We start from the raw sequence: 56,879 nt of genomic DNA, 5'->3' as shown, positions 1-56,879 counted from the left end.
TCCGCCCTTCGAGGGACCGGGATGTCGGAGCGAGACGTTCGAGTGCCTCGGCGAGTGCACGTCGGCCGACTGCAGCGACGCATGCCTCGCGGCCGACCCGGGGTGCGGGCGCTGCCTGAACGACGCGCTGGTGCGCTGCGCGAACCCGTTGGGCTGCCAGGCCGACTGGTCGGTGTTCGCGTGCTGTGCGGTCGAGTCGGGCGCGTGTCCCGGTCGGAGCGGGATCGACCTGATCCTGTGCGGCGCATCGGAGTGCCCGGCCGAGCTCGAGACGCTCGGCACGTGCGTCACCGAGGTGCTCGACATGTCGCCGGAGTGCGAGGCCAACGCGACCGAGGCGTGCGCGCCCTGAGCCGTGGGCGCGTGTTGCCGTGGGGCCCCCGCCGCACCATGACTCGCGCCGCCATGGACATCCGTCTGCGCATCGAAGAGATCGTCTCGAGCCACCCCGTCGTGCTCTTCATGAAGGGCACGCGCAGCGCGCCGCGGTGCGGGTTCTCGTCGCGCGTCGTCGACGTGCTCGACGAGCTGCTCGAGGACTACCTGACCGTCGACGTGCTCGCCGACGAGGCGATCCGCGAGGGCATCAAGGAGTACGGGCAGTGGCCGACGATCCCGCAGCTCTACGTGCGCGGGAAGCTCGTCGGCGGCGCGGACATCGTGGCCGAGATGATGCGCGCGGGAGAGCTCGCGCCGATGCTCGGCGTCGAGGGACCGATCGAGACCGAGATCCCCGAGGTGCACGTGAGCGACGCGGCGGTCGCGGCGTTCCGGCAGTACGCGGGCGTGTCGAAGCCGGACGTGCGGCTCGCGATCGATCGCGCGTTCGACGCCGAGCTCGACATCGAGGCGCCGCGCGAGGACGACGTGGTGATCGATCTCGTGACGCTCCGGCTCTCGATGGATCGCGCGAGCGCGCGCCGCGCGGACGGCGTGTCGATCGACTTCGTGAGCGGCCCGGGCGCGACCGGCTTCCGCATCACGAACCCGGCGGCGCCGCCGAAGGTGAAGAGCATGAGCGTCGAGCAGCTCGACCAGATGCGGCGCGCCGGAAAGCCGCACCTGCTCGTCGACGTGCGCACGCCCGAAGAGCGCGCGATCGCGGAGATCGAGGGGAGCGAGCTGCTCGACGAGGATCTGCGCGCGAAGCTCGCGGACCTCGATCGCGCGACCACGCTCGTCCTCTACTGCCACCACGGCGTGCGGTCGCGCGCGGCGGCCGAGCACTGCGTGCGCATGGGCTTCCGCGACGTGTGGAACGTCGAGGGCGGCATCGAGGCGTGGTCGACGCGCGTCGATCCGAAGGTCGCGCGCTATTAATCGCGCGTCCCGCGCGGTCGCTTAAGCGGCGCCGAAGCGGCGCGACGCGCACGTTCGCGCGCATGCAGTACCGTGCTCTCCTCCTGACGATCGCGATGTGTCTCGGTGCCTGCGAGGAGCCCGAGCCGCTCGTGTGCGGCGGCGCGCAGCTCGAGCCGTTGACGCTCGCGGCCGGGGGTCGCGCCGAGATCGCGATGTCCGCCGAGCTCGCCGCGACGCTCGCGGACGTCGCGGTCACCGGCGGCGCAGACGTGTGGCGCGACGGCGATCGCATCGTCGTGCGCGCGGGCTACGTCGCGACCGACGCCACGCTCTCGCTGCGCTGCGATCACGGCGCGCTCGACGTGCCCGTCACGGTCGAGGCGCTCTCGATGACGCCGCTGCTGCAGTGGAGCCCGAGCGAGACGCCCGACGCCCCGCCCGCGCGCGAGTACTTCGCGTGGTGGATCGGCAGCGATCGCGCGCTGCATCTCTACGGCGGCTTCGTGTACCAGCCGCGGCAGTTCACGCCCTCGACCGATGCGTTCCGGCTCGACCTCGGCACGCTCGTGTGGTCGCGCGTCGCGGTGAGCGGGACGCCGCCTCCGCCCGGCGGGCGCGTCGCGGCCGGGCCCGATGGCGCGATCCTCTACTTCGGCGGCGCCTCGATCACCGACACCGGCCTGGACACGCCGCCGATCCTCGCGCGCTTCGTCGGCGGCGAAGGGACGCTCGAGGTGTCGCCCGCGGCGTCGAGCGAGGGTGCGCCCGGGAGCTACACCGGCGCGCTCGTGCACGACGCGGCGCGCGATCGCTGGCTCTCGGTGTGCGGCGCCGACACGCGCGCGCTCGGGATCCACTGCCGCGTGCACGCGTACACGCCGTCGGGCGGGTTCACCGAGCTCGCGATCGAAGGCACGGCGCCGCGAGGTCGCTACGGGTTCCACTACGCGCTCGACGCGGCGAACGATCGCGTGATCGTGTTCGCTGGTCAGGTCGGCCCGGGCGACCTCGACATCGGCGGCGACACGTGGGCGCTCGAGCTCGCGTCGGATCCGCCGCGCTGGGAGCAGCTCTTCGCGAGCAGCGACGGCATCGCGCCGCGCCGCAACGGCGCGTACGCGCTCGACCCCGAGGGCCGCAGGCTCTTCGTGTGGGGCGGAACGAGCGACGGACGCACCGCGGTGCCCGGGCTCGAGGTGCTCGAGCTCGATCGCGGTCGGGAGCGCTGGATCCACGTCGAGCTCCCCGCGTCGATCCCGCCGCGCGCGAGCGGCGCGGGGGTGCTCGATCCCGAAGGGCGCCGCATCCTCTGGGGCTTCGGGAACGAAGCGCGGCTCTACACCGATCTCTACGCGCTCGAGCTCGCGCCGCGCGACGGGATCTAGTTAGCGATCGATGCGCACGCGCCGCGGATCGAGCGCGTAGCCGCGCGCGCTTCGGACCAGCGCGCGCGCCAGCCCGAGCGAGCGCAGCGTCGACAGCGCGACGTGCGCGCGGTTCTTCGCGGCGCTCGCCCGCATGCGCTCGCCGGGCCAGCCGATCGCGACGATCTCCGCCAGCGAGAGCGCGTCGCCGCGCGACATCGCGTGCACCAGCGCCTCGACGATGCGGCGCAGCGGCTCGCGCGTGCTCAGGTCGGCGCTCACCGAGTCGTGCACGACGAGGCTGCCGTCGCGCGCGATCACGGTCACGTCCTCGCGCGCATCGTCGCTCCGCGCGACGAGCCGCTCGAGCAGGCTCACGCCGAAGCGCGCGTGCTCGATCCCGCGCGCATCGCGGCGCAGCGTGACCAGACGCCGTCGCAGCGATGCGTCGATCCGCGCGCGCTCGGTGCCGCCACGCGTCGCGTCGAAGAGCCAGGTGCGGATCGGCGCGAGGGACGCGGCCCCCTCGATCTCGACGTCGCCCCCGCGCGCCGTGATCAGCGCGAGCAGCGCGTGATAGTGCGCGACGAGCGGCGCGAGCAGCGTGTGGGCGGGCCCGCTCTCGAGCGCGTCGAGGCCCCGTGATGCACGCGCGAGCCAGAGCGCTGCGTCGTCGTGGTGGCCCGCGGCGAGCTCGGTCGCGCCGAGATCCATCGCCAGCATCGCGGCATCGCCGGCCTCGGCGTTGGTGAGCGCCGCGCGATAGCGCGCCCGCGCGACGTCGAGCGCGCCGCCTTGGCGCGCGAGGTTCCCGGAGTACCCGTCGAGCACCGCGCGCATGCGCTGCACGCCGCGATCGTCCGCGGGCAGCGCGTCCAGCGATCGGCTCGCGCGCGACAGTCGATCGTGCGCGCGCGCGGGCTCGCCGCGATCGTAGGCGAGGAACGCGACGCTCGCCTCGTTGCGCGCCGCGGCGAGCGGATCTCCCGCTGCGCGCGCCGCGTCCGACGCGCGCTGGAAGCGCTGCTCGGCGTGATCGAGATCGCCGCGCGCGTACGCCACCAGCGCGCCCAGACGCGCGGCGCGCAGCTCGATCGTGCGCGCGCCCGACGCCCGCGCGACCGTCTCGGCGCCATCCGCGAGCACCAGCGCCTCCGAGGGCCGCTGCGCCTGCGCGCGCTCCGCGAGCTCGAGCAGGCTCCGCGCGGTGGTCTCGAGCTCGTGCTGCGCGCTCACGACACGTCGACCGTGCCCAGCCGGGGCGCGACGCGCAAGCGCGATCAGCGACGCACGAGCTTCGTCGCCTCGGTCGCCCAGATCGCCCAGCCGACGAGCAGCGCCTGGATCGGCAAGCGCGCCCAGAGCGCCCAGCGAGGCGCGTCGATCGCGGGCGTGTCGTCGAAGACCATGTAGACGTTCGCGGGGAACACCGCGATCAGCAGCGCGACGAGCCCCCATCCCGCGTACGGGCGCAGCCGGGGGGCGAGCGTCGCGAGACCGAGCGCGATCTCCGCGACGCCCGAGATCCACACGAGCACGCGCGGTGCGGGGAGGAACGGCGGCACCATCGCGGTGAACGTCGGCTCGATCACGAAGTGCATCACGCCGGCGCTCACGAACAGCACCGCGAGGAGCACGCGCATCACGCCACGCATCGCGGCGGAGGATAGGTCATCACGCCGTTTTCTGGACGCGATCCGCGTCCTCCTCGACAACCGGACGCAGGAGGACTCGTCATGCAGAGCGCCCGCCACTCGCGTCCCTCGTTCCCGCACCCCGGCGCCGGAGAGCGCGCGCGACTGCGGATCGCCGGCGTGGATCGTCCGATCGTGACGACGGTGGCGCGACGCCGCGACGACGCGCTCGTCGTGGTGCAGGAGCTGCCGTTCCTGCGCGTCGGCAGCGAGGTGCGCGACGAAGACGGGCGCCTCGCGCGCATCGTGCGCGTCGCGGTGGACCTGTCGCGCGATCAGGTGCCGCGCCTCGTGCTCGAGCTCGCGTACGAAGCGGAGGACGACGAAGATCGCGAGGGCGGGAGCGGCGTGATCGAGATCGACCTCGAGGACCGCGAGGCGCGCCGGATGCGCGACGCGACGCTAGGGTACGAGACGCAGCGCGCGGCGCCCGCGGGATCACGCGGCGTGACGCGCCGTGCACGCTCGGCCGAGGACACGCTGCTCTTCGCGACCGAAGCGGGCGCGGCGCGCGACGAGCGCCCGTCGACGCCGCCGCACCTCGCGCGACGTGGCAGCGAGCTCGAGCTCTCGCTGCGCGCGCTGTTCATGCGGATCGAGGCCGCGGTCGAAGCGCTGACGCGCGGGCTCACGCAGGCGTTCGTCGCGCTCCGCACCGATCCGTGAGCGCCACGCTCGCGTGGATCGCGGACCACGACGTCGACGCGCGCACGGCGCTCGCGCGAGGCGCGGGCACGACGCAGGCGGGCGGCGTCTCGCTCTACGGCGCGATCGCGAGCGACGACGCGCTCGTGCTCGGGCGATGGCAGCGAGGCTCGGGCCCGCGTCGCGCGACGGGTGGTCCGAGCGCGCGCATGGGGCTCGGCGTGCTCTATCTCGCGCTCGGCTTGCCGCATCCCGCGGCGCTGATGGAGTGCCCGCCCGATCGCATCCTCAACCGCAACGTCCGCGGCTTCCTCGGTGGGCTCACGACGCTCGCGGGCGAGCCGGTGCTCTACTTCGGGCGCGAGTGGCTGAGCCGCGGCAAGACGCCGATCGCGCTGATCGCGTGGCACCGCGACCACGACGGGCATGTGCTGATCGAGGCGTTCGTGTCGATCGGCGCGCCGTTCGCGCCGCCGCGGGACTACCGCGGGCACACACCGGGATCGATCGCGCCGCGCGAGCTCGACGCGATGGTCGAGGCGATCGCGTCGGGCCACGCGACGCGCTTCCCGGGCACGACGGTCACCCGCGCGAGCGCGTTGCCGACTGCGCTTCCACCGCCCTCTGCGCGCGACGACGTGAGCGCTTGGAGCGCGCCCGCGCCGGTGCCGATCGGCATCGGCGAGGCCGGTGCCACGCTCGACGACGAAGGGCGCTTCGCGCGTGTTCGCTTCGCCGGTGACTTCTTCGCCGACGAGCGCGCGATCGAGGCGCTCGAGACGGACCTCGTCGGCGTCGCGCCGGACGAGCACGCGATCGGTCGGACGATCGATCACGTGCTCGGTCCCGGGCGCGGCGTCATCGAGGGCGTGACGTCGCTGCGCACGCTGCGCGATGCGCTGCTCGACGCATCCCGGCGCTGATCACAGCCGCACGCGCCACTCGGTGCCGCGGGGCGTGTCCCGCACGTCGATCCCGCAGCCGTCGAGCTCGGCGCGGATGGCGTCGGCGTCGTCCCACGCGCCCCCCGCACGGGCCGCGTCGCGCGCCGCGATCCGCGCGTCGATGGTGCGCGCATCGAGCCCACGCGCCGGCAGCACCTTGCGACGCACCTCCTCGTGGAGCGCCTCGGGCGTCGACGTCAGCAGGCCGAGCGCGCGCCTCACGACGTCGAGCGCATCGAGCGCGACCCGCGCGATGGGCCCGCCTCGTTTCGACGCGCGAGGCAGCGCGGTGAGGCGCTGCAGCGCGCGCGCGAGCTCGATCGTGCAGGCGAGGGCGCGCGGCGTGTGGAAGTCGTCGTCGAGCGCTTCGATCACGCGCGTCTCGAACCTGCGTGCGAGCTCGAGCGTCTCCCGTGCGTCGGCGCCGAGCTCGGTCGCGGCGCGATCGGGATCGCCCTCGCCGCCGAGCGCGTGCGCGCTCTCGATGGCCGCGTAGAGCCGCGCGAGGTGCGAGAGCGCGTCGTCGATCGTGCGCTCGTCCCACGCGAGCGGCGAGCGATAGTGCGCGCGCAGGTACGCGAAGCGCAGCGCCTCCGCGGGCACGCGCGCGAGCACGTCGCGGATCGTCGCGCCGTTGCCCTCGCTGCGCGCGATCTTCGCGCCGCTCGAGGTGGTGAGCAGGCCGTTGTGCATCCAGTGCCCCGCGTATGGCGCGCCGTGCACGCACTCCGACTGCACGATCTCGTTCTCGTGATGAGGGAAGACGAGATCGAGCCCACCGCCGTGGATGTCGAGCGCGTCACCGAGCGCTTCGTGCGCCATGGCCGAGCACTCGATGTGCCACCCCGGACGTCCGCGACCGAAGGGCGCGCTCCAGCTCGGCTCGCCCGGGCGCGCGGCCTTCCACAGCGCGAAGTCGCGGCGATCGCGCTTGCCCGTGTCGACGTCCGCGCTCGCCTCGATGGCGTCGCCGCGTCGGTTCGAGAGCGCGCCGTACGAGGGCGCCGACGCGAGCGAGAACCAGACGTCGCCGCTCGGCGCGACGTACGCGTGACCGCGCGCGATCAGCGCATCGATCATCGCGACGATCGCGTCGATGCTCTCGGTCACGCGCGGCGCGGCGTCGGGCGCGACGAGCCCGAGCGCGTGCATGTCCGCGTCGAACGCGTCGACGAAGCGCGAGGCGCGCGCGAGCGGATCTTCGTCGTTCGCGAGCGCGCGCCGGATGATCTTGTCGTCGACGTCGGTGTGGTTGCGGACGTACGTGACGTCCCAGCCGGCGTCGCGCAGGTAGCGCACGAACGCGTCGAACACGACCATCGCGCGCGCGTGCCCGACGTGCGCGTGGTCGTAGGTGGTCATGCCGCAGACGTAGAGCCCGACGTGCCCGGGGCGGCGCGGAGCGAACGGGACGATCGATCGACGGAGCGTGTCGTAGACGCGGAACGGACGTGCCAAGGCGCACCTCTTCTTCGGTGGAAGGGAGAAGGGACCGAAGACGCGCCTCGAGCCGACGGATCTCGCTATCGAGAGCTCGGCCCGAGGCGCTCGGTACACGCGCACGCACCGCAGCACGAGCTGCGACGGGCGAGACGAGCGAGGGGCCGATCACGATCGATCACGATGCGTGCACGGTGACACGCACGACTTGACCTCGCACGTCATGGAGCGCGCCGCGCGACGAGCGCACGTTCTCTCGCATCAAGGAGGACGTGACGATGACGAACGTCGAGACCCTGGTGCGCGACTACCTCGAGACCTGGAACGAGACCGATCCCGCGCGTCGCCGCGCGCTCTTCGAGCGCGTCTACGCGGCCGACGCGGTCTACGTCGATCCCCACGTCGCGGCGGAGGGCCGCGAGCAGATCGAGCAGTTCGTGAGCGCGGTGCAGGCGCGCTATCCCGGCGTGCGCTTCACGCTGCACGGCGCGATCGACGCGCACCACGATCAGGCACGGTTCACCTGGCGCGCCGCGCCCGAGGGCGCGCGCGAGCCGGTCGCGATCGGGTTCGACGTCGTGGTGACCGAGCAGGGCCGCATGAAGCGGGTGTGCGGCTTCCTCGACGAGCAGCCCGGCTGATCCACGCCCCGTCCTCGGACTGCGGCGAATTCCTCAATTGTTCCGCATGCTTGGAGCGGCGGAGAGGGGCGGTCGCAGTCCGGGAGAGGGGCGCGAATCGCCGCGAGGTCACTTCGGCGCGACGCGCTCCGCGTCGCAGCTCATCGCCATCGACTCGGCGGTGTTCGCGACGTTCGCGAGGCACGCTTCTTCGCTCTCCGCGGGGATCCACGCCTCGAAGCGGATGAGGTAGTCGGTGCCGGTGCTGCGCTCGAGCTGCTGCGCGTCCATGCGCACGATGTTCGCGCCGAGCTCGCCGAACGCCTCGCAGAGGCGCGCCATCAGGCCCGGGCGATCGTTGCCGCGCACGCGCACGACGTGCGTCGCGCGGCCGGTCGCGGTCGGCGCGCGCCCGAGATCGAACGGCTTCACCGTGACCTCGCCGGACTTCAGCGCAGGCAGCGCCGCGAGCGCCTTCTGGATCGCCTCGGGCGACTGGTGATCGGGCATCGCGCAGACGCAGACGAGCTCGGCCTGCTCGCCGAGCAGACCGAACGACGCGTCGCCGAGATCACCGCCGAGCTCGAACAGGCGACCGGCGACGGCGGCGAGGAGGCCGCGGTCGTCGCGGCACGCGATGGAGATGCGAACGTGATGGGTCATCGAGAGGTTCCCCCGGACGGCACGATAGCGCGTCCCCGTGATCGTCAGGGAGCGCTCGCGCCGCGACGGAGCCCGAAGATGAGCGACCTCACCGACGACGCCTCGGGCTCGTGCACCCGCACCGCGACGAGCGCGCACGCCGCGCGCGCGACCGCGGACACCGCGAAGAGCGGCCGCAGATCACCGCCCGCGTTCGCCGCGAGCCAGTCCGCGGCGGTGCCCGCGAGCAGCGTCGAGATCGCGAACCCGAAGCCCGACGCCATCGCGAAGAGCGCGAGGTAGTACGAGCGACGCTTCGCGGGCGCGATGCCGAGCGGGAGGTCGAACGACGCGACGCCGTGACCGCCCCACCAGAGCCCCGAGAGCATCGCGTCGATCGCGAGCGGCCACACGCGCTCGGGCCCGGTGAACACCCAGATCGCCGGCATCATCGAGATGCCGAACGAGCAGATCGCGAGCACCGGCCGCGCGCCCCAGCGATCGACGGCGCGCCCCCAGAGCGGCGCGGTGAAGACGCGCGTGAGCGCGATCGCGATCGCGTGCGCCGCGAGCAGGAAGAAGCCCGCGTGCAGCGTGCGCAGCACGTGCAACGAGAAGAACGCCGCCGCCGGCGCGACCGCCGCGCCCCAGAGCAGCTGGTACACGAAGAGCCCGCGCGCGCGGGGATCGCGCAGCGCCTCGCCGTACGCGCGCAGATCGGGGCGCGTCCTCGGCACGCGGCCGAGCGGATCGACCTGCTGCGCGAGCAGGCCCGCCGACACGAGCCCGGTCATGCAGAGCAGCGCCGCGATGCCCGGCAGCGTGATCTCGCGCGGCAGCTCGCTCTCGAGCAGCAGCGCGCTCGCGAGCGACGCGAGCGCGGCGCCGCCGGTGACGAACACGGTGCGCGCGCCGAAGAAGCGACCGCGCAGCGTCGGTGGCACCACGTCGCCCATCCACGCGCCCCACGCGTTCTGACCGAGCACCTGCAGCGTCGCCGAGAGCGCCGCGACGCCGATCAGCAAGAGCGCCGCGTCGCCGCGATCGAGCTCGAGCAGCGGCAGCGCGGCCATCGGCGCCCACGCGAGCCGTGCGCCGGTCATCGCGACGATCGCGAGGCGCTTGCGACCGATCCATTCGGTCAGGAACCCGGCTGGTGCGTGCAGGACCTGCGCGCCCGTCGACAGGCCCTGGAGGATCGCGATGGTGCTGGGATCGGCGCCGAGGTGGAGCGCCCACGCGGTCAGCACCGCGCCGGTCGCGAACGCGTTCCAGGTCTCGGAGACGCCGCCCTCGAGCATCGATGCGCGCAGAGATCGGCGCAGCGGAGAGGCGGACGGAGGAGCTAGTGGCGACACGGCACGCGAGGGATCGATCGAACGGCGATCGATCTCTCGCGAGGATGGATCAGCGGATCTGCAGAAGCCAGAGTCGGATTGCCGGAGCGCGCGAGTCGATGCGGCGCTGTGGGCGCTGCGCGCTTCGAGTAAGATGCGTGCCGCCCGACGTCCAACGCGGAGGAAGACAGCGTGGTCGACACGATCCCGAGGCGGCTCCTCGAACAAGCGAAGCAGCGGCCCGACCGTCCAGCCTATCTCGTCAAGGAGAACGGCGTCTGGAAGTCGACGAGCTGGGCCGGATATGCGCGCGAGGTCACCCAGGCCGCGCGTGCTTTGATCGCGCTGGGGTTCCAGCCCGGGCAGCGCGTGTGCCTGCTCGGCTTCAACCGGCCCGAGTGGGTGATCCTCGATCTCGCGGCGATGACCGCGGGCGGTGCCGCGGCGGGCATCTACACGACGAGCTCGGCGGACGAGGTCGCGTACATCCTGAGCCACTCCGAGGCGCCGCTCGTCCTCGTCGAGAACGCCGATCAGGCGAAGAAGGTCTTCGCCAAGCGCGCCGAGCTGCCGACGCTGAAGCACGTCGTCGTCATGCGCGGACCGAAGGTCGACGGCGCGATGAGCTGGGACGACTTCATGTCGCGCGGCGATGCGGTCTCGGAGAAGGACGTGCTCGATCGCGTCGACGCGCTGAAGCCGGACGAGAGCGCGACGCTGATCTACACGTCGGGCACCACCGGTCCGCCGAAGGCCGTGATGCTCAGCCACGAGAACCTCGCGTGGACCGCGAACGTGCTGCGCGACCTGACGAAGATCGACGCGTCGGGGCGCTCGCTGAGCTACCTGCCGCTCTCGCACATCGCCGAGCAGATGGCGACGATCCACGGGCCGATCACCGGCGGCGCGTCGGTGTACTTCGCGGAGTCGATCGATCCGAAGGTGCTCGTCGAGAACCTCAAGGAGGTGCGACCGACGCTCTTCTTCGGCGTGCCGCGCATCTGGGAGAAGTTCCACGCGACGCTCGACGGGCGCATGCGCGAGGCGACGGGCGCGAAGGCGAAGCTCGTGCAGTGGGCTCGCAGCGTGGGCACGCGCGCGAGCGCGCTCCGTGCGAAGGGCGAGGAGCCGACGGGCGCGCTCGCGCTGCAGTACGCGCTCGCCGAGCGGCTCGTGTTCTCGAAGATCAAGCAGGCGATCGGGCTCGATCAGGCGACGGTGCTCGTCAGCGGCGCGGCGCCGATCGCGAAGGAAGTGATCGAGTTCTTCGCGAGCATCGGGATCCTCATCCAGGAGATCTACGGACAGAGCGAGGACTGCGGCCCGACGAGCTTCAACCTCGCGGGGCGGACGAAGTTCGGCTCGGTCGGTGTCCCGCTGCCCGGCGTCGAGGTGAAGATCGGCGACGACGGCGAGATCCTCGTGAAGGGCAAGAACGTCTTCCTCGGCTACTTCAAGGACGAGGCGGCGACGCGCGAGACGATCGACGAGAAGGGCTACCTGCACTCCGGGGATCTCGGGCGCTTCGACGATGAGGGCTTCCTCCACATCACCGGGCGCAAGAAGGAGATCATCATCACGGCGGGCGGCAAGAACATCACGCCGAAGAACATCGAGAGCGCGGTGAAGAACCACCCGCTCGTCGGTGAGGCCGTGGTGATCGGCGATCGCCGCAAGTACCTGACGATGCTCGTGACGCTCGAGCCCGACGCGGCGCAGAAGGTCGCGACGGAGAAGGGCATCCGCGGCGCGCTGCACGAGTCCGACGCGATCCGAGCCGAGATCCAGCGGCAGCTCGACGAGGTGAACGAGAAGCTCGCGCGCGTGGAGCAGGTCAAGAAGTTCACGATCCTGCCGCGCCCGTTCGGGATCGACACCGGCGAGCTCACGCCGACGCTGAAGATCAAGCGCAGCGTCGTGGCGCGGAACTTCGCGTCCGAGATCGAGTCGATGTACGCGGGCGACAAGGACTGACGATCGAGGCACCGCGGCGGCGTGCGGTCGCCGCGGTGCGCGCTCGAGCAGTGGAGGGCGTGGAGCGTTGAGGTCGATCGCGATCGTGCTCGTGGCGGTGCTCGCCCAGGGATGTTGCTGCTTCGGTGGCGAGTGGCTCGCGGCCCCGGCGCCCGTCGCGGAAGACGATCGACCGCTCGCGGACATCGCGCGGCGCTACGTCGAGGAGCACGCGGAGGAGATCGTCGGGCCCGCCGACGCGGGCACGGCGAGCGCGTCGCAGGAGTGCCTCGCGGCGATCGCGACGATCACCGCGGCGGTCGTCGTGCCGGTGATCACGCGCGGGCACGTCGAGAGCGAGCACGCGGCGGAGGTGCGCTTCGAGCTCACGCAGTGCGTGACCGCCGTGATCGTGCAGGTCGTGCAGCGCGCCGGCGTGTGGGTCGCGCTCGGTGCGCGGGTGATCGCGGCCGGGTCGCCGACCCGTACGATCGGCGAGCCGAGCCCGTTCGTGTTCGTCCCGGGACCTCCGCCGTCCAGCGACGTCGACGACGGGTTCGACGAGCTATTCGACTGATTCGATGACGATCAAGCCGCGCTCGAGGCCGCTCGCGCCGTCGACGGTGTCCATCGCCGCGAAGAGGCGCTCGGTGGGGACGAGCCACGGGTCGTAGTCGTCGTTCACGTCGAGCACGAAGACGAGATCGTCGTCGGGCAGATAGCCGCCGATCGGCGAGTGGTGCCCGGCTCCGCGCGCGAAGAGCGGGCCGCGATGGAAGTTGACGACGATGCGATCGGACTCGCTGTTCGCGTGCTGCGCGAGCAGCGCGCGGAACGTCGCGAGATCGAAGTCGCGATGGATCGTCACGCGCCGTGATGGGAGTCGTGCACGCGCGAGCGTCGCGAGCTGATCGAGCGTGATCCCGCTCGGGAGGAACCCCGCGAACGTCGCGATGTCGGTGCCCTCGAGCACGGTCGAGAGCTCGGCGGGCTGATCGAGGGAGCGCATCACGTCGACGATGCTGGTCGGCCCGCAGAAGCTGCCGTTCGGCTGCGAGACGAAGCGCGCGCGGTAGTGGCGCGCGGCCGGCAGCTGCCACGCGCGCTCGAGCAGCGCGGCGTCCTGGTACGTCGTGTCGTCCGCGATCGGATCGACGTGCGCCCACTGCGCGGCGGACGCGTCGCGCGCGCGGAGGAACGCGAGCCCGCCGCCTCCGATCGAGAGCGTGAGGATCGCGGCGAGGGCCGTGATCGCGCGACGGCGCCGGGGCGTGCTCACGATTCCATGGTAGCCCCAGATCGTTCGCCCGCGTCGCGCGTCTCGTGCCCGGCGGAGGCGTGCATGCGGAGCATTCTGGGGGCGCTGCTGGCGCTCGGGGTCGTGATCGGTCTCGTGGGGCGAGCGCGCGCCCAGGACACCTGGGTCGGCGGCGCGCCGCTGCAGGGACGCGTCGTGGTGGGCGGCGCGGGCGAGGCGTGGGTGGGAGTGTGGGTCGATGCGCCGAACGTCGTCGCGCCTCCGAGCGCGCGCGCGCCGATGGCGGTGTCGCTCGTGATCGACACGTCGGGCTCGATGGCGGGCGACAAGATCCAGAACGCGCGCATGGCGGCGCAGAGCCTGATCGAGTCGCTCGCCGACGGCGACGTCGTGTCGGTGTACGGCTTCTCGAACGCGGTCACCGAGATCGCGCCGCCGACCGTCGTGAACGCCGCGACGCGAGGGATGCTGATCCAGCGCGCGGGGATGATCGTCGCGGGCGGCGGAACGAACCTGTGGGACGGCATGCAGGCGGGCATCGGCCGCATCGCGCAGGCGCCCGCGACGCACCCGGTACGCCGCGTGTTCGTGATCTCCGACGGGCGCGCGAACGTCGGTCCTTCGGATCCGCAGTCGCTCGGTGATCTCGCGGCGCGCGCGACCGAGTGGGGCACGCAGGTGACCGCGATCGGCGTGGGCTACGACTACGATCCGCAGACGCTCCAGGCGATGGTCGTGCGCAGCGCGGGGCGCCTGCACCACCTCGGCGCGCCGCACCAGATGGCCGCGATCCTCGAGCACGAGCTGCAGCGCATGCAGCGCTCGGTCGCGCTCGACGGCACGATCGAGATCGTCCCCGCGCCCGGCGTGATCATCCTCGGCGGCGCGACGACCGGCGCGGTGATCGAGGGCGGACGACTTCGCTTCGCGCTGGGCGCGCTCGACGCGGGGCAGCGGCGCGAGGTCCTGTTCCGCGTGCGCATGAGCGCGCCGCGCGCCGGAGATCAGCCGCTCGCGAACGTGCGCCTCTCGTACCGCACCCCCGACAGCCGCGACCTGCGCACCCAGCAGACCGTGCTCCGCTACGAAGCGACGACCGACACGCGCGCGGTCGCGAGCGCGCCGACGACGCCGCGTGTCGCGGCGATGGTCGCGCAGCACGAGGCGAGCGAGGCGCAGCGACGCGCTGCCGACATGCTCGCGCGCGGTGAGGCGGAGCGTGCGCAGCGCGAGCTCGCCGCGGCGCGCGTGCAGCTCGATCGCACGGTGACGACCTATCACTTCGACGACGCGCAGATCGAGGGCGATCTGCGCCGTCGCTCGGCGTCGGTCGGGCGAGACGCCGATGCCGCGGGCGCGGCGCGCACGGAGTCGGAGCAGCGCGCGCGCAGCTACGAGCTGCAGGCCGCGCCGATGGCGGCCGAGGGGTACTGAACGAAGAGCGAGCGACGACGCGCGAAGGACGCCCTTCGCGCGTCGTTCGCGATCAGGGGCCGGCGATCTCGCGCACGCGCGAGACCACCGCGTCGCACGCGGTGCGGATGCCGGTCGTCTCCTCGACGTGGACGTCGGTCACGGCCTGACCGAGGTCGCGCACCATCTCCTCGTACTGGGAGCGCGCGTCCGCCGGGAAGAAGCTGTCGTCGAGCACCACGAGGAGCGTCGTGCCGTCGGTCGTGAGACGCGGCCGAACGGTCGTCCAGGTCGGGCCGGTGGGCCACGCGTTCCAGAGCCCGGTGGACGCGGGATCGGGCCCGCCGCGCGCGTTCTCGTCGGTGATCATGACGACCACGCGCTCCGCGCCGCTCCGCCAGCATCCGCCCGCGACGCGCCCGCTCAAGCACGTGAACGGGGTCGCGCCCGTCTGCGGCGCGCCGCCGGTCACGATGTGCAGCGCCTCCATCGTCGCGTCGTCGGCGCCACCGAACGAGACCTGCGTCGAGATGCTCGTGTCGATCGCGGTGCGTGTCGACGCTCCGAGCTCGACCGCGCCGATGAACGTGCGGGGCGACGTGCCGTGATCGCCGTAATACGCGAGCCCCACGTGCGCGTCGGTCAGCGCGAGCAGCGGGTCGACGCAGCGCGCGACGAACTCGGCGCGCTCGGCCTGGAACCCCGAGTGATGCGAGCCCGTCGCGTCCACGAGGAAGAGCACGTCGACCGGGATCGACGCCCTGCACGCCTCGAGCTCCTCGGTGTAGCCGCACGCGGCGCTGCACCGGACGAGGCGCGTGTGCCCCGCCGTCGTGCACCCGATCGACGTGCGCATGACCTCTCCGGGCGCGCACTCACCCTCGCCGCCGCACGCGCCGCTCGCGACCCAGTTGCACGACGTGTCGCAGCGCGTCGTCTGCGTGCCGCACATGCCGCACGAATCGGTGCCGGTCGTGCCCGGCGTGCACTCGCCCTCGTTCGAGCAGGGGTCGTACTCCCACACGCGCGACGCGTTGCAGAAGCGGTCCTGCGTCCCACACCGCCCGCACGTGACGGTCTCGATCGCGCCCGGCGTCGGGCACGCGTCCGCCATGCACTCCGAGCTCGGCTCGAACGTGCACGCCTCGCTGCACGTCAGCTCGCGCGTCTCGTTCGCCGCGCAGTCGGCGCGCTCGCGGGTCATCGTGCCGGGCTCGCACTCGCCCTGGTCGGCGCACGCACCGTCGTCCTCCCACGTGCAGCTCGCGGTGCATCGCTGGGTCTGCGCGCCGCAGTTGCCGCAGGGCATCGTGCGCGTCGTGCCGGGCTCGCACGCGCTCCCGTCCTGCTCGCATTCCCCGTAGGCCCACGTGCGATCCACCGTGCAGAAGCGCGTGACGCTGCCGCAGAAGCCACACGCGACCGTCTCGGTGCTGCCGGGCGACTCGCAGGGCTCGGGCGCCGGCGCGTCGAGCGGTGCCTCGCCCGCGTCGTCGTCCCCCGTCACCTGGGCGTCGATGCCCTCACCCGCGTCCGGCGTCGACGCGCCGTCGTCGTCGCCGCATCCCACCATCGCCGCGACCATCATTCCGTAGAGCGCTGCGCGCCATCGTGTTCTCACTGCCGTGCTCCTCCGCGCGAGACGAGCATACGCGCGCTCGCGCTGGCAGTTCTCCCCGAATCCGTGGTCTCCTCGCGCGCTGGTGGGCTCGTTCGCAACGCTCGTCGACGCGCCGGTGCCGATCTGGCAGCGCGCGCTGTCGCTGCTCGGCCTCGTGGTCATGATCGTGATCGCGTGGGCGCTCTCCACCGACCGCAAGGCGTTCCCCTGGCGCGTCGTGAGCGCCGGGGTCGCGTTGCAGCTCGTGTTCGCGTTGCTGGTGCTGAAGACCGACACCGGCCTCGCGCTCTTCGCGGTGCTCAACGACGCGGTCGCGGCGCTGCTCGACTTCACCGCGGAGGGCAGCCGTTTCCTCTTCGGCGACTACCTCGATCAGCGCTTCACGGTCGCGCTCAACGTGCTGCCGACGATCATCTTCTTCAGCGCGCTGATGACCGTGCTCTACCACCTCGGCGTGATGCAGCGCGTCGTGAAGGCGTTCGCCTGGGCGATGCAGCGCACGCTGCGCACCAGCGGCGCGGAGACGCTGAGCGCCGCCGCGAACATCTTCGTGGGACAGACCGAGGCGCCGCTCGTCGTGAAGCCGTACGTCGCGCGCATGACGAAGTCGGAGCTCATGGCCGTCATGACCGGCGGCTTCGCGAGCATCGCGGGCGGCGTGCTCGCCGCGTACGTCGGGATGCTACGCGCTCGCTTCCCCGACATCGCGGGGCATCTGCTCGCCGCGAGCGTGATGAGCGCCCCCGCGTCGCTGCTGATCGCGAAGGTGATGATGCCGGAGCGCGAGACGCCGGTGTCCGTGGGCTCGCTCGAGACGGAGGACGAAGCGCCCTACGCGAACGTGATCGACGCGGCCGCGAGCGGCGCGGCGGACGGGCTCAAGCTCGCGCTGAACGTGGGCGCGATGCTGCTCGCGTTCCTCGCGCTGGTCGCGATGGTGAACTGGGGCTTCGCGCTGCCTGCGCTGCTGCACAACCGCATGGAGTGGGCGGAGGCGCTGGACGCGCTCCGGCGCGCGGAGCTCGCGATCCCGACGGGCTGCGACGCTCCGAGCGGTGCGGCCGCGCTCGCGCAGTGCATCCGCGCCGCGAACGAGCTCGGCGTGACGCAGTCGCCGCTCGTCGCGTGGGACCCGCTCTCGATGCAGACGATCCTGGGCTGGTTGTTCTGGCCGTTCGCGTTCGTGATGGGGGTGCCGCCCGACGAGTGCGCGACGGTCGGGGCGCTGCTCGGCGAGCGCCTCGTGCTCAACGAGTTCGTCGCGTACATGCGGCTCGCGGACGGGCTCGCGCAGGAGACGCCGTTCCTCGGCCGTCGCGCCGCGGTGATCGCGAGCTACGCGCTCTGCGGGTTCGCGAACATCGGATCGATCGCGATCCAGATCGGCGGGATCAGCGCGATGGCGCCCGAGCGTCGGGCCGACCTCGCGCGCATCGGCCCGCGCGCGATGGTCGCGGGCATGCTCGCGTGCTTCATGACGGCGTGTGTCGCCGGCCTGCTGGTCTGAGCGCGAGCGGCTGGAGCGCGAGGCGCGCTGCACCTTCTTCGCCGTCGTCTGGCGCGGATTGCCTTCCGTGTGACGCGTGCCCCCGCGCGACGGCCTTCGTGCGCGTGGATTCGCGCGTGCGCCGGTCATGGCACGGCCGATGCGACCCTCGACGTCGCGGTGCGAGCGTCGGCGCATGGTCGAGCGCGAAGAGCGGAGCTGGTCGACGAGGGAGCAGATCCACCACGGGCCTCGCTACTCGGTGTTCCGCGTGCGCGACGCGAGCGGCCGCTCGCGCGTGCTGAAGACGGTGCGGCGCGGCTCGCGCGCACGGCGCGGGGCGGAGCTGCTGGTCCGCGAGCACGCGATGCTCGTGCGCGTGAGCGCGATCCCCGGGATCTCGCGCGTGATCGCGATCGAGGACGCCGAGGGCGAGCGGCCGCGGCTCTGGCTCGAGGACGCGGGTCCGCGAGACCTCAAGTCGCTGCTCCGGCGTGGTCCTCTCGCGATCGACGACGCGCTGCGGATCGCCGTCGACCTCACGGAGATCGTCGCGCTGCTGCATCGCGCGCACGTCCTCCATCGCGACATCAACCCGACGAACGTCGTCGTCTCGGCCGACGCGCGCCGCATCACGCTCGTCGACTTCGACCTGGCGACCGACGTGCCCGGGCCCGCACCGCGCGACGCGCTCGAGGTCGACGTCGAGGGGACGCTCCTCTACGTCGCGCCGGAGCAGACCGGGCGGCTCGATCGCGTGGTGGATCAGCGCGCCGATCTCTACGCGCTCGGCGCGACGTTCTACGAGATGCTCACCGGCGGCCCGCCGTTCGCGCTGCGCGATCCCGTCGAGCTCGTCCACGCGCACCTCGCGCGCGCACCGCTGCCGCCGAGCGAGCTCCGCGCCGAGATCCCGCGGGTGCTCTCCGACGTCGTGCTGAAGCTGCTCGCGAAGGTGCCGGAGCAGCGGTACCAGAGCGCCGACTCGCTGCTCGCGGATCTGCGCGAGGCGCGCGCGCGGTGGGACGTGTCGCGCGCGATCGAGCCGTTCGAGCTCGCACGTCTCGACGTCGCGCGCACGATCGTCCCGGAGGGTCGCATCTACGGGCGCGAGCACGAGATCTCGCTGCTCGAGGGCGCGTTCGAGCGGGCACGCCAGGGCGCGCGAGAGACCGTGATGATCACGGGCCCGCCCGGCATCGGGAAGACGGCGCTCGTGCACGCGCTCCGCGCCCGCGCGCGCGCGGTCGGCGGCCACTTCGGCGCAGGGAAGCTCGATCCCGTGCGCGGCAACGCGCCGTATGCGCCGGTGATCGAGGCGATCGACGCGATCGTGCGCGAGCTGGTCACGTCGCCCGACGGCACGCCGAGCGAGTGGCGCGCGCGCATCGCCGACGCGGTCGGCGCGAACGCGCGTGTGATCACCGATCTCGTGCCCGGCGCGCGCGCGCTGCTCGGCGAGCCGCCCGCGCTCGAGCCGGTCGCGCCGGCGGACGCGGAGACGCGCTTCGACCTCACGTTCGAGGCCTTCGTCCAGGCGCTCGCGACGCCCGAGTCGCCGCTCGTGCTGTTCGTCGACGATCTGCACTGGGCCGACGCCGCGTCGCTGCGCGTGATCGAGCTGCTCGCGACGAGCACCACGCTGCGGCACGTGATGCTCGTCGGCGCGTACCGCAGCGAGGACGGCACCGCCGACCCGCCGCTCGGCGATACGTTCGCCGCGATCCGCGAGCACCACGCGCCGCTGCGCATCGTGCTGCTCGGGCCGATCGAGCGCGACGCGGTCGCAGCGCTCTGCGCCGACGCGCTCCACGCCAGCCCGGATCGCGCGGATGCGCTCGCGGCGGTGGTGCACCGCAAGACGGCGGGCAATCCGTTCTACGTCGAGCGCTTCCTGCGCGACCTGCACCAGCGCGGTCTGCTGGCGCTCGACGTGGAGCGCGCCGAGTGGAGCTGGAGCGCCGAGCAGATCGCCGCGGCGCCGATGAGCGAGAACGTCGTCGAGCTGATGCTCGACGCGGTGCGCCGTCTTCCCACGAGCGTGCAGCGCGTGCTCGGCGCGGCGTCGTGCTTCAAGCGCGCGATCGACGTCGATCTGCTCGCGCGGCTCGTCGAGCGCCCCGAGGCCGAGATCGCCGAGGCGCTGTGGACCGCGGTCGAGCAGAGCCTCCTCGTCGCCGAGCCGCGTGCCCCGCTCGCGGGTGACGCGCCCGACGCGCCCATGCACGCGCGGGACGCGACGTACCGCTTCGCGCACGATCGCGTGCAGCAGGCGATGGGCTCGCTCCTCGACGACGCGGAGCGCCAGAGGCTGCACCTCCGGCTCGGTCGGCTCCTCGGCGAAGATCCCGACGCGCGCGATCAGCGGCTGTTCGATCGCGTCGATCACCTGAACCGCGGCGCGGCGCTCATGAGCGACGACGAGCGCATCGAGCTCGCCGCGCTGAACCTCGCGGCAGGACGCGCGGCGAAGGCCGCGTCGGCGTTCGGGCCGGCGCTCGCGTACCACGAGCGCGGCGTCGCGTTGCTCGCCGCCGACCCGTGGCGGACGCACCCCGAGCTCTGCTTCGCGCTCCACCGCGACGCCGCCGAGGCGGCGTACGTCGTCGGCGATCACGAGCGCGCCGAGGCGCTCGTGGAGGCCGCGATCCGCCACGCCCCTTCGCGCTTCGAGAAGGCCGCGCTCTACTCGCTGCGACTGCTCGCTGCCGACGCGCGCGGCGCGTATCGAGAGGCGACGCGCTGGGGCCGCGAGGGCCTGCGGATCCTCGGTGTCGAGCTGCCCGAGGATGGCGCGCTCGTCCACGCGGTCGACGAGGAGGTCGCCGCCGTCGCGGCGTCGCGGCGGGAGCGCTCCGAAGAGGAGCTGATCGCCGCGCCGCCGATGCGTGATCGCGATGCGCTCGCCTGCGTGCAGCTCCTCGACGATCTCGCGGCACCGACGTTCTACTCGAGCTGGCGCCTGCACGTGTGGATCCGCGCGCGCACCGTCCGTCTCGTGCTCGACCACGGCAACGTGCCGCCCGCGGGCATCGCGTACGCGACGTACGGCAAGGTCATGGAGGATCGCGGGGACGCGCAGGCCGCGCACTCGTACATCCGGCTCGGGGCCGTGCTCTCGCAGCGATGGAGGACGCAGAAGTCGCGCGCGCTCACGCTCTTCGCGGTGTTCATGAACCACTGGCGCGCGCCGCTGCGCAGCAGCGTGCCGCTCGCGCGCCGCGCGATCGCGGCGAGCTCCGAGGTGGGCGACTCGGGATACGCGGCGCGCACGCGCGCTGCGCTCACGAGCCTGCTGTACCTGCAGGGCACGCCGCTCGGTCAGGTGCTGAGCGAGGTCGAGCGCGCGGCCGCGTTCTGCCGGCGCCTGAAGCAGCAGGCCGGCACCGAGCAGCTCACGCTGCAGCGCCAGATGATCCGCTGCCTGCAGGGGCGCACGCGCGAGCGCGGCGGATGGGAGGACGACGAGTTCGACGAGGTGCGCTTCGCGGGCGCGTTCGCCGAGTCGCCGCACCACGAGTGCGCCTATCACGTGATGCGCCTCGAGACCTCGTACCTGCTCGGCGATCTCCGCGACGCGCGCGCGCGGATGCACGCAGCCGGAGAGCGATGGCGCGCCGTGAGCGGGCTCTTCCTCGCGGCGCAGTACGTCTACGTCGCGTGCCTCACGCGCGCCGCGCTCGCGGACGTCGCGCCCGAGGAGCGCGAGGCGCTGCTCGTCGCGATCGATCGTGGGCGCGAGCGACTGCGACGATGGGCCGAGAACTGCCCTCCGAACTTCGCGCACAAGCACGACCTCGTCGCCGCCGAGGCGGCGCGCCTCCGCGAGCAGCACGTCGAGGCGACGTCGCGCTACGAGGCCGCGATCTCCGGCGCGCGCCGCGAAGGGTTCGAGCAGGACGAAGCGCTCGCGAGCGAGCTCGCGGCCCGGTACTACCGCGGCCTCGGCCAGCGCCGCATCGCGTCGTTCTACCTCGAGGCGGCGATGGACGCGTACGCGCGATGGGGCGCGACCGCGAAGGTCGAGGCGCTCGAGGAGGAGACGCGCGAGCTCGGCGTGACCGGGACGATCCCGCTCAACGTCGTCATCACGCCGCCGAGCGATCAGGTCGCGCGCGCCGCGCTCGACCGGCTCGGGCTCTTCGAAGCCGCCGAGACCATCTCGAGCGAGGTCTCGTTCGAGGGCGTCGTCGAGAAGCTGATGCGCGTCTGCCTCGCGACCGCGGGCGCCCAGCGCGGCGTGCTCGTGCTCGAGCGCGAGGGCGCGCTCGAGGTGCGCGCGGCGGGCGCGGTCGGCGAGCCGCCGAACCTCGAGGTCGAGCCGCTGCGCACGTCGGACCGCGCGCCGACGTCGCTCGTCGAGCACGCGTTCCGCAGCGGCGAGGTGCTCGTGCTCGCGCACGCCGCGCACCACGTCCGCTTCGGCGCCGACGCGTACGTCGCGTCGCGCCAGACCAAGTCCGCGCTCGCGATGCCGATCCAGCGACAGGGACGCACGATCGGCGTGCTCTACCTCGAGAACGATCTCGTCACGCGCGCGTTCACCGCGGAGCGCGTGCAGGTGCTGCGACTGCTCTCGTCCCAGATCGCGATCTCGCTCGAGAACAGCCGGCTCTTCGAGGATCTCCGGCTCGAGGTGGGCGAGCGCGCGCGCGCCGAGCGGAGGCTGCGCTTCTTGTCGGAGGCGAGCGTCGCGCTCGCGCGCTCGCTCGACTGGGACGCGACCGCGGCGTGCGTCGCGAAGCTCGCCGTGCCGTTCCTCGGCGACTGGTCGACCCTCGACGTCGTGCGCGACGGCGGCTCGACCTCCCGCGTCGCCGAGGCGCACGCGGACGAGCGACGCGAGGCGCGGCTCGGCGCGCACCACGATCACGAGCGCGAGTCGCGCCCGATCGCCGCGGTCGCGCTGCGCACCGGCGAGCCGCTGATCCGTCGCCGCGAGGACGCCGGCGCGGCGGACCTCGAGTCGGTCGAGCTCGGTGACGCGGAGAGCGTCGTCGCCGTGCCGCTCCGCGCGCGCGATCGAGTCGTCGGCGTGCTCACGATCGGATCATCGTCCGCCGCGCGAATGCACGACGAGGCGGATCTCTCGCTCGCGCAGGAGCTCGCGCACCGCGCCGCCAACTCGCTCGAGAACGCACGCCTGTATCGCGAGGCCGAGGACGCGGTGCGCCTGCGCGACGAGTTCCTCTCGATCGCGTCGCACGAGCTGCGAACGCCGCTCGCGAGCCTGCAGCTCGCGGTGCAGGGCCTGCCGCGCATGCTCCCCCCGACCTGCATCGAGGACGCGCGCCGCGTGACCGCGCTCGTGACGCGTCAGGTCCACCGTCTCGACTCGCTGATCGGCTTGCTCCTCGACGTCTCGCGGATCCGTCGCGGGCGCCTGCAGCTCGATCGCCAGCGGGTCGACCTACGCGAGATCGCGCGCGAGGCGATGTCGCTGCTCGCGCAGGATCTCTCGCGCTCGGGCAGTGAGCTCGTCGTGCGCGCCGAGGCGCCCGTCGTCGGGTGCTGGGACGGCGCGCGGCTCGAGCAGGTACTGATCAACCTGCTCGGCAACGCGATCAAGTTCGGTCGCGGCGGCCGCATCCACGTGAGCGTCTCGCTCGACGGCGAGCTCGCGCGCGTCGTGGTGGAGGACCACGGGATCGGCATCCCGCGCGAGGTGCGCGACCACGTGTTCGAGCCGTTCCGTCGCGGGGTGTCGTCGCGCCACTACGGTGGGCTCGGGCTCGGGCTCTTCATCACGAAGACGATCATCGAGGAGCACGGCGGGCGCATCACCGTCGCGAGCGAGGTCGACCAGGGCACGACGTTCACGGTCGAGCTCCCGACGACGTGCTGAACGACGGCTCAGCGCTTCGCGCTGCCGATCACGGGCTTGATCTCGCGCACGTCGAAGAGCTTGTGGCAGCGCTCGCAGCGCAGCTTCATGCCCTTCTTCACGGCCGCGGCGAGCCGCGTCTGCTCGGCGCCGCAATGGGTGCAGGTGAGCATGACGCGCTGCACGACCGCGTACGGGAGCACCATCTCGTGGTGATGGTGCCGATGCATCGCGCTGTCGAGCGTCCGCGTATACGATCGGCTCGGGGGGACGCGAGCGATGCACGCCACGCACGCGCTGTCGGTACCAGTCCGTCTGCTCTTGCTCGCGCAGCTCGGCGCGCTCGCGCTCGGCTGCGGTCGCGTCGGGTTCGTCGCCGACGCGGCGCCGCGCGACGACGCGACGGTCGACGCACCCACGGCCGACGCCGGGTGCGTCGCGTGCTCCGAGTGGTGCAACGATCGCGACGACGACTGCGACGGCGCGGCAGACGAGGGCGCGGTGTGCGACGGCATCTGCGCGCGCGTGCGCCGGAGCGGCGTCGACCTCTCGTTGCTCTGCGGGGCGTCGGCGCGCGACGCGGCCGAGCTCGCGTGCGCGCAGCACGGCGGTGCGCTGGTGCCGATCACCGACCACGCGACGCACCAGGCCGCGCTCGACGCGCTCGCCGACGCCGCGGAGACGTGCGCGTGGATCGACGGATCCGACGCGAGCGAGGAGGGCACGTGGCGCCGCGCCGACGGCACGCTCTTCTGGACGGGCGTCGCGGACGGGATCGCGCCGTCGGGCGTGTTCAGCGGCTGGCGCGCGGGCGACCCCGACGCGAGCGCAGAGAGCGAGGACTGGCTCGCTCTCGTGGAGGGCGAAGGCTGGGCCGACTCTCCGAGCGACGCGACGTGCCCCGCGCTCTGCGCCCGCGCGGTGTGCGCTCGTTAGGCGCCGCCGACCATCGTCTTGCGCTCTTCCTCGAGCCAGCCGAAGAACGTCGACATCTGCGAGCGCTGCTCGGGCGGCATGTACTCGAAGTTCCTTCCGCGATCGATGATCTCCCAGAAGTCCTTCGTCGTGACGCCCTCGAGCGAGCTGCGGATCTGATCGAGCCGCGCGCGCGGCTCGTTCCGCATGTCGTCGGCGATCAGGTGCGCCTTGTCGCGCTGGCCCTTCCACAGGTAGTACGCCGCGAGCTTCACCTGCGCCTTGCGCACGCCGAGCAGCGCCGACTCCTGCGCCTGCGAGCGCAGCGGGCGATCGAGCTCGAGGAATTGCTCGAGCATCGCGTCCTGCTCCGGCGCTTCCTGCTCGTGCGCCATCTGGCAGATCGCCGACACGTCGTACGCGACCGTCTCGGTCACGAACGGCAGCTTCATGTCGAAGCTGACGTGCCCGTAGTACGTCATGTGCCGCACGCCCTCGCGCGCGGCCTCGCCGTTGCCGTCGCGCAGCAGCGCCTCGACGAGCTTCCGGTACTGGTTGAGCACGTTGTACGCGGTGCGGACGTCGCGCGCGTTGAGCGTCGCGCGCAGGTAGCTGTTCATGAAGCGATGGACGAGCCGGATGAGCTCCTCGTCCTTCGCCTGGCTCGCGGCCTCGCCGATGTACCGCGTGTCGATCGCGACGAGGTAGTTGATGTCGCGCATCGAGCCCAGCGCCTCGTTGTAGATGCCGAGGTACTGGCGCATCACCTTCCACTCGACCCAGGTGCGGCGCGTCTCGAGGTCGCCGAGCGACTCGGGATCCATCGCGACGAAGTCGGGGTTCTGCTTGAGCCCCGAGCCCAGCGCGAACCACGCGTCCGACGCGCGCGACTTCAGCTTCAGGTACGCGAGCGTGAAGTCCTTCAGCGCGTCGACCGCGCCGCTCGCGATGATCTTGTCCTTGCCGCTGATCGAGTTCGACGTGATGTCGGTGAGCTCCTCCATCGCGTTCAGCGTCGAGCTCTGCAGCCGCGAGGAGAGCTCGGCGTCCGCCGACTCCGAGCCCTCGGTCGCGGTGCGGATCGCGTCGCGTCGGATGCGCCGGATGATGTTCATCGGCTCGAGGAACCAGAACACGTAGCCGAAGTACGGCGCCATCAGGACGAGGCCGATGGTCGTCATCCCCATCATCGCGAGCAGCGTGCCGCGGGGGACGAACTCGCTCTTGAGCGTGAACGCGGTCCACACGCCCATCACGCACACGATCACGTAGAAGCCCATCACGGCGAGGTTCACGCGATCGCGGAGGAACATCCGCGCGACGCCCGTGTACCGCTCGGCGGAGAGCTGCACGATGATCGAGACGACCGTGACGACGATGCCGAAGACCGTCGCGATGTTGCCCGCGAGCGAGCTGATCGCGTCGGTGATCGTGTGGGGATCGAAGTCGACGAAGCGATCGAGCGCGTTGCGCGCCTCGGGATCGACGTGCCCGAAGAGCACGTGGTCGAGGTAGTAGAACGTCGCGAACACGAAGATCGCAGCGGCGGTGAGCACCACGAAGGGCATCGCCCAGCTCACCGCGCCGCGGCGCAGACCGTTCGGCCTCTCGTGCGCCGGACGCGCGCCGTTCGTGTCGCTCCCCACCACGCTGCTCCCGTCGAGAAGGGCGAGCAGTATCGCAAGCGCGTCCCGCGCTGGGAAGCGAGAAGGGCGCGTGTGACGGGCGCGACGATCCGCGGCCAATCAGAGCACGTGCACACCTCGTCCTCGCGCCCGGTGCTCGTCTGCACGCTCGTCCTCGCGCTCGCCGGCTGCGGCTCGTCCTCGGGCGACGAGGCCGACGCGTCGACGCGCGACGCGGGTCCATCGCCCACCGATGGAGGCTCCATCGACGCTGCGCGCGATGCGGGCGACGACGCCGACCACGACGCCGGCGCGCCCGACGCGGGCCCGTGGGAGGTGCCGGACTACACGCTGCGCGTGTTCACGAGCCCGTCGGGCATGCCGGTCGCGACCCCGTACGGCATGAACGACGAGGGCATGATCGTCGGCAACGCCGGGCCCGAGCCGTGGTCGCCCGACTCGATCCCGATCGCGGTCGGGGTCGACGACGCTGCGATCGATCCGCTCGAGACCGAGCGCGGCCTGCTCGCGTACGCGCATGACGCCGACGACGGCGGGCGCGTCGTCGGCGAGCACGATCGCCAGCCGCACCTCTGGGAGGCCGACGGGCGTCGCGTGCCGCTGCAGGTGCCCGAAGGCTTCTTCTCCGGCGCGGCGCGCGCGATCGGGGAGAGCGGGATCATCGCGGGCAGCTACGCGGATCACGACGACCCGCCGCCGCCGGTGGGCCCGCGCCCGGTCGCGTGGGCGAGCGCGAGCGCGACGCCGGTCGAGTTCCTGCTGCTCGATCGCGAGGAGCCGGTCGGTCAGGCGGTCGCGATCGCAGGCGGGCGCATCGTCGGGTCGCTCACGTCGCGCGACGGCATGTTCGCGGTCGTGTGGGACTCGCTCGCGTCCGAGCCCACGCCGCTGCCGCGTCCCGAGGGCGCGCTCGGCACCGAGGCGTTCGGCGCGAACGAGCGCGGCGACGTCGTCGGGCGCGCGCTCTTCGAGGGCAATCGTGTCGAGGCCTACGCCTACTGGCGCGCGAGCGACGAGCCGGCGGTGCTCGGCGCGCCCGAAGGCGCGACGGAGAGCGGCTACGCCGAAGCGCACGACGTCGACGAGCGCGGCGTCGTCGTCGGCACCGCGCGCGTCGCGCCCGGCGTCGTGCACGCGATGCTGTGGGCGGCCGGCGAGGCGATCGATCTCGACGCGCACGTCACGACGCGCCCTGCCGGCGTGCGCGCGATCGTGAGCGCCGCGGCGATCGACACGAGCGGTCGGATCGCGGTCGAGGTGCTGCTCGACGGCGCGCAGGCGGATCTCCCGCGCGCGATCGGGGTGCTCACGCCCGTCGAGTGATCCGCGCACGTGTTGGCCCGAGCGCGCCCGGGCCTACTTCGTGTCGACGTGGCTCCTCGTCTCGCCGATCTCTCCGACGTCGCGTCGCGCGCGATGGAGCTCGTCGACGACGAGGACGCGATCTGGAACTGGGCCGAGCGATGCGGCGCGCGCGGCTGGATGTTCCGCGGACAGCGCGACGCCGACTGGCCGGTGCGCTCGTCGCTCGAGCGCTGCGCGCGCCGGATGCAGTGGGAGAGGCCGCGTCGCTCGCTCGAGATCGGGATCTACCGCCGCTTCCAGCGCCACGCGCACCTGTTCGTGTCGCCGCTGCCGAGCGACGACGACGTGATCGAGTGGCTCGCGCTCATCCGTCACTTCGGCGCGCCCACGCGGCTCGTCGATTGGACGTACTCGTTCCACGTGGCGCTCTTCTTCGCGGCGCGCTCGGCCGATCCCCACGACGACGAAGAGGATCGCCCGCTCGGCGAGCGATGCGCCGCGGTGTGGGCGATCGACGCGGAGTGGCTCGACGCGCGCGCGCTCGATCACCTTCGTCACCAGGGCGCGGAGGACGTCGCCGCCGCGTACCGCGACGACCTCTACGTGCGCCGCTACGACACGTTCGGCACCGTCTACAACCGCCGGCCCGCGGTGCCCTTCGTGCTGCGACAGAACTGCTGGCGTCTCAACGAGCGCCTCGTCGCGCAGCAGGGCGTGTTCCTCTGCCCTGGCGACGTCGAGCGCGACTTCGAGGAGAACCTCGCCGCGCTCGTCCGCCCCGAGGACGTCGGCAAGCACATCCGCAAGCTCGTGTTCCCGAAGCGCCTCGCGCTCCCGGTGCTGCAGCGCGCCTATCGCAGCGGCATCTCGCTCGCGACGATGTACCCCGGGCTCGAGGGCTTCGTGCGCTCGCTGGGCGATCTCGCGGCCGCGCCCGAGGTGCTCTCGCCCAGCGAGCTCGACGCGCCGCTCGGCATGCACCAGCCGGGATCGCCGCACGGATCGCGCCCCACGTCGCACCCGCGCAAGCGGGTGCTGCGCGGCCGCGGACGAAAATGAGCCCGACTCATTTCCGTCTCAGTGCTCGTGGTCGTGGCCGTCGCTCAGATCGATCATCCCCATCATCCCCGCGTCGGCGTGGTCGAGGATGTGGCAGTGCACCATCCACATGCCGGGCCGGTCGTCGTAGCGCACGACGAAGCTCGCCTCGCCGTCGACGGGCACGTCGATCGTGTCGATCCACTCGGGCACCACGTTCCCGTGCGCGTCGAGCGCCTGGAAGAAGAACCCGTGCAGGTGGATCGGGTGCGACCAGTCCATCGTGTTGCGGAACGTCCAGACCTGCGTCTCGCCCACGTGCGCCGCGACCGGCGTCGCCTCCCAGTGCGGCACTCCGTCGAAGCCCATCACGAGCTGACCGTCGACCGTGCGCTGCGTGAGATCCACGTCGAAGCGGGTCGCGCCCGCCGTCGAGAGCGCCTCGACCTGACGCGCCGGGATCTCCGGGATCGCGACGTTCTCGGGCGCGCCCACGAGCTCGATCGCGAGCACGTCGACCTCGTCGCGGAACTCGGTCGATCCGTACCCGCGATCGTACGGCACCCAGCGCATCGTCAGGGTCTCGCCGTCGCGACCTCGCGGCACGACGATCGCGTCGACGCGCTGCCCCGGCATGATCACCGGGCGCGCGACCTCGTGCGGACCTCGCGGCGAGAGCCCTGCGTCACCGCCGATCACCGTGAAGCGATGCCCCTCGATCGCGAGCTGGAAGTACCGGCTGATCGCCGCGTTCACCATGCGCAGCCGCAGCGGGACGCCGTTGCGCGCGCGGATGGTCGGGCGCTCGCGGCCATTCGCGAGCACGTGGTTGCCCTCGCGCCCGAAGAGCGTCGCGAGCGTCCCGCCCACGTCGGGCTCGAGCAGCTGTCCGTCGTCGTCGTCGATCGCGACGTCGCTCAGCACCAGCACGAGCTCGTCCATCTCGGGCTCGTCGTCCGCGCGCACGACGATCGTCCCGTAGAGCCCCGCCGCGACCTGCGCCGCGCTGCGATGGTGCGGATGGAACCAGAAGAGCCCTTCGTCGGGCAGCTCGAAGTCGTAGTCGAACGTCTCGCCCGGCGCGATCGGCGGGCTCGGATGATCGGGCGCGCCGTCCATCTCGTTCGGCACCCGCACGCCGTGCCAGTGGATCGTGGTCGGCTCGGGCAGCTCGTTGCGGAAGTGCACGATCAATCGATCGCCGACGCGCGCGTCGATGCGCGGCCCGGGCACGGTCCCGCCGTACGACCACATCCGCGTCGCGCCCGCGCCGACGAGCGCGAGCTCGGTCTCGCGCGCGACCAGCTCGATCTCGATCACGCGCGGATCGGGCTCGAGATCGGTGGGCGTCTCGAGCCGCACCTCCTCGTCCCAGCCCATCGGTTGTGCGAGGTCGTCGCCCTGCGGCGCGCACGAGAGCGCGAGCAGCGCGAGCCCCATCGGAACGGCGATCCGACGCATTGGACGCGAGAGAGTACGCGCGACCCCCCGGAGCGCCACGGGCGCGTGATCTGGATCAGTCCCTCGGCGCGGCCGACCGCGGCGCGCCCCGGACCGGGTCCACCCCTCGACATCGCGGCATCGGAGATGCAGAAACGCCTGCATCGCCATGCGCCCGCTGCTCTTCGAGAAATACGAAGGCCTCGGCAACGACTTCGTCGTCGTCGAGGGCACGTCGTCGATGCTCTCGACCGACGACGTGATGCGCATCTGCGATCGTCACCGCGGCATCGGCGCCGACGGAGTGCTCTTCACCGGCGTGAGCGCGGGCCGCCCGTTCATGTCGGTGATCAACGCAGACGGCAGCACCGCGGAGATGTGCGGCAACGGCCTGCGCTGCGTCGCGCTGCACCTCGTGCGTCGTGGCCTGGTCGACGGGCGCACGTTCGACGTCGACACCGACGCGGGCCCGCACGCGGTGCGCGTGCTCGAGGTCGCGGCGCCGGGTCGCGTCGAGGTCTCGATGCGCGCGCCGAGCCTCGCCCCGCGCGACGTGCCCGCGCGCTTCGACGCGCCGCTGATCGACGGTGAGCTGCGCGCCGACGGCGTCGTGCTCCACGGGACCGCAGTGTCGATGGGCAACCCGCACCTCGTCACGTTCGACGCGCCCGACGCCGCGCGGCTGCGCCTCGGCCCGATGCTGCAGGACGATCGACGCTTCCCCGAGAAGGTGAACGTCGGCTTCGCGACGATGAAGGGCCGCGGCGCGATGCAGCTCCACGTGTACGAGCGCGGGTCGGGATGGACGCAGGCGTGCGGCACCGGCGCGTGCGCGGCGGCGGTCGCGGCGGTCGAGACCGGTCGTGCATCGCGCGGCGCGCCGATCGAGGTCGTGCTCCCGGGCGGCCCGCTCGAGATCGTCGTGGGCGAGGCGGGCGAGCGAGTGCGCATGACCGGCCCGGCGCGCCACGTGTTCTCGGGCCGCCTCACGCTGCCGCTCTGAGCCGGCCGCTCTGACGCGACCGCTACGGAATTCGTAGCGGGGAGGATTCACCACGGAGAGCCACGGAGGGCCGCGGAGGATTCACCTCTCTGCGGCCCTCTGCGTCCTCTGTGGTCCAACGCTTCCTCCCAAGGAAATACGCGCAATTCGCGCGTCACGGCAGCGCCGATCTCCGTGGTCTTCCTTCTCCTCCTGCTCTCCTCGGAAGCTCCGATCGGCGCACCTGAACGCGCGTCGAGCTTTATATCGAATTGCAATTCGCTCGTTGCATCTCGCGCGTGACGATCGCCAGACTGGTCGCCATGCCGGGATCCACGATGGGCGTGCGCATCGAGCGCGCCAGAGAGCTCGCCGGGCTCAACAAGAACCAGCTCGCGCGCGCCGTCGGCACGTCGTGGCAACACGTCGATCACTGGGAGCGCGATCGCACCCAGCCGAGCCCCACCTCGCTCTCGCGGCTCGCGTCGGTCCTCGGCGTGACGCTCGCGTATCTCCTCGGCGAAGAAGAGCCGGTCGTCCCGCCGCTCCAGGAAGGGCTCGAGACCTTCCTGCGCAGCTACGCGCCACCCGACCTCACGCCGCAGGAGATCGCGTGGCTGCGCGCGGCGCCGATCGATCCGGGCCTCGCGACGCCCGGCACGTACCTCGATCTGCTGCACCGCATCCGCATGCCGCGGCCCGCGAGCAACGTCCCGCCGCCCGCGACCGCGACCGACGACGAAGAGCCGTCGCGCAACAAGACCGGACGCCGCGAGAAGGTGCGCATGGAAGACGTGCTCGCGCGCGTGAAGGGCCGCCGATGAGCGACGACCCCTCGTACGTGCTCGTCGTCGACTCCGACGAAGGCTCGCTCGGCAGCGTCGCGGCCGTGCTCGCTCCCCTCGGACGTCCGGTGCGCGGCGCGCGCGACGCCGCGTCCGCGCTCGCCGCGATCCTCGCGGGCCCGCCGCTCCTCGTCGTGCTCGCCGGCGATCGTCCTTCGCTCTCCGCGATCGATCTCGCGCGCGTGGTGCGCGAGCGCCTCGGGCATCGCGCGCCGCGCATCCTGCTGGTCAGCGGCTCCGCGGTGCGCCGCGTCGATCTCCGTCACGTCGACGACGTCGTGCGTCGTCCGTATCGCGCCGAGGAGCTGGTCGCGCGCGCCAAGCGCCTCGTGCGCGCGAGCGGCGTGTGGTCGCTCCGCGGCAAGGAAGCGCCGCGCGCGCTGCGACGCATCGGGCCCGCATGAGCGCACCGCTGCCCTCGCACCCGGAGGACACGTGGATCGGCCGCGTCATCGACGGCCGCTACCGGATCCTCCGTCGTCTGGGCGAGGGCGGCATGGGCGTGGTGTTCGAGGCCGAGCACCTCAAGCTCGGCAAGCGCGTCGCGCTCAAGGCGATCGCGCCCGAGCGCATCGGCGACGCGGAGATCGCCGCGCGCTTCACGCGCGAGGCGATGGCGACCGCGCAGATCGAGCACCCGCACATCGCGGCGGGGTTCGACTACGGCCTGCTGCCCGAGGGCGGCGCGTACCTCGTCGCGCAGCTCGTGCGCGGGACCAGCCTGCGCGAGCGCCTCGGCCGGGGTCCGACGCCGTGGCGCGAGGCGTGCGCGATCGCCGCGCAGATCGCCGACGCGCTCACCGCGATCCATCGCGCCGGCTACGTGCATCGCGATCTCACGCCGGAGAACGTGCTCGTCGCGGATCGCGACGACGGCACCTCGCACGTCTACGTGCTCGATCTCGGCGTCGCCGCGCTGCTCGCCGCGAGCGCACCGCCTCCGCAGCCGACGCCCGGCACGCTCACCGTGATGGGCACGATCGTCGGCACCGCGGGCTACATGGCGCCGGAGCAGGCGCTCGGACGCGTCGTCGACGCGCGCGCCGATCTCTACGTCGTCGGCGTGCTGCTCTGGGAGATGATCGCGGGGCGTCCGCTCTTCGCGCGCGACGGAGGGCTCACCGCGATCGTCGCCTCGCAGCTCTCGTCGGAGCCGCCCGGCGCGCCCGCGCCGTTCGACACGACGGTGCCGTTCGATCTCGAGCGCCTCCTGCGCGACCTGCTGAGCGTCGAGCCCGACCGACGCCCTGCGACCGCGAGCGACGTGCGGACCGAGCTCCTGCGCATCCACGGCTCGCTCGCGCGCGAGCCCACTGCGCGCGTCGAGCTCCCTGCGCCGCCGCCCGATCCGCTCGAGGACCTCGCGCGCACCGCGTCGGCGCTCGGCGATCGCATCCGCGCCGCGATGCGCACGCGTGACGGCGCGCGCGGGCTCGCGATCGGCCTCGGCGTCGGCGCGGTGCCCGCGATGGCGATGATGATCGGCGCGTACGCGCTGCTCGCGGGCGACGCGCCCGCAGCGAGCACCACGCCGGCGGCGCACGCGCCCGCGGCGGTCGTCGCGCCCGCGGTCGCGATCCCTGCCGCGCCCGAGCCGCCCGGCCCGCACGACGCGACGATCGAGCGCATGCTGCACAGCCGCCAGCACCGCGAGCGCGAGCGCTCCGCGCAGGCCCTGCTCGACGCCGACCCTGCGACGGTGCCCGCGTACGCGCGCCTCGTCGCGAGCCTGACGATCGCGAACCGCTGCCCGCAGCGCGCCCAGCACCTCGAAGCGATCCGCACGCTCGGCGACCCGCGCGCGCTCCCGGCCGTCGAGCGGCTCGCAGCCGAATCGACCACGGGATGCGGCCGCCGTGGCCGATTCGACTGCTACGCGTGCCTCCGAGAGCAGATTCCGCTGACGATCGCCGCGCTGACGGCAGCGCGAGATCACGATTGACCCAGGTCACGACTTCCGTGGAGGCTCGCGCGCCATGACTCGCCCATCCCCATCCTCGCTCGCGCTCCTGTTGGCGCTCACTCTCGTCGCGTGCGGCGACGACGACGACGGCGGTCCGTTCGTCTTCCTCGATGCGGGCACCGGCGGGCCGGGCTCGTCGTGCGTGAACGTGACCGACTGCCACGCCGGTCTGGAGTGCGTGCTCCACGAGTGCGTCGAGCCTGTCGGCGTCGGTGAGCCGTGCGCGGCCGACGAGGGGTGCGAGCCGGGCCTCGCGTGCGTCGGCGGGACGTGCGCCGAGGTCGGCGCCGAGGGCCAGCCCTGCGATCTCGGCGGCGCGTGCGATGACGGCCTCGCGTGCGACGGCACGGCGTGCCGGCCCGCGGTCCAGGCGCGGCTCTGCCACTGCATCTACACGACGCCGTCGTTGAATCCGGTGCAGGTCGAGATGGAGATCGGGACGCAGCTGGTCGGCCCGTGGGGTCCCGACAGCTGCTCGCCGTGTCAGCCCGTTCCGAGCGGGACCGGCGTGCCGTACGAGATCCGGCGCACCGAGAACGGCGCGGTGCTGCAGACCGGCGCGCTCGACATCCCGCCGGGCTCCGCGTCGTTCGGCGTCGTGTTCAGCGCCGGCGTATTCGAGGTAGGCGCGATCGCGTGTGATCGCGAGCCTGCGCCGTTCTGCCAGCTCTGACCGGACCGAGCCGCACAGACGAACCGACCGGTGGCGGCGCTCGGCGTTGGTCGAATCGGCTGCCGAGCGCGCGTCTCGGAGTCGATTCGACCACCGCGAGCGACCAACGCCTGGTCACCGCGCGCGTTCGAGCGCGTCAGCTTGGCTCGTCGCTGCCGCATCGAGCCCGCACGCGGGCGCCTCGCGACGCGTGGTGCGAGGGCACGTGTGTTGCTGTGCGCACCGCACGATGTCCGCTCGCACCGCCGCGTTCCTCCTCACCGCCCTCGCGCTCGCCGCGTGCGAGCCCGAAGACCCCGGCACACCGGTCGCCGCCGACGCGCTCTGCGGCGAGATCGCCGCGATCGTCTGCGGCTCCGACACCGCGTGTTTCCCCGGCTCGACGCCCGACGACTGCGTCGAGACCCAGGCCGCGCGGTGCGACGAGATCGTGCAGCCGCTGGTCGACGATCCGCGCCTCGCGTACGACCCGCTGCGCGCCGGCGCGTTCGTCGAGTCGCTGCGTGCGCAGGGCGACGCGTGCTGGGAGGCGCCGTTCGACTACGCGTCGTTCCTCGACGTGTTCGCGGGCACCGGCGCGCTCGGCGCGGACTGCACGCCCGCGCGCCTCGACGCGATCTCGCTGCGCGTCTCGTCGCTCTCGTGCGCCGATCGCGCCGCGTGCCGGCTCCACCTCCGCGCCGACGGCAGCACGGTCGGCGTGTGCGAGGCGCGCCGCGACGACGCGTGCTCGCACGCGCTCGACTGCGAGGCCGACGAGTTCTGCAGCCTGCCCGCGCGCTGGCAGCCCGGCGTGTGGGGCGAGTGCCGCCCGCTGCGCGCCGATGGATGGAGCTGCGCGAGCGACCTCGAGTGCGCGAGCCGCCACTGCGAGGGCACGTGCACGGCGCGTCCCGCGCTCGCGCGGCCGCTCGAGGTCCCGTACTCGGAGCTCGTGCTGGGGGCCGAGCCGATCGCGTACCTCCGCTTCGCCGAGAGCGGCGCACGCTTCACCGACTCGAGCGGGCACGGCCACGCGGGCGAGGTAATGGGGGGCGCGATGCGCGCGAGCCAGGGCGCGATCGAGGACGACACGAGCGGCGCGCTCCAGCTCGGCGGCGAGGGTCAGTTCGTGCGCGTCGCGGGGCTCGACGAGCTCGAGGACGCCGAGGGGCTCTCGCTCGAGTGCTGGTTCCGCCGCGACGACGTGACCGAATCGCGCCCGCTGCTCGATCTGTCCGACGCGATGGGCTTCGGGCCGCACGTGTGGAACCACGATCGCGGCGACAAGGTCTTCGCCAACTTCGTCGACGGCGCGGACGCGCAGCACCCGATCATGTCGGGCGAAGGCGCGATCACGGCGTCGACGTGGCACCACGTCGTCGCGACCTTCGACGGCGCGATGGGCCGCCTCTACCTCGACGGCGCTCGCGTCGGAGAGGTGATGCTCCCCGCGCCCGCCGAAGAGGGCGACCCCGTGCTGCACGTGACCGACACGCTCTACGTCGGGCACCGCGTCGCGATGGGCGAGCAGGCCGCGCGCTCGTTCGCCGGTGTCATCGACGAGGTCGCGGTGTACGACCACGCGCTCGACGAGCCCACGATCCGTCGCCACCACGACGCCGGTGTCGCGGGCGCGATCGAGAACGAGCTCCCGCTCTACACCTGGCTGGCGCCCTGATGCGCGGCGCGCTCGTGATCGCGATCGCGTCCGTGATCGCGTCGTCGTCGATCGCGCGCGCGCAGAGCGTGCGCTACCGGCGCCCGTTCGACGGCGGGCACCGCGTCAGCGCGTACTTCGATCACAACGGCGGCGGCGGGTGCACCGACTGGGCGTGCGGCGGCACTTGCTACAACGGTCACTCCGGCAACGACTACGCGATGCCGGTCGGCACGCCGGTGCTCGCCGCGGCCGCGGGCCGCGTGGTCGCGACGTTCAACGGCTGCGCGAACTACGGCTCGTTCGGCAACACGTGCGGCGGTCGCTGCGGCAACTACGTCTCGATCGCGCACGACGACGGATCGCGCTCGACGTACTGCCACATGCAGCTCGGCTCGATCCGCGTCGGCGTCGGCCAGCACGTCGGCTGCGGTCAGGTGCTCGGCGGCTCGGCGTCGAGCGGGAGCAGCACCGGGCCGCACCTGCACTTCGGCCATCGCTCGCCGGGCGCCGGCGGCGCGAGCGATCCCTACGCGGGCGGATGCAGCCGCGCGAACACGCTGTGGACCGATCAGGGCGGCTATCGCGGGCTGCCCGGCACCGGATGCCAGGGCGGCGGATGCGTGCCGAGCGGCGAGTGGTGCAACGGCCGCGACGACGACTGCGACGGACGCAGCGACGAAGCGCTCTCGCGCGGCTGCGGCACCGACGTCGGCGAGTGCGTCGCGGGATGGCAGGCGTGCGAGGGCGGCGGCTGGGGCGCGTGCCACGGCTCGGTCGGACCGCGCGGCGAGGAGTGCGACGGTCGCGATCAGGACTGCGACGGCGCGACCGACGAAGCGCTCGTGCGCAGCTGCGGCACCGACGTCGGCGAGTGCGTCGCGGGCACCGAGACCTGTCGCGCGGCGAGCTGGAGCGCGTGCGAGGGCGCGATCGATCCGGTGCCCGAGCGCTGCGACACGCTCGACAACGACTGCGACGGCACGAACGACGACGAGCGCATCTGCGAGCGCGAGGAGGTCGCGTGGAGCGGGCCGCTGCACGCGCCGACGAGCGACAGCGACGCGAGCGGCGACGGGCGCGCCGACGCGTGCGCGCGCACCTCGAGCGGCTTCGCGTGCCTCGCGAGCGGCGCAGGGCAGGGCTTCACCGTGCGCCTCACCGGCACCGCGCTCGGCGATGCCGACTTCTGGACCGCGTCCGCGATCCGCATGGGCGATCTCGACGGCGACGGTCGCGCGGACGTGTGCGCGCGCGAGGGTGATCGGCTCGTGTGCTGGCGCTCGAGCGGCGTCGGGTTCGTCGATCGCATCGACGGGCCGAGCGTGGCGGGCGCGACCGCGATCGAGCTCGCCGACGTCGACGGAGACGCGCTGCTCGACGCGTGCGTGCGCGACGCGCGCGGCCTCGCGTGCCATCGCGGCGACGGATACCGCTTCGAGAGCGTGGTGGTGCTGCCCGCGCTCGCCGACGCGGCGGGGTTCGCCGACGTCATCCACCACGGATCGATCCGCTTCGGCGACGTCGACGGTGACGGCCGCGCCGACGTCTGCGCGCGCGACGCCGCGGGCGTCGACTGCTGGCTCGGCGAGGGCGATCGATTCGGCGAGCGCGTGCGCGGTCCGCGCTGGAGCGACGAAGGCGGATGGGCGCTGCTCTCGCGCTGGAGCACGCTGCGCCTCGCCGACGTCGACGGCGACGGCCGCGACGATCTCTGCGCGCGCGGGCCTTCGGGCTTCCGCTGCGCGCTCGCGGGCACGCACGGCTTCGAGCGCGAGGTGCTCGGCCCCGCGATGGACGGCGCGGCGTACGAGCGCGCCGACGTCTACGCGACGCTGCGCCTCGGCGACGTCGACGGCGACGGTCGCGCCGACGTCTGCGTGCGCGAGCCCGAAGGCGTGCGGTGCTGGCTCTTCGGCGGTCGTGGCTTCGATCGCGCGATCGTCGGTCCCGCGCTGAGCGACGCCGCGGGGTGGACCGCGCCCGAGCGCCACCGCTCGATCCGCCTCGCCGACGTCGACGGCGACGGCCGCGCGGATCTCTGCGCACGCCACGCCGACGGATTGCGCTGCTCGCTCTCGAACGGGCACGGCTTCGACCACACGTGGATCGCGCCCGACTGGTCCGACGAGAGCACGCCGAGCGACGTCACGATCCGCGTCGCGGGCGGGCGCCGCGTGGGCGTGGGCCACGATGCGCTGCGCGGCACGTTCGGCTGCGCGGCGTCGCCGATCGGGCGCGCGCCGATCGCGGCGCTGGTGCTTCTCGCCATGATCGGGCTCCTGCGTAGACGAATCGTCTGAGAAGCGCGCTCCGGACAGCCGAATCGTCCATGCGCGCGCCTCGCGAGGTGCGCATGTCCGGATCGTGCTCGAGGAGCTCGTCGCACGCTGGGGCTACGTCGCGATCGCGATCGGCGCGGTCCTCGAAGGCGAGACCGCCGTGATCGTGGGCGCGGCGCTCGCGCACCACGGCATGCTCGACGCGCGCGCCGTCGCGATCACCGCGTTCGCCGGCAGCTTCGCGGGGGACCAGGCCTGGTACTGGCTCGGGCGGCGATCGGGCGCGCGCCTGATCGCGTCGCGCCCGCGCTGGGCCGACCGCGCATCGCGCGCGCAGGCGCGCATGCGCCGGTGCGGCGACGCGTACGTCGTCGCGTTCCGGTTCCTCTACGGCCTGCGCGTGGTCTCGCCGGTGCTGCTCGGCGCGGCGGAATTCCCCGCGCGTCGCTTCGTGCCGCTCAACGCGATCGGCGCCGCGCTCTGGTCGGTCGCGATCACCGCGCTCGGCTGGTCGCTCGGCAGCGCGATCCAGGCGCTCCTCGGTCGCCTCGCGCGCATCGAGGAGCTGATCGCCGTGGCGGCGGTGGTCGCCCTCGTGATCGCCGTGGCGACGCGCATCGTGCGGCGGCGACGCGCCGCATCGCCCGCGCGCGACGTCGACGGCGCGACGCCCGCGGAGTGACGTTCGACGTGCTCACGACGGGCGCATGGATCCCGGGATGATGGGTGACGAAACGAAAACCCCCGGCAAGCGGCCCGCGCGCGGTCCGCTCCTCGCCGCGGCCGCGACGCTCGGCGTGTTCGTCCCGTTCCTGATCCCGGTGGGCGTGCTCGTCGTCGCGGCGAACGATCGTCGCGAGATGAGCCGCGGCACGCGCGCGCCCGAGCCGCCGTTCTTCCATCGGTTCGCGATCGGCCTCTCGGCGCTCGCGCTCGTCGCGCAGGTCGCCGCGCTGGTGCTCGTGATCGACGCGGCGTCGAGCTTCACGCGGCACGAGGAGCAGAGCGGCGCGGTCGGGATCGTGGGCGATCCTTGCGTCGTCGCCGAGGCGTGCTGCGCGGCGGTGCACGGGCAGGGCGCCGCGCAGTGCCAGCCGCTCGCGAGCCGCGCCGGGCAGATCCAGGGCACGCCGAACGAGACGGCGAGCGCCGAGGATCGGGCGTACTGCGAGGAAGTGTTCTACGAGCTGCGCGGCGCGCTCGTCTCGGCCGAGCGCGTCGTCCCCGGCGCGTGCGAGTTCGTGGAGCCCGGCGCGGCGAAGTGATCATCCGCTCGCGGGCGCGTCGCGGAACGGCCCGATGCTCCCGCGCGCTCGCTCGATGCGCTCCACCAGCGCGCGCGCTTCGTGGCGATCGCGACAGCGCATCGTCCAGGTGTCGCGCGTCAGCGTCGCGGCGTCGCGGATCTCGACGTGGACCTCGTCGTACGCCGCGCGCACCGCGACGACGCTGGTCCATGCGATCACGCTGCCCGCCGCGCGGAGGCCCGCGGGCACGACCTCGAACACGACCTCGCGCGGCCCGCCGCGCAGCGCCCACGCGAGCACCACGAGCGCGACGAGCACGAGCGTCGCGCTCGCGATCGGCGCGTCGTGCCCGAACGTCGTGACCATCAGCGAGCCGACCTCCTCGACGAAGTTCCCGTGCAGCGCCTCGACGCGCAGGAAGCTCGGCGGGAGGTGCGGCTTGCCGAAGAACGGACGCAGCAGCCACGAGAGCTCCGCGCCGACCGCGAGCTGCACCACGAGCCAGCTCACGAGCACGCGCCGCGCGGCGTCCTCGTCGTCGACGAGCCGCGTGAGCAGCCCGCGGAGCCGCAGCACGCCCGCGCTGCCCGCGCACGCGACGACCGCGACGTGGAAGAGCAGCAGCGCGCGCGCGACCGCCATCGACGGCGCGACGCGCGGATCGTCGATCGCGAGGCCGCTCGCGATGGGATCGGGCGGCGGCGCGATCGCGACCACGAGCATCGAGATCGGCGCGAGCGCGCCCAGCAGCGCGGCGCTCACCGCGAGCGAGATCAGGATGCAGATCGCGGTCTGCCGCAGCGTGAGCTTCGAGCGCAGCACCGTCGCGAGGAGCGCGCTCGTGCCGATCGTGCAGAGCGCGATCGCCGCGAGGAGCAGCGGCAGCTTGAGCGCGACGTAGAGCGCCATCTCGGGCGCGCGCCACATGCCGAACGCCGCGCCGTACGCGCCCGCGCCGATCGCGATCGTGATCGCGCACGACGTCGCGAGCCCGCGCAGATCGTCGCCGCGGCGCACCCGCGCGACGAGCGCGTCGTCGAGGCGGCAGAGCGCCTCGAGCCGCGACAGCACGCTCACGACCCCGAGACCCAGTGCGCGAGGAAGAAGAGACGATCGTGGAAGAGCTGCCCGTCGTACGGACCGACGAGCGGGCGCAGCGTCGTGGTCATCTGCAGCACGACGAGCACGAAGAGGAAGCCCCACGTGCCGATGCCGCGCACCGGGCGCTGGTTCATCGCCGCGAGCACCCGGCGCAGCAGCCCGATCGCGAACGTGCTGCTGATCCCGAGGAACATCAGGTGCAGCGCGCCCATGAAGATCGGCGACGACGTCGCCTGCGAGAACACCCACGCGACCGGCGCGAACCCGACGAGCAGCACGCCCATCAGCGCGATCGCCATGAGCAGCGCGCCCCACGTCTCGCGCGCGCTCTGCTCCGCGCCCGAGAGGCACGAGAAGATGTGCAGGCTCGGGAAGCAGATCAGCGCGCAGAAGAAGATGCCGAGGCTCAGCTTCAGCGGCACGAGCAGCAGCTGCCAGCCTCCGCCGAACACCGCCATCACGAGCCCGGTGATCGCCATCGTCGCGACGATCACCGCCGCGAGCTTGAACGACGCGCCGCGTCCTTCGCGCACGTCGTGGAGCACGCTCGCCGGCGCTTTGAGCAGCGCCTCGACGATCGCGAACGGGCCGTGCCCCGCGATCGGGGTCGCGTCGCCGCGCAGCGTCTCGATCGACGCGGCCGGTGGGCGCGGCGCGACGACGGGCGGGTTGGTGACGGGCGGCGGCGTCGCCTCCCAAGCAGTCATCGCATGCGGATCGTGATCGGGGCTCGTCGGGTGGGGCGTCTCGGGGTGCACGTCGGACCTCCTGGTGTCGGCTTCGAGATCTCCGTACGCACGACGTTCCACGTCTCGTTCCGCGATCGGGCGAATGGTCGTCGGAAGCCATCGAATCTCCTCCGTTCCGCCACGAATCGTCGGCGCGACTTGCTCCAGTCGTGAGATCCCCAATCGTTGCCGCCATGAACGAACATCCTCTCTACGGTCGACCGGTCGGTGAGCACGCAGGGCGCTTCGGCGCCGGTGGCTGGCTCTGGTACGTCGGCGGCATCCTCGTCGCCGCCGGTGTGATGAACACTGGTCAGGGCGCGCTCGCGTTGTTCTCCGGCGCGCCCGACGCCTTCACGAAGATCGCCACGGGCCTCGTCGCGGGCGCGATCGGCGCCGCGATCGTGCTCGCCGCCGCGATGAAGTGGCGGCAGCAGGTCGTCGTGTACGAGCGCGGGCTCGTGCACACGAAGCTGCTCGGCCGGCAGGAGGTCGCGTTTTCCGACGTCTCGCGCGTGGAGCTCGTCCGCGAGCACTCACGGATGGGCACCGACGAGACGATCCACATCGCGCTGCGCGACGGCCGCGAGGTCTCGATCGGCAGCGTCACGAACATCGAGCAGCTCGCCGGGATGATCCGGCACGCGCCCTGAACCGCTTCGGAGAGAGACAGTCCGATGACCTACCTCATCCCCCTCGTCGCGATCGTCGTCGTCGTCGCGTTCATGTTCATGCAGCGCCAACGCCTCGCGCAGGCGGGCCAGACCTACGCGCCGTTCGAGCTGAGCAAGCTCGCCCCGCGTCTGGGCCTCTCGATCGTCAACGGCGATCCCAGCGCGAACATCATGCTCGCGCCGCACAACACGGTCGGGACGCGCATCTCCGACGACAAGCCGTACGAGTGGAACGTGCGCCTGCAGGGCTCGCCGCGCGGGCGTCCCGTCGACTTCCTCTACTACCACCGCCGCGAGCGCCAGACCGGCTTCGTCGAGATCAAGTACACGTACTACGACGACGCGTTCATCGCGGTGCAGCTGCGCCCCGGCGCGCCCGAGTTCGAGCTCGTCTCGAACCAGAGCAGCCTCGGCCCGATCGCGCGGCGCCACCCGTGGCCGATGCAGCGCTCGGGCGATCCGAACGTCGATCGCGAGTTCACGCTCGCCGCGAACGATCCGAGCGTCGGCGCGAAGATCGCGCCGTTCCTCTCGCGCTTCGATCCCGCGCTGCGCGCGTACGGCATCCACCTCGAGTCGCACGGCGGATGGCTGCGCTTCCGCGCGGACGGCAAGCACACGAGCGGCAACTTCTACTTCATCGAGCAGATCATCCCGGCGCTCGAGCAGATCGCCGATCGCCTCGAGCAGCCGTGATCGCCTCGGCGGGCGTGCGCTACGGATTCCGTAGCGCATGCCCGTGATACGTTCTCCACGTGGGTGAATTCGACGACCTCGACGAAGAGAAGACGCTGGTCGAGGAGAGCCGCGACACGCTCAAGGATCTGATCCCCGACGCGCCGCCGGTCGCACCGCTCGAGGTCGTGTTCGACCGCGAGATGCACCAAGCGGGCGTGATCTCGGCCGACGTGCCCTACCGCGCGCTCGAGATCTGGACGCAGAACCGCGTGTACATGGTCGACTCCACGATGACGTGCTGCGAGGTCCGCGACCGCCACACCGGCGTCGAGGACAAGAAGCACTCGGTGCTCGGCGCGCGTCTCGTCGGTGGACAGCGCAAGTACGGCAAGACGCTGCACGTCGCGCGGCCGTTCCCGGTGCCGGGCACCGAGGCGGTGTTCGAGCGCGACGGCAAGCGCACGCCCGCGGGCGTGACGTCGAAGGTCGAGCGCGTCGTGCTCCACATCCGCGTGACCAGCGTCGTGATGGAGCAGCAGGGCGCGTGGGACGACGTGACGAGCGCGTTCCTGCACCCGAGCTTCGGCCACCGCGGCTCGCGCTGACGGGATCTGCGCAGCACCGCCCGGGCGTGTGCACGGGGTTGCACGCGCGGCCGCGAGATCGCGCGCAAACGGCGCGGCACGCTGGATGAAGAGCGCGCGGCCTCGTGGAGGTCGCGATGAACAGGACGATGATCGTGGGATGGCTCGCGCTCGTGCTCGCGGGCTGCGGTGACGACGGTGCGGGCGCGCCGCAGCTCGACGGCGGTGCGATGCAACCGAGCGACGCCGGCGCGGCGAACGAGGCCGCGCAATTCGTCGCCGCCATCGCTGCTGAAGCATGCGAGTCCGCGCACGCGTGCCTCGAGACCGAGGTCTCGTTCGAGCAGCGGCTCGGGAGCGACACGCGCTGCCGCGCGCACGTCGCGGCGTCGATCGCGCACGTCGCGCGCGCGGTGGACGACGGCCGCGCGCGCTTCGATCGAGCGCGCGTCGCCGCGTGCCTCGCCGCGATCGACGCCGCGGTGTGTGAGCTCGCCACCCCCGTCGCGTGGGAAGCGTGGCCAGCGGAGTGTCGCGCCGTGATCGCGGGCACGATCGCGCCGAACGCCGCATGCGACGCGAGCGTCGAGTGCGACACCGGCGCGTGCGTGTGCGGCACGTGCGAGGCGTACGTCGCGCGCGGCGGCGCGTGCGAGGACGGGCCGTGCGCGCCCGGGCTGCAGTGCGCGAGCGAGAGCCTCACCTGCGAGCCGGTCGCGGCGGCCCTGCGTCGCGGCGATGCATGCGAGGACTTCCACGCGTGCAGCGGTCTCCTGCGCTGCGTCGATGGCGTGTGTCGCGATGGTCGCGAGCGCAGGACGCAAGCGCGCGGAGAGCCGTGTGACGCCGAGAACCTGCTCTGCGGGCTCGGCCTCGAGTGTGACTTCGACCACGGCAGCGTCTGCGTGGGCCCGCTCGAGGCCGGCGCCGCGTGCGACGACATGCTCGAGATCAGCCTCTGCCCCGAGGGCACCGTCTGTCACGGCATCGCTGGCGAGGCGCGCTGCTCGCCGCCGCTCGCGCGCGGCGAGGAGTGCATCGGAGCGGGCCGCGCCGACCCGTGCGACGTGGGGCTCTGGTGCTCGTACTCGACCGGACGATGCGAGCCGGTGCGCGCGCTCGGCGAGCGCTGCGAGCTCGGCGAGGACTGCCACTCGGGCGTGTGCGAGGACCAGGTCTGCGCGCTCGGCGAGGACGCGTTCTGCTCGTGAGCTAGGTTTGTGCGCGTGTCGTTCCTCCTGCTCGACGGTCCGGTCGGGACCGAGCTCGCGCGCCGGGGCGTCGCGACGCCTGCGCCGATGTGGAGCGCGAGCGCGATCGACGCCGCGCCCGACGTGCTCGCCGCGGTGCATCACGATTACGCGCAGGCGGGCGCGACGGTCCACACCGCCGCGACGTTCCGGACCACGCCTCGCGCCTCGGGCGCGGCGTGGGAGCGCCTCGCGCGTCGCGCCGTCGACATCGCGCGCGCATCGATCGATCCCGCGCATCGCGTCGCGGGATCGATCGCGCCGCTCGAGGACTGCTATCGCCCCGATCGCAGCCCCTCCGATCCGCGCCCCGAGCACCGCATGCTCGCGCGTGCGCTCGCGAGCGCCGGCGTCGATCTCCTGCTCTGCGAGACGTTCCCGCACGTCGCCGAGGCGCTGGTCGCCGTCGAAGAGGCGGTCGCGACGGGCGTGCCCACCTGGCTCGCGCTCACTGCCGGGCCCGACGCGGATCTGCTCACGCCCGCGCAGATCGCGGAGGGCGCTCGCGAGGCGGTGCGTCGCGGCGCGCGCGCGGTGCTCGTCGACTGCGTGCCCGCCGATCGCACGCTCCCGTACGTCGAAGCGATCGCGCGGCTCGATCTCGGCGTCCCGCTCGGCGCCTACGCGAACGCGGGACGCGAGGCGGACGGAATTGGTTGGAGGTCCAACGATCCCGAGCGCGGCGCGCAGCGCTACCTCGCGCACGCGCGACGCTGGATCGAGGCGGGCGCGACGATCGTCGGCGGGTGCTGCGGCACGAGCGTCGCGCACGTCGCGGCGCTCAGGGCGGAGCGCGATCGATGACCGAGCGCCCGATGCGCAGCCGCCGCATCCCGCGGTGCACGACGTGCGGCCTGCCCGACGCGCTCTGCTTCTGCGCGGAGCTCCCGCCGCCGCTCGAGGTCGCCACGCGCGTCGTCCTCGTCGTGCACCGCAAGGAGGTCCTCAAGCCGACCAACACCGGTCGTCTCGCGGTGCGTCTCCTCGAGGGCGCGTCGCTCGTCGTGCGCGGTGATCGCGACGCCGAGCGCGCGCCGCTCGCGCTCGAAGGACGTCGCCGCGTCCTCTTCCCCGCGCCCGAGGCGCGCGTGCTCGACGCGTCGGATCGCGGCTGCACGCTGATCGTGCCGGACGGCAGCTGGGCCCAGGCGCGCAAGGTCCTGCGTCGTGATCCGCTCGCCGAGGGCGCGGAGCCCGTCGTGCTCCCGCCGAGCGACGCGAGCCGCTACGGCCTGCGCCGCAATCCGCGCGAAGGAGGTCTCTGCACGATCGAGGCGATCGCCCGCGCACTCGGCGTCGTCGAGTCACCGCAGATCGAGGCGCGCCTGCTCGAGGTGCTCGACACCTTCGTCGCGCGTCACCGCGACGTGCGTCGTCCGCCCGCGCCCCGTCGCTAGGTCAGAGCAGCGTCCCACGCAGCAGCCACTGCGCGACGTTGAAGTAGACGACGAGCCCCGCGAGGTCGACGAGCGTCGCGACGAACGGCGCCGAAGCGCTCGCGGGATCGGCGCGCAGCAGACGGATCACGAAGGGCAACATCGAGCCCGCGATGGTCCCGCACACGACGACGCCGAGCAGGCTGATCCCGACCGTCATCCCGATGCGCAGCCAGTGCTCGCCGTACGTCCCGAAGAGCGCCTCTCCGAGCGCCACGCGCGCGACGCCGATCACCGCGAGGATCCCGCCGAGCGCGATCCCCGCGAGCAGCTCGCGATGCGCGATGCGCCACCAGTCGCGCATGCCGACCTCGCCGAGCGCCATCGCGCGGATGATCAGCGTGCTCGCCTGCGATCCCGAATTGCCGCCGCTCGAGATGATCAGCGGCACGAAGAGCGCGAGCACGACCGCGCTCGCGATCTCCTCCTCGTACGCGCCCATCGCGGTCGTCGTGAGCGTCTCGCCCAGGAAGAGCAGCGCGAGCCATCCCGCGCGCTTCTTCACCAGCGCGGGCAGGCTCGTCTGCATGTAGCGCTGCTCGAGCGCTTCCTGGCCACCGATCTTCTGGATGTCCTCGGTCGCCTCCTGCTGCACGACGTCGACGATGTCGTCGACCGTGATGATGCCCTTCATCCGGCCTTCGTCGTCGACGACCGGCACCGCGCTCAGATCGTGCTCCGCGATGATCCGCGCGACCTCTTCCTGATCCATCGACTCGTGCACCGTCACGACGTCGCGCGTCATCACCGACTCGATCGTCGCGTTCTCGCGCGCCGCGAACACGTCGCGGAAGGAGAGCACACCGAGCAGCCGCTGCTCTCCGTCGAGCACGTACGCGTAGTGCAGCGTCTCGAGCGCGTGCTCCTTCGAGCGCGCCTGCCTGCGCAGGTAGAAGAGCGCCTGATCGATCGTCGAGTCGGGGCGCAGCCGCGCGAAGCGCGGGCTCATGAGACCACCGGCCTCGTCCTCTTCGTACGCGAGCAGCGCGCTCACCTCGTTGCGCGTCGCCTCGTCGAGCAGCGAGAGCAGCTCGTCGCGCAGCGGATCGCCCTCGAGGTACTGCGCGAGATCGGCGACGTCGTCGGGCGCGAGCAAGCGCGCCCACAAGCGCCGCTCGCCGGGCCGCACCGCGCGGAAGAGCTCCGCCTGATCGTCGGTCTGCAGCGAGAGGAAGAAGTCGTCCTGCTCGTCGCGCGACATCGCGCGGAAGCCCTCGGCGCGCTCCTCCGGCGTCAACAAGGCCCATGCGTCGAGCAGGTCCAGCGCGGTCGTGCTCTCGGACATCCGTCCGGGTACGTAGTCCCCGCACCCACGCTGCATTCCCGCGGCTTTGGTCGGGAATCTCTTGACGCGATGCGTCACGAGAACCTACCGAAACCACCTGGCAGCACCCACCCGATCAGGTGCATCCTCGGGCGCCTCCGACCCGGGGGGTCTCGGACGTACGTGCTCGGCGATTGAATGCGATCGCACGCATCGCAGTCACTCGGCCGCGCACTGCGCGAGGGGCGCCTCGTTCCGGACGGAGAGCTTCGCAGACCGACCGGAGACCCGATGAACCAACGCAGCTCTTCTCAACCGCGCCTCGCTCGCTCGCTCGGGATCGTCATCGCGCTGGTCGCGGTGCCCGCGAGCCTTCCTCTCTTCGGATGCGACACGGGAGTGTTCGCGGCGAACACGACGATCGGCGTGATGCGCCGCGCGTCGCCGGGCGTGCAGCGCATGCGCGACCCCGAGATCCTCGAGATCGCGTTCCCCGCGTCGATCCAGCAGATGGAGGGCCTGCTCGAGATCAAGCCCGACGACAACGTGCTCCGCGCGATGCTCGGCCGGAGCTACGCGAGCTTCGGGTACGGGTTCATCGAGGACGACTACGAGGTCGCGCAGCTCAGCGACGACGCGACGGAAGAGCAGATCGAGCACCTCCGCGAGCGCGCGTCGCAGGCGTACCTGCGCGGTCGCGAGGTCGCGATCGGCGGGCTCGACATGGCGCGCCCCGAGGGCGGCGGTCTGCTCGCAGTGCAGAGCCAGGGCCTCGAGGCGTTCACCGCGCACGTCAACCGCTTCGACAGCCGCGAGAACCACGCGCCGCTGCTCTTCTGGGCCGCGTACAACTGGGTGCGCTGGATCAGCCTGCACCGCGACGACATGGGCGCGATCGCGGATCTCGCGTACGTGACGGCGCTCGCCGAGCGCGCGTACGAGCTCGACCAGACGTACATGGACTACGGCCCGATCGCGCTGCGCGCCGGCCTCATGGCGGCGGCGCCCCCGCAGCTCGGTGGTCGCCCGCAGGACGCGCGCGTCGAGCTCGAGCGCGCGATCGAGCTCACCGAGCGCAAGAACCTGCTCTACCTCGTGACGATGGCGCAGCTCGTCGCGATCCCGCTCCAGGATCGCGCGCTCTTCGAGTCGATGTTGAACGAAGTGGTCGCGTTCGACGTCGACTCGTTCCCCGACCAGCGAATCCCGAACCTGCTCGCGCAGCGCCGCGCCCGTCGTCTGCTCGCGCAGATCGACGACCTCGTGCCCCCGCCGATCGAAGATGAGGGCGAAGCGGAGGGCGAGGCTTCGGAGCCGAGCGCGTCCGTCGACGGCGCTGCGTCTCCTTCTTCCACCTGAGGAGCCGGACGAACCATGAAGATCCATCAGAAGCTCGCGCTCATCCTGCTCGCGGCGTTCGCGCTCTTCGCGATCGACGCGAGCCCGATGAGCGCGCAAGAGGCCGAGGCCGCGGCGACGACGCGCACGATCTCGCTCGCCACGCTCGCGCCCCCGGGCTCGACCTGGATGCGCGTGTTCGACGCGTGGAACCGCGAGCTGCGGCGCCGCAGCGAGCGCGGCCTGCAGTTCCGCATCTACGGCGGCGGCGTGCAGGGCGACGAGGCCGAGGTCATCCGCAAGATCCGCTCGGGCCGCCTCGACGCGGCGTCGGTGACCGCGGTCGGTCTCGCGCAGATCCATCGTCCGGCGCTCGTGTTCCAGATGCCCGGCATCCTGCGCAACTACGAGCAGCTCGACCGCGCCCGCGAGGCGCTCGCGCCCGACATGGACGCGGGCTTCACCAGCGCGGGCTTCAAGATGCTGGGCTGGGCCGACGTCGGTCAGTCGCGCGTCTTCTCGACGGCGCCGGTGCGCGTGCCCGCGGACATGGCGACGCGTCATCCGTGGGTCTGGCGTGACGACCTCGTGCTCCCGACCTTCTACCAGGTCGTGCGCAGCAACCCGGTGCCGCTCCAGGTGCCGGAGGTGCTCGGTGCGATCCAGACGGGCCGCGTCGACACCGCGATCACGCCGCCGGTCCCGTGCGTCGCGCTGCAGTGGTGCTCGCGCCTCACGCACATGACCGACATGCCGATGACGATCGTCCTCGGCGGCACGGTCATCGGTGGACGCCAGTGGGCGGAGCTCACGCCGGATCAGCAGACGATCCTCAGCGAGACCGCGACGCAGTTCCACCAGCTCGCGCGCCGCAACCTGCGCCGCGACGAGCAGCAGGCGCTCACCGAGATCCGCTCGCGCGGCGCGACGGTCATCGAGGTGACGCAGGCGCAGCAGCAGGAGTGGCTCAACGCGGGCGCGCAGATCCGCACCCGCCTCGTGGGCCAGATCGCCGACCAGGCGCTCGTGGATCGCGTGGCCGCTTTCGGTCGCTGATCCGCAGCGCACCCACGAAGAACGCCGGACCTCGCACGAGCGAGGCCCGGCGTTTTCCTTTCAGGCGATCACACCGAGCTGACGCATCAGCGCGAGCTCGTCGGTCAGGCGCCAGTGCGCGACGATGCGCTCGCCGCGGAAGCGCTCGATCGTGATCTGCGAGACGCGGATCGCGCGTCCGGTGGCCGCGATGCCGAAGAAGTCGCCGCGATGTGTCCCGGTCATCGTGGTGCGCGCCACGACGGCGTCGTCCGACGCGACGAGATCGTCGATCGTGTAGCGCAGATCCGGGAACGCGACGCGCAGCGCGCGCACGACCTGCGCGACCCCCTCGCGATCACGCGGCTGATCGGGTGAGCCGGTCGAGTGGTTCACGTAGTCCTCGGCGAGCAGCTCGTGCACCAGCTCGGTGCGCCCCGCGTTGAAGAGCTCGTCGTAGTAGCGGCGGATGACGTCGGTCTTGGTCATGGACGCCAAGCTGCGAGCGAGCGCGCGCGAGGTCCAAGATCGTTTCGGGAGCGATCGATATCGATTCGATATCATTCCCGCCGATGGATATCCGTCGCCTCCATGCGTTCGTGGTGCTCGCCGAGGAGCTCCACTTCGGTCGCGCCGCGCGTCGCCTGCACGTCTCGCAGCCGCCGCTCAGCATCGCGATCCGCAAGCTCGAGGACGAGCTCGAGGTGCGGCTCTTCGAGCGCGACTCGCGGAACGTCGCGCTCACCGAGGCGGGTAAGGCGCTGCTCGGCCGTGCGCGGCACCTCGTCGCCGAGAGCGCACGCGCGACCGACGAAGCGAGGCGCGTCGCGCGCGGCGAAGCGGGCGTGCTCTCGGTCGCGTACACCCCGACCGCGACCTACGAGATCCTGCCGCGCGTCATCGCTGCGTTCCGGCGCGCGCATCCCGACATCGCGCTCGAGCTGCGTGAGATGCGCAGCCCCGATCAGGTCGCGGCGATCGACGAAGGGCGCGTCGAGCTCGGGATCGCGTGCCTGCCGCTCGAAGGTGATCTCGAGACGCGCGTGCTCGCGACCGAGTCGCTCGTCGCGGCGCTCCCGTCGCGGCATCGCCTCGCGAAGAAGACGCGCGTCGACGTGAGCGAGCTGAAGGGCGAGCCGTTCGTGATCGTGCGCCCCGACGTCGAGCCCGCGTGGGCCGGCGCGGTGGCGCGCGCGCTCGCGAAGCACGGCGTCGGCGGCGACGTCGTGCAGGAGACCGACACGAAGATCGCGATGCTCGGGCTCGTCGCCGCGGGCGTCGGCGTGTCGGTGGTGTCGAGCAGCATGCGTGTGCTCGAGCGACGCGGCGTGGTGATGCGGCCGGTCGCGGGCGTCGGCGTGCGGCTGCGGATCGGCGTGGTGTCGCGCCCTGATCGATCGGCGCGGGCGCAGGCGTTCCTCGACGCGTGCTGAGGCTCAGCGCGCGCGCAGCTCGCGCACCCCGCGGCCGAGCTTTCGTCGTAGCAGCGTCCGCAGCGTCACTCCGTCGCCGTACCCGACGGCGCGCGCGATCGCCTCGACGTCCTGCGAGGTCGTCTTGAGCAGGTGCACCGCGCGCTCGATGCGCAGGTCCTGCACGTAGCCGAGCGGCGTCCGGCCCAGCACCGTGCGAACCCGCCGCGAGAGCGTGCGCTCGCTCGTCCCCGCCGCGCGCGCCGCCGCGGCGAGCGAGAAGCGATCCGCGAGGCGACGTCGCGCCCACCCTTCGAAGCGCTCGACCAGCGGATCTTCGTGCGTGAGCTGATCGGGGATCACGAAGGGCGCCTGCGAGGGCCGCGCGTCGACCACCAGATGACGCGCGGCCTGCGCGGCGAGCGTCGGGCTCTTCCTGCGGATCCACCACAGCGCGAGGTCGACGTGCGCGAACGCGGCGCCCGCGGTCACGCGCCCGCGCGAGTCGACGACCATCTGCGACTCGTCGAGCTCCACGCGCGGAAAGAGCTCGCGGAAGAGCGGCGCCATCCACCACGTCGTGGTCGCGCGCTGCCCGTCGAGCAGCCCGCTGCGCGCGAGCACGAACGTGCCGGTGCACGCCGCGGACACGCGCGTCCCCTGCTCGCTCCACCGCCGGATCAGCGCGGCCGCATCCGCGACGTCGCGACGCTCGAGCCGCTCGCGCAGCGCATCGGGCACGGTGCATCCGAGCCCGGGCACGACCACCACGTCGGGCGCCGAGCGCGGCGGCGACGACACCGGGACGCGCAGGCCCTGATGCGTCGTCACGCGACGGCGCACCCCGACGATGCGCGCGTCGAAGCGCGGCCCGTCCGCGCCGCGCGCGCGCGACAGATCGGACGCGATGCTCAGCGTGTCGAGGAGCGACGCGAGCCCGACGTCGAAGGCTCCCTCCAGCGCGAGGACGGCGATCTGCATCTGGCGGGAACGATATCAACGTTGTCCATCTCGCCAATACCGAGATCGGCGCGGCGAAGCCAACGTGCTGGCCACACGCGACATGGCGCGTGCTCGTCCGGAGGTGATTCGATGGTGAAGCTCGGTCTGTGGGTGCGTCTCGAGGCGGCGGCGGGGAAGGCGGAGGAGCTCGAGGCGTTCGTGAAGGGCGCGCTCCCGCTCGCGCAGCAGGAGCCGGGCACGGTGGCGTGGTTCGCGGTGAAGCTCGGCCCGACGACGTTCGCGATCTTCGACGTGTTCGCGGACGAGCGCGGCCGCGAGGCCCACCTCGCGGGGCGGATCGCGGAGGCGCTGATGGCGCAGGCACCGCGCCTCCTCGCCGCGCCCCCGGTGATCGAGAAGCACGACGTGCTGGCCGCGAAGCTCGGCTGATACGAAACGCGCCTGCCCGCGCGCGTCAGCGGGCAGGCGCGTCCTGATACGGGGACATGAACGAACTGCAACTTCTGCGTTTCATCACGCTTCCCTGACCGAGGGGATCCCGGTAGATTCGCCCCGCCCTCGGGGCTGCCCACGGCCCGGAGTGCGCGTCCTACCTGCTCTGCGACCGAGAGGATCCCCCCCGCGATGGCCGGTGCCGCCCCTTCCGCGAAGCCCGCTCCGTTCCTCAAGCCGCTCGACCTCATCGATCGCGGCATCCTGCTCGCCGAGAGCTCGCTATCGGTCGTGATCGTCCTCGTGATGGTCACGCTCGGCGTCGCGAGCGCCATCGGTAGCATCTTCGGGATCCAGCACCCGATCCTCCGCGCCGCGGGCGACGTGCTGATGCACGGCACGGTGTGGGCCGCGTTCCTCGGCGCGAGCTTCGCGACGCGCGGGCGCAAGCACCTCGCGATCGACGCGCTCGGTCGACTGCTGCCCGATCGCGCGCGCCGCGTGGTCGTCGCGATCGCGAGCACGTTCGGTGCGGTCGTCGCGTTCGGCCTCGGGCTCGGCGTGTACGAGTCGCTCGTCGAGCAGGCCCACACGACCGACGAGCAGGTCCGCAGCTTCGCGTCGAGCGGCATCCTCGATGCGGCGGTCGACCGCAGCTACGAGTTCCAGTTCATGATCCCGGCGGGCTTCGCGCTCATCGCGATCCGCCTGCTGCTGCACGGCTTCCACGAGCTCCTCGCGGCGGCGAGCGGCAAGGTCGCGCCGAGCCAGCCGGTGCCGCCCGCGCCCGCGGCGGACGAGAGCGTCCCCCACGAAGAGCCCGACGGAACGCCGAGTGAAGCGGGCGATCCGCTGCGCGTGTCGCCGATCGCGCAGGCGGGCCCGATCGAGATCGGGATCGCGATCGCGATCCTCCTCGTCCCGATCGTGCTCTCGCTCGGCACCTCGACGTTCGTGCCCGTGCTCCTCGGATCGCTCGCGTCGGCCGCGATGCTCGGCATCCCGCTCGCGCTGCGGGTGCGCAAGACCGGCTCGGCGAAGGCGACCGCGCCGCTGCCCGAGGAGTACGCGACGATCGACGGTCCGGTGCCGCCGCTGGTCGCGGCCGCGGGCGTGCTCGCGACGCTCGCCCTGTCGTACTTCGGCATCCTCAACATCGAGAACGTCTCGATCACGATGGGTGTCGCGTTCTTCGCGGTGGTCGCGCTGATGGGCGCGCCGCTCTTCACGTTCCTCGGCGGCCTCGCGCTCTTCCTCTGGCTCCACGGCTCGGAGACCGTGCCGGTCACGCCGCTCGCGAACGCCGTCGAGGACGTGCTCGGCAACCACTTCGCGCGCATGAGCGTCCTGCCGACGATCCCGATCTTCACTGTCGCCGGCTACCTGATGAGCGAGAGCAAGACGCCGCAGCGCCTCGTGCGCGTGGCGCGCGCGCTCCTCGGCTCGCTGCCCGGCGGCCTCGCGGTGGTGTGCGTGCTCGCGAGCGCGGGCTTCACCGTGTTCAGCGGCGCGAGCGGCATCACGATCGTCGCGATCGGCGGCCTGCTCTTCCCCGCGCTGCTCAAGGACCGCTACCCCGAGAAGTTCTCGCTCGGTCTCGTGACGAGCGGCGGCGCGCTCGGCATCACGTTCTTCCCGTGCTTGCCGCTGCTCGTCTACGGCATCGTCGCGGGCCTGCAGGAGATGCCGCCGGGCGTCGAGCGCGTCCAGCTCAACAAGATGATCCTCGCGGGCATCCTCCCGGGCGTGCTCGTGCTGGTCCTGATGATGGCCTACTCGATGGTGGTCGGCGTCATCCGCAAGGTGCCGCGCTCGAGCTTCGACGCGAAGGAAGCGGGCGCCGCCCTCTGGGAGGCGAAGTGGGAGCTCGCGCTGCCGATCGTCGTGATCGTCGGCCTGGTCGCGGCGGGCCCGCTCGGCGCGGCGGCGTTCACCGCGTTCTACGTCTTCGTCATCGAGGTCTTCGTCTACAAGGACCTCTCGCTCGGCAAGGACATCCCGCGGATCATCCCGGACTCGATGGTGCTCGTCGGCGCCATCTTCGTGAAGCTCTGCGCGGCGACGGTCCTGACGTTCTACTTCGTGCAGGCGCAGACCGCGGACGCGCTCTTCGAGGCGCTGACGTGCGGTGAGCCGGCGCAGGCGTACCTCGCCGAGCACAGCGACGTGATGTTCCAGTGCCGCGAGGCGGTCGACGCGCTCGCGCGTCAGGGCCAGAGCGCGGGCGGTCTGATCGACTCGCCGCTCACGTTCCTGATCGCGCTGAACGTGTTCCTGCTGATCGTCGGCATGCTGATGGACATCTTCTCGGCGATCGTCGTGATCGTGCCGTTGATCATGGGCATCGCGATGCACTTCGGGATCAACCCGTACCACCTCGGCATCGTGTTCCTGATCAATCTCGAGATCGGCTACCTGATGCCGCCGATGGGCCTGAACCTGTTCATCGCGGGCTTCCGGTTCGGGCGTCCGGTGCCGGATCTCTATCCGGTCGTGCTGCCCTTCATCGGCGTGTTCGCGGCGGCGCTGATGATCACGACGTACGTGCCGTCGCTCTCGCTCGCGATGCTCGGCGAGGAAGCCGAGATGCACCCGGCGACGCCCGAGGTCGCGCCGACGACCGACGACGGCGGCGGCGGCGGCGAGCCTGCGGGCGGCGAAGCGCCGGCGGGCGGCGGAGAGGACTGCGAGGTCCCGCGCGAGGGCGAGTCGTTCGAAGATTTCGACGCGCGCTGCTCGGGCGCGGGCGCAGGCGGCGAGGGCGCGCCGGCCGAGCAGGCGGACTGCGATCTGCCGCGCGAGAACGAGTCGTTCGAGGAGTTCGAGGCGCGCTGCAACGCGGCGGAAGGCGCAGCCGCGCCGGCGGAAGGCGAGGGCGCGGCGCCGGCCGAAGGCGCGACCCCGCCCGACTGCGATCTCCCGCGGCCCGACGAGTCGTTCGAGGCGTTCCAGGCGCGCTGCGGCGCGATGTAGCCGCTCGACGACGACACCGACGAGAAGACCGCCGCATCGAGCCCAGCTCGGTGCGGCGGTCGTGTTTCGGCGTCATTCACCACGCGGATGACGCGAGCCGCTCGTCATCCGTTCCGTGGATGGCTCAGGGGCGCGGCCAGCCCATCGGGATGCAGCGGTAGAGCCCGGTGCCCATGCCCGCCTCGTTGCACGTGGTGTCCGCGGGGCACGTGCCGGGGTTGCACACCTGGAGGCACGTCGTCGTGCTCATCATCGGCGGCGGGAGGTTCTGGCAGGCCTCGCCGTCGAGGCACGTCGCGCTGCCGGAGCACGGTCGCGTGCACACTTGGTTGATGCACGCGAAGGGCGCGTCGCAGTCGGCGTTCGTCGCGCAGCGCGTGTACTGATCGGCGCCCGTCGCGAGGCCGGTCTCGACGCACGCGTTCGCGGTGACGCCGCCCCAGCGACCCGCGAGGCACTCGACGCCGGTCGGGCAGTCCCCGTCGGTCCCGCAGCCGACGCGACAGTGCGAGCCTCCGCAGTATCCGGGCATGCCGCTCATCGACGACGGACAGCGACCCGCGGTGCAGGGCGGCGCGCAGTAGCCGCTGGTCCCGGGGCCGTTGCGCACGCAGAGATCGCCGCCCATGCACGGGCGCGCGTCGTCGCAGGCGCGGTAGTCGAAGCGCGGCGGCGGCGCGTCGGGCGGCACGAACGCGTCGACCGGCGTCTGCGCGTCGGGCACCTGCGCGTCCGTCATCGGCATCTGCGCGTCCATGCCGCCGTCGCGCGGAGGCTCGGGCCGGTCGTGGCAGTGCGGTGGATCGCCCGGCTCCTCCGACCAGCAGTGCGGGAGCTCGTCGGGGCAGCGCCGGTCGGTGCACTGATAGAAGCCGCTTCCCTGGAGGTCGGGAGAGCACCCCGCGATCGACAGCACGATCGCCGCGAGCAGTCGGCGCGACACGTTCATCAGAAGCTTCCTCCGACCGCGAGGCTCGTCGGTCCGACGCGCAGCTCGACGCGCTGGCGCTCCCGCCCGCGCGTGCCGTCCCCGAGCGCGCCCCACACGATCCCGGCCACCGCGCCCGCGGTGCCGATCCCGATCAGCGCGATCCCGACGCCGGTCAGCACCGGCGCGCGATCGTTCGCGTCGCTGATCGCGCTCCACTCGGTGTGCATGCGCGCGTTCTCGACGCTCGAGATGTCGTGCAGCCCGACGCCGAGCAGGATCGCGCCGGTCACGATCGCCGCGCCACCCACGCCCGCGACGATCCACGGCGCGGGGTCGCTGCCTTCTTCGCGCGGCGGCTCGTACGCCGGCGGCGGGACCAGCGGCGCGGGCTCGGGCTCGACGCGCGGCGGCTCTTCGCGCGGCGGCGCGAGCGGGCTCGTGTCGATGTCGAGCGGCTCGTCCTCGCGGCCACGCACCACGAGCCGTGCGCGCGCGGTGCGACCCTCGGGCGCGCGGATCGTGACCTCGTGATCGCCGACGCCGACGAGCAGCTCGCCTTCCT

At 72.4% G+C, this 56,879-nt stretch carries 51 protein-coding genes (2 of these 51 cut by a window edge); 34 read left to right on the top strand and 17 right to left on the bottom strand.

The features are described from left to right. The 3 genes from DB32_RS48745 to DB32_RS34835 form a co-directional block, all read left to right on the top strand. Window positions 1-352: the 3' portion of a hypothetical protein gene (locus DB32_RS48745; protein ID WP_053236982.1), read on the top strand. The gene continues 218 nt to the left of window position 1, outside the view; 352 of the gene's 570 nt are visible here — the last part of the coding sequence; its start codon lies beyond the left edge, outside the window; the stop codon is at window positions 350-352. Window positions 353-405: 53 nt separating this feature from the next. Continuing rightward, on the top strand, window positions 406-1,320 hold the full coding sequence (gene grxD, locus DB32_RS34840) for a Grx4 family monothiol glutaredoxin (RefSeq protein ID WP_053236981.1): 915 nt from the start codon (window positions 406-408) through the stop codon (window positions 1,318-1,320). Between the two features lie 62 nt (window positions 1,321-1,382). Continuing rightward, window positions 1,383-2,687 carry a Kelch repeat-containing protein gene (locus DB32_RS34835; RefSeq protein ID WP_053236980.1) on the top strand — a complete coding sequence of 435 codons (1,305 nt, stop codon included), beginning with the start codon at window positions 1,383-1,385 and terminating at the stop codon, window positions 2,685-2,687. On the opposite strand, the gene DB32_RS34830 is transcribed toward DB32_RS34835, so the two are convergent. After that, window positions 2,688-3,902 (bottom strand): hypothetical protein, encoded by a 1,215-nt coding sequence (locus DB32_RS34830; protein WP_053236979.1) that lies wholly within the window; start codon window positions 3,900-3,902, stop codon window positions 2,688-2,690. It abuts the gene before it with no gap. A 44-nt stretch (window positions 3,903-3,946) separates the two neighbouring features. Continuing rightward, window positions 3,947-4,321 (bottom strand): DoxX family protein, encoded by a 375-nt coding sequence (locus DB32_RS34825; RefSeq protein WP_053236978.1) that lies wholly within the window; start codon window positions 4,319-4,321, stop codon window positions 3,947-3,949. An 81-nt stretch (window positions 4,322-4,402) separates the two neighbouring features. Here DB32_RS34825 and DB32_RS34820 point away from each other — a divergent pair, with 81 nt between their 5' ends. Together DB32_RS34820 and DB32_RS34815 are read left to right on the top strand one after the other, a co-directional pair. Further along, a complete protein-coding gene (locus DB32_RS34820; RefSeq protein ID WP_053236977.1) occupies window positions 4,403-5,026 on the top strand; it encodes a hypothetical protein in 624 nt (207 codons plus the stop codon). Continuing rightward, window positions 5,023-5,928: a hypothetical protein gene (locus tag DB32_RS34815; protein WP_053236976.1), complete on the top strand. Its 906-nt coding sequence runs from the start codon at window positions 5,023-5,025 to the stop codon at window positions 5,926-5,928. The genes DB32_RS34820 and DB32_RS34815 overlap by 4 nt, the downstream gene beginning before the upstream one ends. Here the strand turns inward: DB32_RS34815 and cysS are convergent, their stop codons facing one another. Then, complete coding sequence (gene cysS / locus DB32_RS34810; RefSeq protein WP_053236975.1) at window positions 5,929-7,407, bottom strand: cysteine--tRNA ligase; 1,479 nt, start codon at window positions 7,405-7,407, stop codon at window positions 5,929-5,931. Between the two features lie 260 nt (window positions 7,408-7,667). Here cysS and DB32_RS34805 point away from each other — a divergent pair, with 260 nt between their 5' ends. After that, complete coding sequence (locus tag DB32_RS34805) at window positions 7,668-8,030, top strand: nuclear transport factor 2 family protein (protein WP_053239055.1); 363 nt, start codon at window positions 7,668-7,670, stop codon at window positions 8,028-8,030. A gap of 108 nt (window positions 8,031-8,138) precedes the next feature. On the opposite strand, the gene DB32_RS34800 is transcribed toward DB32_RS34805, so the two are convergent. Together DB32_RS34800 and DB32_RS34795 are read right to left on the bottom strand one after the other, a co-directional pair. Continuing rightward, window positions 8,139-8,672 carry a glycine cleavage system transcriptional repressor gene (locus DB32_RS34800; protein WP_053236974.1) on the bottom strand — a complete coding sequence of 178 codons (534 nt, stop codon included), beginning with the start codon at window positions 8,670-8,672 and terminating at the stop codon, window positions 8,139-8,141. A 44-nt stretch (window positions 8,673-8,716) separates the two neighbouring features. Next, window positions 8,717-9,952 (bottom strand): MFS transporter, encoded by a 1,236-nt coding sequence (locus DB32_RS34795; protein WP_053236973.1) that lies wholly within the window; start codon window positions 9,950-9,952, stop codon window positions 8,717-8,719. A 228-nt stretch (window positions 9,953-10,180) separates the two neighbouring features. Between DB32_RS34795 and DB32_RS34790 the strand changes: the two genes are divergently transcribed. Both DB32_RS34790 and DB32_RS34785 read left to right on the top strand, forming a co-directional pair. Further along, the gene (locus DB32_RS34790) at window positions 10,181-11,962 is read left to right on the top strand and encodes an AMP-dependent synthetase/ligase (RefSeq protein ID WP_053236972.1); all 1,782 of its coding nucleotides are present in this window, start codon (window positions 10,181-10,183) and stop codon (window positions 11,960-11,962) included. Between the two features lie 67 nt (window positions 11,963-12,029). Beyond that, window positions 12,030-12,518: a hypothetical protein gene (locus DB32_RS34785; protein ID WP_053236971.1), complete on the top strand. Its 489-nt coding sequence runs from the start codon at window positions 12,030-12,032 to the stop codon at window positions 12,516-12,518. Here the strand turns inward: DB32_RS34785 and DB32_RS34780 are convergent. Then, on the bottom strand, window positions 12,507-13,220 hold the full coding sequence (locus DB32_RS34780) for a phytochelatin synthase family protein (RefSeq protein WP_053236970.1): 714 nt from the start codon (window positions 13,218-13,220) through the stop codon (window positions 12,507-12,509). The genes DB32_RS34785 and DB32_RS34780 overlap by 12 nt on opposite strands. Window positions 13,221-13,283: 63 nt before the next feature. On the opposite strand from DB32_RS34780, the gene DB32_RS34775 reads away from it, so the two are divergent. Beyond that, entirely contained in the window at window positions 13,284-14,633 is a 1,350-nt protein-coding gene (locus DB32_RS34775) for a vWA domain-containing protein (protein WP_053236969.1), read from the top strand. A gap of 52 nt (window positions 14,634-14,685) precedes the next feature. Here DB32_RS34775 and DB32_RS34770 read toward each other — a convergent pair whose 3' ends face one another. Further along, window positions 14,686-16,233, bottom strand: coding sequence for a vWA domain-containing protein (locus DB32_RS34770; RefSeq protein WP_157069742.1), 1,548 nt, complete (start codon window positions 16,231-16,233; stop codon window positions 14,686-14,688). Between the two features lie 82 nt (window positions 16,234-16,315). On the opposite strand from DB32_RS34770, the gene DB32_RS34765 reads away from it, so the two are divergent. Both DB32_RS34765 and DB32_RS34760 read left to right on the top strand, forming a co-directional pair. After that, entirely contained in the window at window positions 16,316-17,740 is a 1,425-nt protein-coding gene (locus tag DB32_RS34765) for a NupC/NupG family nucleoside CNT transporter (protein ID WP_205627101.1), read from the top strand. A 175-nt stretch (window positions 17,741-17,915) separates the two neighbouring features. Further along, a complete protein-coding gene (locus DB32_RS34760; protein ID WP_169791657.1) occupies window positions 17,916-23,564 on the top strand; it encodes an AAA family ATPase in 5,649 nt (1,882 codons plus the stop codon). A gap of 8 nt (window positions 23,565-23,572) precedes the next feature. Here the strand turns inward: DB32_RS34760 and DB32_RS45900 are convergent, their stop codons facing one another. Next, window positions 23,573-23,773, bottom strand: coding sequence for a hypothetical protein (locus DB32_RS45900; RefSeq protein WP_083458164.1), 201 nt, complete (start codon window positions 23,771-23,773; stop codon window positions 23,573-23,575). Between the two features lie 49 nt (window positions 23,774-23,822). Between DB32_RS45900 and DB32_RS34750 the strand changes: the two genes are divergently transcribed. Further along, on the top strand, window positions 23,823-24,479 hold the full coding sequence (locus tag DB32_RS34750; RefSeq protein ID WP_083458162.1) for a C-type lectin domain-containing protein: 657 nt from the start codon (window positions 23,823-23,825) through the stop codon (window positions 24,477-24,479). Here the strand turns inward: DB32_RS34750 and DB32_RS34745 are convergent. Then, window positions 24,476-26,104, bottom strand: coding sequence for a DUF2254 family protein (locus tag DB32_RS34745; protein WP_053236964.1), 1,629 nt, complete (start codon window positions 26,102-26,104; stop codon window positions 24,476-24,478). The two genes, DB32_RS34750 and DB32_RS34745, sit on opposite strands and share 4 nt — an antisense overlap. 108 nt (window positions 26,105-26,212) lie before the next feature. Here DB32_RS34745 and DB32_RS34740 point away from each other — a divergent pair, with 108 nt between their 5' ends. Continuing rightward, complete coding sequence (locus DB32_RS34740) at window positions 26,213-27,427, top strand: hypothetical protein (RefSeq protein WP_157069741.1); 1,215 nt, start codon at window positions 26,213-26,215, stop codon at window positions 27,425-27,427. Window positions 27,428-27,475: 48 nt separating this feature from the next. After that, window positions 27,476-28,468 (top strand): FRG domain-containing protein, encoded by a 993-nt coding sequence (locus DB32_RS34735; RefSeq protein ID WP_053236962.1) that lies wholly within the window; start codon window positions 27,476-27,478, stop codon window positions 28,466-28,468. Window positions 28,469-28,486: 18 nt separating this feature from the next. Here the strand turns inward: DB32_RS34735 and DB32_RS34730 are convergent, their stop codons facing one another. After that, window positions 28,487-29,908, bottom strand: coding sequence for a multicopper oxidase family protein (locus DB32_RS34730; RefSeq protein ID WP_075097697.1), 1,422 nt, complete (start codon window positions 29,906-29,908; stop codon window positions 28,487-28,489). A gap of 148 nt (window positions 29,909-30,056) precedes the next feature. On the opposite strand from DB32_RS34730, the gene dapF reads away from it, so the two are divergent. From dapF to DB32_RS34685, 9 genes are all read left to right on the top strand, one after another. Further along, window positions 30,057-30,890: a diaminopimelate epimerase gene (gene dapF / locus DB32_RS34725; RefSeq protein WP_053236961.1), complete on the top strand. Its 834-nt coding sequence runs from the start codon at window positions 30,057-30,059 to the stop codon at window positions 30,888-30,890. 302 nt (window positions 30,891-31,192) lie between these two features. Beyond that, the gene (locus DB32_RS34720) at window positions 31,193-31,693 is read left to right on the top strand and encodes a helix-turn-helix domain-containing protein (RefSeq protein WP_083458161.1); all 501 of its coding nucleotides are present in this window, start codon (window positions 31,193-31,195) and stop codon (window positions 31,691-31,693) included. Next, window positions 31,690-32,118: a response regulator gene (locus DB32_RS34715; protein WP_053236959.1), complete on the top strand. Its 429-nt coding sequence runs from the start codon at window positions 31,690-31,692 to the stop codon at window positions 32,116-32,118. Before DB32_RS34720 ends, DB32_RS34715 begins: the two co-directional genes overlap by 4 nt. Further along, entirely contained in the window at window positions 32,115-33,656 is a 1,542-nt protein-coding gene (locus DB32_RS34710) for a serine/threonine-protein kinase (RefSeq protein WP_053236958.1), read from the top strand. The genes DB32_RS34715 and DB32_RS34710 overlap by 4 nt, the downstream gene beginning before the upstream one ends. A 70-nt stretch (window positions 33,657-33,726) precedes the next feature. Continuing rightward, a complete protein-coding gene (locus tag DB32_RS34705) occupies window positions 33,727-34,350 on the top strand; it encodes a hypothetical protein (protein WP_053236957.1) in 624 nt (207 codons plus the stop codon). Between the two features lie 229 nt (window positions 34,351-34,579). Beyond that, complete coding sequence (locus DB32_RS34700) at window positions 34,580-36,010, top strand: LamG domain-containing protein (protein ID WP_157069740.1); 1,431 nt, start codon at window positions 34,580-34,582, stop codon at window positions 36,008-36,010. Beyond that, window positions 36,010-38,292 (top strand): FG-GAP-like repeat-containing protein, encoded by a 2,283-nt coding sequence (locus DB32_RS34695; RefSeq protein WP_053236955.1) that lies wholly within the window; start codon window positions 36,010-36,012, stop codon window positions 38,290-38,292. Before DB32_RS34700 ends, DB32_RS34695 begins: the two co-directional genes overlap by 1 nt. A gap of 64 nt (window positions 38,293-38,356) precedes the next feature. Then, window positions 38,357-38,953 carry a DedA family protein gene (locus DB32_RS34690; RefSeq protein WP_053236954.1) on the top strand — a complete coding sequence of 199 codons (597 nt, stop codon included), beginning with the start codon at window positions 38,357-38,359 and terminating at the stop codon, window positions 38,951-38,953. 37 nt (window positions 38,954-38,990) lie between these two features. Next, window positions 38,991-39,536: a hypothetical protein gene (locus DB32_RS34685; RefSeq protein WP_157069739.1), complete on the top strand. Its 546-nt coding sequence runs from the start codon at window positions 38,991-38,993 to the stop codon at window positions 39,534-39,536. On the opposite strand, the gene DB32_RS34680 is transcribed toward DB32_RS34685, so the two are convergent. Continuing rightward, window positions 39,537-40,595, bottom strand: a complete 1,059-nt coding sequence (locus DB32_RS34680; protein WP_053236952.1) for a hypothetical protein — start codon at window positions 40,593-40,595, stop codon at window positions 39,537-39,539. After that, a complete protein-coding gene (locus tag DB32_RS34675) occupies window positions 40,592-41,326 on the bottom strand; it encodes a hypothetical protein (protein WP_157069738.1) in 735 nt (244 codons plus the stop codon). Before DB32_RS34675 ends, DB32_RS34680 begins: the two co-directional genes overlap by 4 nt. Window positions 41,327-41,541: 215 nt before the next feature. Between DB32_RS34675 and DB32_RS34670 the strand changes: the two genes are divergently transcribed. The 6 genes from DB32_RS34670 (at window position 41,542) to DB32_RS34645 (ending at window position 45,930) form a co-directional block, all read left to right on the top strand. Further along, window positions 41,542-42,000, top strand: a complete 459-nt coding sequence (locus DB32_RS34670; protein WP_053236950.1) for a hypothetical protein — start codon at window positions 41,542-41,544, stop codon at window positions 41,998-42,000. A gap of 24 nt (window positions 42,001-42,024) precedes the next feature. Next, the gene (locus DB32_RS34665; RefSeq protein ID WP_053236949.1) at window positions 42,025-42,717 is read left to right on the top strand and encodes a hypothetical protein; all 693 of its coding nucleotides are present in this window, start codon (window positions 42,025-42,027) and stop codon (window positions 42,715-42,717) included. A gap of 59 nt (window positions 42,718-42,776) precedes the next feature. Beyond that, window positions 42,777-43,304 (top strand): hypothetical protein, encoded by a 528-nt coding sequence (locus tag DB32_RS34660; RefSeq protein ID WP_053236948.1) that lies wholly within the window; start codon window positions 42,777-42,779, stop codon window positions 43,302-43,304. Between the two features lie 116 nt (window positions 43,305-43,420). Further along, window positions 43,421-44,494 (top strand): hypothetical protein, encoded by a 1,074-nt coding sequence (locus DB32_RS34655; RefSeq protein WP_157069737.1) that lies wholly within the window; start codon window positions 43,421-43,423, stop codon window positions 44,492-44,494. A 15-nt stretch (window positions 44,495-44,509) separates the two neighbouring features. After that, a complete protein-coding gene (locus DB32_RS34650; RefSeq protein ID WP_240481284.1) occupies window positions 44,510-45,337 on the top strand; it encodes a homocysteine S-methyltransferase family protein in 828 nt (275 codons plus the stop codon). Beyond that, window positions 45,334-45,930, top strand: a complete 597-nt coding sequence (locus tag DB32_RS34645; RefSeq protein WP_157069736.1) for a tRNA-uridine aminocarboxypropyltransferase — start codon at window positions 45,334-45,336, stop codon at window positions 45,928-45,930. The genes DB32_RS34650 and DB32_RS34645 overlap by 4 nt, the downstream gene beginning before the upstream one ends. A 1-nt stretch (window position 45,931) precedes the next feature. Here the strand turns inward: DB32_RS34645 and mgtE are convergent, their stop codons facing one another. Beyond that, window positions 45,932-47,254 (bottom strand): magnesium transporter, encoded by a 1,323-nt coding sequence (mgtE, locus tag DB32_RS34640; RefSeq protein WP_053236944.1) that lies wholly within the window; start codon window positions 47,252-47,254, stop codon window positions 45,932-45,934. 270 nt (window positions 47,255-47,524) lie between these two features. Between mgtE and DB32_RS34635 the strand changes: the two genes are divergently transcribed. After that, window positions 47,525-48,592, top strand: a complete 1,068-nt coding sequence (locus DB32_RS34635) for a TRAP transporter TatT component family protein (RefSeq protein WP_169791656.1) — start codon at window positions 47,525-47,527, stop codon at window positions 48,590-48,592. Window positions 48,593-48,607: 15 nt separating this feature from the next. Beyond that, on the top strand, window positions 48,608-49,627 hold the full coding sequence (gene dctP / locus DB32_RS34630; protein WP_053236942.1) for a TRAP transporter substrate-binding protein DctP: 1,020 nt from the start codon (window positions 48,608-48,610) through the stop codon (window positions 49,625-49,627). A 60-nt stretch (window positions 49,628-49,687) separates the two neighbouring features. Here the strand turns inward: dctP and DB32_RS34625 are convergent, their stop codons facing one another. Beyond that, window positions 49,688-50,095: an ester cyclase gene (locus DB32_RS34625; protein ID WP_053236941.1), complete on the bottom strand. Its 408-nt coding sequence runs from the start codon at window positions 50,093-50,095 to the stop codon at window positions 49,688-49,690. 83 nt (window positions 50,096-50,178) lie between these two features. On the opposite strand from DB32_RS34625, the gene DB32_RS34620 reads away from it, so the two are divergent. Continuing rightward, a complete protein-coding gene (locus tag DB32_RS34620; protein WP_053236940.1) occupies window positions 50,179-51,039 on the top strand; it encodes a LysR family transcriptional regulator in 861 nt (286 codons plus the stop codon). A 3-nt stretch (window positions 51,040-51,042) separates the two neighbouring features. Here the strand turns inward: DB32_RS34620 and DB32_RS34615 are convergent, their stop codons facing one another. After that, window positions 51,043-51,999 carry a GlxA family transcriptional regulator gene (locus DB32_RS34615; RefSeq protein ID WP_053236939.1) on the bottom strand — a complete coding sequence of 319 codons (957 nt, stop codon included), beginning with the start codon at window positions 51,997-51,999 and terminating at the stop codon, window positions 51,043-51,045. A 111-nt stretch (window positions 52,000-52,110) separates the two neighbouring features. On the opposite strand from DB32_RS34615, the gene DB32_RS34610 reads away from it, so the two are divergent. Continuing rightward, entirely contained in the window at window positions 52,111-52,410 is a 300-nt protein-coding gene (locus DB32_RS34610; RefSeq protein WP_053236938.1) for a putative quinol monooxygenase, read from the top strand. A gap of 195 nt (window positions 52,411-52,605) precedes the next feature. Next, window positions 52,606-55,386, top strand: coding sequence for a TRAP transporter large permease (locus DB32_RS34605; protein ID WP_053236937.1), 2,781 nt, complete (start codon window positions 52,606-52,608; stop codon window positions 55,384-55,386). Window positions 55,387-55,510: 124 nt separating this feature from the next. Here DB32_RS34605 and DB32_RS34600 read toward each other — a convergent pair whose 3' ends face one another. After that, the gene (locus tag DB32_RS34600) at window positions 55,511-56,335 is read right to left on the bottom strand and encodes a hypothetical protein (RefSeq protein WP_053236936.1); all 825 of its coding nucleotides are present in this window, start codon (window positions 56,333-56,335) and stop codon (window positions 55,511-55,513) included. Further along, window positions 56,335-56,879: the 3' portion of a tetratricopeptide repeat protein gene (locus DB32_RS34595; RefSeq protein ID WP_053236935.1), read on the bottom strand. 460 nt of this gene lie beyond the right edge of the window; only the last 545 of its 1,005 coding nucleotides appear in the window; its start codon lies off the right edge, out of view — the gene reads right to left on this strand; its stop codon occupies window positions 56,335-56,337. Before DB32_RS34595 ends, DB32_RS34600 begins: the two co-directional genes overlap by 1 nt.

The sequence above is a fragment of the Sandaracinus amylolyticus genome (genome assembly GCF_000737325.1).
Classification (GTDB): Bacteria; Myxococcota_A; Polyangia; order Polyangiales; family Sandaracinaceae; genus Sandaracinus; species Sandaracinus amylolyticus.
Note: the sequence above shows the minus strand (reverse complement) of the source record. Positions and strands in the feature narration are given on the sequence as shown.

Excerpts from the sequence above, each read along its gene's own strand:
- grxD (WP_053236981.1), top strand. The coding sequence starts at position 406 with ATGGACATCCGTCTGCGCATCGAAGAGATCGTCTCGAGCCACCCCGTC.
- DB32_RS34835 (WP_053236980.1), top strand. The coding sequence starts at position 1,383 with ATGCAGTACCGTGCTCTCCTCCTGACGATCGCGATGTGTCTCGGTGCC.
- DB32_RS34825 (WP_053236978.1), bottom strand. The coding sequence starts at position 4,321 with ATGCGTGGCGTGATGCGCGTGCTCCTCGCGGTGCTGTTCGTGAGCGCC.
- DB32_RS34820 (WP_053236977.1), top strand. The coding sequence starts at position 4,403 with ATGCAGAGCGCCCGCCACTCGCGTCCCTCGTTCCCGCACCCCGGCGCC.
- DB32_RS34805 (WP_053239055.1), top strand. The coding sequence starts at position 7,668 with ATGACGAACGTCGAGACCCTGGTGCGCGACTACCTCGAGACCTGGAAC.
- DB32_RS34800 (WP_053236974.1), bottom strand. The coding sequence starts at position 8,672 with ATGACCCATCACGTTCGCATCTCCATCGCGTGCCGCGACGACCGCGGC.
- DB32_RS34795 (WP_053236973.1), bottom strand. The coding sequence starts at position 9,952 with ATGCTCGAGGGCGGCGTCTCCGAGACCTGGAACGCGTTCGCGACCGGC.
- DB32_RS34775 (WP_053236969.1), top strand. The coding sequence starts at position 13,284 with ATGCGGAGCATTCTGGGGGCGCTGCTGGCGCTCGGGGTCGTGATCGGT.
- DB32_RS34760 (WP_169791657.1), top strand. The coding sequence starts at position 17,916 with ATGGTCGAGCGCGAAGAGCGGAGCTGGTCGACGAGGGAGCAGATCCAC.
- DB32_RS45900 (WP_083458164.1), bottom strand. The coding sequence starts at position 23,773 with ATGCATCGGCACCATCACCACGAGATGGTGCTCCCGTACGCGGTCGTG.
- DB32_RS34750 (WP_083458162.1), top strand. The coding sequence starts at position 23,823 with ATGCACGCCACGCACGCGCTGTCGGTACCAGTCCGTCTGCTCTTGCTC.
- DB32_RS34730 (WP_075097697.1), bottom strand. The coding sequence starts at position 29,908 with ATGCGTCGGATCGCCGTTCCGATGGGGCTCGCGCTGCTCGCGCTCTCG.
- dapF (WP_053236961.1), top strand. The coding sequence starts at position 30,057 with ATGCGCCCGCTGCTCTTCGAGAAATACGAAGGCCTCGGCAACGACTTC.
- DB32_RS34720 (WP_083458161.1), top strand. The coding sequence starts at position 31,193 with ATGCCGGGATCCACGATGGGCGTGCGCATCGAGCGCGCCAGAGAGCTC.
- DB32_RS34715 (WP_053236959.1), top strand. The coding sequence starts at position 31,690 with ATGAGCGACGACCCCTCGTACGTGCTCGTCGTCGACTCCGACGAAGGC.
- DB32_RS34710 (WP_053236958.1), top strand. The coding sequence starts at position 32,115 with ATGAGCGCACCGCTGCCCTCGCACCCGGAGGACACGTGGATCGGCCGC.
- DB32_RS34700 (WP_157069740.1), top strand. The coding sequence starts at position 34,580 with ATGTCCGCTCGCACCGCCGCGTTCCTCCTCACCGCCCTCGCGCTCGCC.
- DB32_RS34695 (WP_053236955.1), top strand. The coding sequence starts at position 36,010 with ATGCGCGGCGCGCTCGTGATCGCGATCGCGTCCGTGATCGCGTCGTCG.
- DB32_RS34685 (WP_157069739.1), top strand. The coding sequence starts at position 38,991 with ATGATGGGTGACGAAACGAAAACCCCCGGCAAGCGGCCCGCGCGCGGT.
- DB32_RS34675 (WP_157069738.1), bottom strand. The coding sequence starts at position 41,326 with ATGACTGCTTGGGAGGCGACGCCGCCGCCCGTCACCAACCCGCCCGTC.
- DB32_RS34670 (WP_053236950.1), top strand. The coding sequence starts at position 41,542 with ATGAACGAACATCCTCTCTACGGTCGACCGGTCGGTGAGCACGCAGGG.
- DB32_RS34665 (WP_053236949.1), top strand. The coding sequence starts at position 42,025 with ATGACCTACCTCATCCCCCTCGTCGCGATCGTCGTCGTCGTCGCGTTC.
- DB32_RS34655 (WP_157069737.1), top strand. The coding sequence starts at position 43,421 with ATGAACAGGACGATGATCGTGGGATGGCTCGCGCTCGTGCTCGCGGGC.
- DB32_RS34645 (WP_157069736.1), top strand. The coding sequence starts at position 45,334 with ATGACCGAGCGCCCGATGCGCAGCCGCCGCATCCCGCGGTGCACGACG.
- mgtE (WP_053236944.1), bottom strand. The coding sequence starts at position 47,254 with ATGTCCGAGAGCACGACCGCGCTGGACCTGCTCGACGCATGGGCCTTG.
- DB32_RS34635 (WP_169791656.1), top strand. The coding sequence starts at position 47,525 with ATGAACCAACGCAGCTCTTCTCAACCGCGCCTCGCTCGCTCGCTCGGG.
- dctP (WP_053236942.1), top strand. The coding sequence starts at position 48,608 with ATGAAGATCCATCAGAAGCTCGCGCTCATCCTGCTCGCGGCGTTCGCG.
- DB32_RS34625 (WP_053236941.1), bottom strand. The coding sequence starts at position 50,095 with ATGACCAAGACCGACGTCATCCGCCGCTACTACGACGAGCTCTTCAAC.
- DB32_RS34620 (WP_053236940.1), top strand. The coding sequence starts at position 50,179 with ATGGATATCCGTCGCCTCCATGCGTTCGTGGTGCTCGCCGAGGAGCTC.
- DB32_RS34615 (WP_053236939.1), bottom strand. The coding sequence starts at position 51,999 with ATGCAGATCGCCGTCCTCGCGCTGGAGGGAGCCTTCGACGTCGGGCTC.
- DB32_RS34610 (WP_053236938.1), top strand. The coding sequence starts at position 52,111 with ATGGTGAAGCTCGGTCTGTGGGTGCGTCTCGAGGCGGCGGCGGGGAAG.
- DB32_RS34605 (WP_053236937.1), top strand. The coding sequence starts at position 52,606 with ATGGCCGGTGCCGCCCCTTCCGCGAAGCCCGCTCCGTTCCTCAAGCCG.
- DB32_RS34600 (WP_053236936.1), bottom strand. The coding sequence starts at position 56,335 with ATGAACGTGTCGCGCCGACTGCTCGCGGCGATCGTGCTGTCGATCGCG.